This is a genomic window from Fluviibacterium sp. S390, assembly GCF_049800695.1.
Lineage (GTDB): Bacteria > Pseudomonadota > Alphaproteobacteria > Rhodobacterales > Rhodobacteraceae > Meridianimarinicoccus.
In genome coordinates this window covers 54,450-108,753 of record NZ_JBNAFN010000014.1, presented here as the reverse complement: position 1 = coordinate 108,753, position 54,304 = coordinate 54,450, and the positions used below count along the sequence as shown (strand labels likewise).

Annotated in this window: 56 protein-coding genes and 3 tRNA genes (2 of these 59 only partly in view); 28 read left to right on the top strand and 31 right to left on the bottom strand. The window is 64.1% G+C overall.

Annotation, left to right across the window (positions count from 1 at the left end):
• Positions 1-168 carry the 5' portion of a hypothetical protein gene (locus ACP15K_RS12560; protein WP_424990670.1) on the bottom strand. Its footprint begins 1,155 nt before the window's first position, so only the first 168 of its 1,323 coding nucleotides appear in the window; its start codon is at positions 166-168; its stop codon lies beyond the left edge, outside the window.
• Positions 169-286: 118 nt separating this feature from the next.
• Positions 287-1,489: a Fic family protein gene (locus ACP15K_RS12555; RefSeq protein WP_424990669.1), complete on the bottom strand. Its 1,203-nt coding sequence runs from the start codon at positions 1,487-1,489 to the stop codon at positions 287-289.
• Positions 1,490-2,320: 831 nt separating this feature from the next.
• Here ACP15K_RS12555 and ACP15K_RS12550 point away from each other — a divergent pair.
• The gene (locus tag ACP15K_RS12550; RefSeq protein WP_424990668.1) at positions 2,321-2,554 is read left to right on the top strand and encodes a hypothetical protein; all 234 of its coding nucleotides are present in this window, start codon (positions 2,321-2,323) and stop codon (positions 2,552-2,554) included.
• Positions 2,555-2,566: 12 nt separating this feature from the next.
• Here the strand turns inward: ACP15K_RS12550 and ACP15K_RS12545 are convergent, their stop codons facing one another.
• The gene (locus tag ACP15K_RS12545; protein ID WP_424990667.1) at positions 2,567-3,856 is read right to left on the bottom strand and encodes a relaxase/mobilization nuclease domain-containing protein; all 1,290 of its coding nucleotides are present in this window, start codon (positions 3,854-3,856) and stop codon (positions 2,567-2,569) included.
• Positions 3,853-4,287, bottom strand: coding sequence for a hypothetical protein (locus ACP15K_RS12540; protein WP_424990666.1), 435 nt, complete (start codon positions 4,285-4,287; stop codon positions 3,853-3,855). The genes ACP15K_RS12545 and ACP15K_RS12540 overlap by 4 nt, the downstream gene beginning before the upstream one ends.
• A 385-nt stretch (positions 4,288-4,672) precedes the next feature.
• Here ACP15K_RS12540 and ACP15K_RS12535 point away from each other — a divergent pair, with 385 nt between their 5' ends.
• Positions 4,673-4,894, top strand: coding sequence for a hypothetical protein (locus ACP15K_RS12535; RefSeq protein ID WP_193142626.1), 222 nt, complete (start codon positions 4,673-4,675; stop codon positions 4,892-4,894).
• Positions 4,895-5,289: 395 nt separating this feature from the next.
• Here ACP15K_RS12535 and ACP15K_RS12530 read toward each other — a convergent pair whose 3' ends face one another.
• From ACP15K_RS12530 to hemE, 3 genes are all read right to left on the bottom strand, one after another.
• Entirely contained in the window at positions 5,290-5,685 is a 396-nt protein-coding gene (locus ACP15K_RS12530; RefSeq protein WP_424990665.1) for a hypothetical protein, read from the bottom strand.
• A 258-nt stretch (positions 5,686-5,943) separates the two neighbouring features.
• On the bottom strand, positions 5,944-6,774 hold the full coding sequence (locus ACP15K_RS12525; protein ID WP_424990664.1) for a YdcF family protein: 831 nt from the start codon (positions 6,772-6,774) through the stop codon (positions 5,944-5,946).
• 42 nt (positions 6,775-6,816) lie between these two features.
• Entirely contained in the window at positions 6,817-7,854 is a 1,038-nt protein-coding gene (hemE, locus tag ACP15K_RS12520; protein WP_193142623.1) for a uroporphyrinogen decarboxylase, read from the bottom strand.
• 101 nt (positions 7,855-7,955) lie between these two features.
• Between hemE and hemC the strand changes: the two genes are divergently transcribed.
• The 5 genes from hemC (at position 7,956) to ACP15K_RS12495 (ending at position 14,062) form a co-directional block, all read left to right on the top strand.
• On the top strand, positions 7,956-8,915 hold the full coding sequence (gene hemC, locus ACP15K_RS12515; protein ID WP_424990663.1) for a hydroxymethylbilane synthase: 960 nt from the start codon (positions 7,956-7,958) through the stop codon (positions 8,913-8,915).
• A gap of 81 nt (positions 8,916-8,996) precedes the next feature.
• Complete coding sequence (gene ppk2, locus ACP15K_RS12510; RefSeq protein WP_193142621.1) at positions 8,997-9,920, top strand: polyphosphate kinase 2; 924 nt, start codon at positions 8,997-8,999, stop codon at positions 9,918-9,920.
• Between the two features lie 94 nt (positions 9,921-10,014).
• Positions 10,015-10,088 (top strand) — tRNA-Gly (locus ACP15K_RS12505).
• Positions 10,089-10,202: 114 nt separating this feature from the next.
• A complete protein-coding gene (locus ACP15K_RS12500) occupies positions 10,203-11,996 on the top strand; it encodes an ABC transporter transmembrane domain-containing protein (RefSeq protein WP_424990662.1) in 1,794 nt (597 codons plus the stop codon).
• A 155-nt stretch (positions 11,997-12,151) separates the two neighbouring features.
• On the top strand, positions 12,152-14,062 hold the full coding sequence (locus ACP15K_RS12495; protein WP_424990661.1) for an acyl-CoA synthetase: 1,911 nt from the start codon (positions 12,152-12,154) through the stop codon (positions 14,060-14,062).
• A gap of 16 nt (positions 14,063-14,078) precedes the next feature.
• Here ACP15K_RS12495 and ACP15K_RS12490 read toward each other — a convergent pair whose 3' ends face one another.
• From ACP15K_RS12490 to ACP15K_RS12455, 8 genes are all read right to left on the bottom strand, one after another.
• Positions 14,079-15,017: a 2-hydroxyacid dehydrogenase gene (locus ACP15K_RS12490; protein WP_424990660.1), complete on the bottom strand. Its 939-nt coding sequence runs from the start codon at positions 15,015-15,017 to the stop codon at positions 14,079-14,081.
• 9 nt (positions 15,018-15,026) lie between these two features.
• Positions 15,027-16,166 (bottom strand): rod shape-determining protein RodA, encoded by a 1,140-nt coding sequence (gene rodA, locus ACP15K_RS12485; RefSeq protein WP_193142618.1) that lies wholly within the window; start codon positions 16,164-16,166, stop codon positions 15,027-15,029.
• The gene (gene mrdA / locus ACP15K_RS12480) at positions 16,163-18,106 is read right to left on the bottom strand and encodes a penicillin-binding protein 2 (protein ID WP_424990659.1); all 1,944 of its coding nucleotides are present in this window, start codon (positions 18,104-18,106) and stop codon (positions 16,163-16,165) included. The genes rodA and mrdA overlap by 4 nt, the downstream gene beginning before the upstream one ends.
• A complete protein-coding gene (locus ACP15K_RS12475; protein WP_193142616.1) occupies positions 18,103-18,642 on the bottom strand; it encodes a rod shape-determining protein MreD in 540 nt (179 codons plus the stop codon). Before ACP15K_RS12475 ends, mrdA begins: the two co-directional genes overlap by 4 nt.
• On the bottom strand, positions 18,635-19,537 hold the full coding sequence (gene mreC / locus ACP15K_RS12470) for a rod shape-determining protein MreC (protein WP_193142615.1): 903 nt from the start codon (positions 19,535-19,537) through the stop codon (positions 18,635-18,637). The genes ACP15K_RS12475 and mreC overlap by 8 nt, the downstream gene beginning before the upstream one ends.
• Before the next feature lie 71 nt (positions 19,538-19,608).
• On the bottom strand, positions 19,609-20,646 hold the full coding sequence (locus ACP15K_RS12465) for a rod shape-determining protein (RefSeq protein WP_193142614.1): 1,038 nt from the start codon (positions 20,644-20,646) through the stop codon (positions 19,609-19,611).
• A 264-nt stretch (positions 20,647-20,910) separates the two neighbouring features.
• On the bottom strand, positions 20,911-22,479 hold the full coding sequence (locus ACP15K_RS12460) for a 2-isopropylmalate synthase (RefSeq protein ID WP_193142613.1): 1,569 nt from the start codon (positions 22,477-22,479) through the stop codon (positions 20,911-20,913).
• A gap of 338 nt (positions 22,480-22,817) precedes the next feature.
• Positions 22,818-23,630: a hypothetical protein gene (locus ACP15K_RS12455; protein WP_424990658.1), complete on the bottom strand. Its 813-nt coding sequence runs from the start codon at positions 23,628-23,630 to the stop codon at positions 22,818-22,820.
• 113 nt (positions 23,631-23,743) lie between these two features.
• Between ACP15K_RS12455 and ACP15K_RS12450 the strand changes: the two genes are divergently transcribed.
• Positions 23,744-24,415, top strand: a complete 672-nt coding sequence (locus tag ACP15K_RS12450; protein ID WP_424990657.1) for an SDR family NAD(P)-dependent oxidoreductase — start codon at positions 23,744-23,746, stop codon at positions 24,413-24,415.
• A 480-nt stretch (positions 24,416-24,895) separates the two neighbouring features.
• Here the strand turns inward: ACP15K_RS12450 and ACP15K_RS12445 are convergent.
• Positions 24,896-24,967: transfer RNA gene (locus ACP15K_RS12445), tRNA-Cys, on the bottom strand.
• Positions 24,968-25,031: 64 nt separating this feature from the next.
• On the opposite strand from ACP15K_RS12445, the gene ACP15K_RS12440 reads away from it, so the two are divergent.
• From ACP15K_RS12440 to ACP15K_RS12370, 15 genes are all read left to right on the top strand, one after another.
• Positions 25,032-25,169, top strand: a complete 138-nt coding sequence (locus ACP15K_RS12440; RefSeq protein ID WP_424990656.1) for a hypothetical protein — start codon at positions 25,032-25,034, stop codon at positions 25,167-25,169.
• Complete coding sequence (locus tag ACP15K_RS12435) at positions 25,166-25,561, top strand: hypothetical protein (protein WP_424990655.1); 396 nt, start codon at positions 25,166-25,168, stop codon at positions 25,559-25,561. Before ACP15K_RS12440 ends, ACP15K_RS12435 begins: the two co-directional genes overlap by 4 nt.
• Positions 25,558-26,145, top strand: a complete 588-nt coding sequence (locus ACP15K_RS12430) for a head-tail connector protein (protein ID WP_424990654.1) — start codon at positions 25,558-25,560, stop codon at positions 26,143-26,145. The genes ACP15K_RS12435 and ACP15K_RS12430 overlap by 4 nt, the downstream gene beginning before the upstream one ends.
• Entirely contained in the window at positions 26,142-26,372 is a 231-nt protein-coding gene (locus ACP15K_RS12425) for a hypothetical protein (RefSeq protein WP_424990653.1), read from the top strand. The genes ACP15K_RS12430 and ACP15K_RS12425 overlap by 4 nt, the downstream gene beginning before the upstream one ends.
• Positions 26,369-26,857, top strand: coding sequence for a helix-turn-helix domain-containing protein (locus ACP15K_RS12420; RefSeq protein WP_424990652.1), 489 nt, complete (start codon positions 26,369-26,371; stop codon positions 26,855-26,857). Before ACP15K_RS12425 ends, ACP15K_RS12420 begins: the two co-directional genes overlap by 4 nt.
• A 253-nt stretch (positions 26,858-27,110) precedes the next feature.
• Positions 27,111-28,505 carry a terminase TerL endonuclease subunit gene (locus ACP15K_RS12415; protein ID WP_424990651.1) on the top strand — a complete coding sequence of 465 codons (1,395 nt, stop codon included), beginning with the start codon at positions 27,111-27,113 and terminating at the stop codon, positions 28,503-28,505.
• Positions 28,506-28,567: 62 nt separating this feature from the next.
• Positions 28,568-28,834 carry an HNH endonuclease gene (locus ACP15K_RS12410; protein WP_424990650.1) on the top strand — a complete coding sequence of 89 codons (267 nt, stop codon included), beginning with the start codon at positions 28,568-28,570 and terminating at the stop codon, positions 28,832-28,834.
• A 3-nt stretch (positions 28,835-28,837) separates the two neighbouring features.
• Positions 28,838-30,100, top strand: a complete 1,263-nt coding sequence (locus tag ACP15K_RS12405) for a phage major capsid protein (RefSeq protein WP_424990649.1) — start codon at positions 28,838-28,840, stop codon at positions 30,098-30,100.
• Positions 30,100-30,678, top strand: coding sequence for an HK97 family phage prohead protease (locus ACP15K_RS12400; RefSeq protein WP_424990648.1), 579 nt, complete (start codon positions 30,100-30,102; stop codon positions 30,676-30,678). Before ACP15K_RS12405 ends, ACP15K_RS12400 begins: the two co-directional genes overlap by 1 nt.
• A gap of 2 nt (positions 30,679-30,680) precedes the next feature.
• Positions 30,681-31,745, top strand: coding sequence for a phage portal protein (locus tag ACP15K_RS12395; RefSeq protein WP_424990647.1), 1,065 nt, complete (start codon positions 30,681-30,683; stop codon positions 31,743-31,745).
• A 417-nt stretch (positions 31,746-32,162) separates the two neighbouring features.
• Positions 32,163-32,510, top strand: a complete 348-nt coding sequence (locus tag ACP15K_RS12390) for a hypothetical protein (protein ID WP_424990646.1) — start codon at positions 32,163-32,165, stop codon at positions 32,508-32,510.
• Positions 32,511-32,615: 105 nt separating this feature from the next.
• Positions 32,616-33,278, top strand: coding sequence for a hypothetical protein (locus tag ACP15K_RS12385; protein WP_424990645.1), 663 nt, complete (start codon positions 32,616-32,618; stop codon positions 33,276-33,278).
• 83 nt (positions 33,279-33,361) lie between these two features.
• On the top strand, positions 33,362-33,523 hold the full coding sequence (locus ACP15K_RS12380) for a hypothetical protein (RefSeq protein ID WP_424990644.1): 162 nt from the start codon (positions 33,362-33,364) through the stop codon (positions 33,521-33,523).
• 15 nt (positions 33,524-33,538) lie between these two features.
• Positions 33,539-33,733, top strand: a complete 195-nt coding sequence (locus ACP15K_RS12375) for a hypothetical protein (RefSeq protein ID WP_424990643.1) — start codon at positions 33,539-33,541, stop codon at positions 33,731-33,733.
• Positions 33,730-34,758: a site-specific integrase gene (locus ACP15K_RS12370; RefSeq protein WP_424990642.1), complete on the top strand. Its 1,029-nt coding sequence runs from the start codon at positions 33,730-33,732 to the stop codon at positions 34,756-34,758. Before ACP15K_RS12375 ends, ACP15K_RS12370 begins: the two co-directional genes overlap by 4 nt.
• A 68-nt stretch (positions 34,759-34,826) precedes the next feature.
• Here the strand turns inward: ACP15K_RS12370 and ACP15K_RS12365 are convergent.
• Positions 34,827-34,900: transfer RNA gene (locus ACP15K_RS12365), tRNA-Cys, on the bottom strand.
• Between the two features lie 124 nt (positions 34,901-35,024).
• Between ACP15K_RS12365 and ACP15K_RS12360 the strand changes: the two genes are divergently transcribed.
• Together ACP15K_RS12360 and ACP15K_RS12355 are read left to right on the top strand one after the other, a co-directional pair.
• Positions 35,025-35,678, top strand: coding sequence for a protein-L-isoaspartate O-methyltransferase family protein (locus ACP15K_RS12360; protein WP_193142610.1), 654 nt, complete (start codon positions 35,025-35,027; stop codon positions 35,676-35,678).
• A gap of 40 nt (positions 35,679-35,718) precedes the next feature.
• On the top strand, positions 35,719-37,128 hold the full coding sequence (locus ACP15K_RS12355) for a TolC family outer membrane protein (RefSeq protein ID WP_319022488.1): 1,410 nt from the start codon (positions 35,719-35,721) through the stop codon (positions 37,126-37,128).
• A gap of 59 nt (positions 37,129-37,187) precedes the next feature.
• Here the strand turns inward: ACP15K_RS12355 and ACP15K_RS12350 are convergent, their stop codons facing one another.
• Together ACP15K_RS12350 and ACP15K_RS12345 are read right to left on the bottom strand one after the other, a co-directional pair.
• A complete protein-coding gene (locus ACP15K_RS12350; protein ID WP_193142609.1) occupies positions 37,188-38,642 on the bottom strand; it encodes a cobyric acid synthase in 1,455 nt (484 codons plus the stop codon).
• Positions 38,643-38,715: 73 nt separating this feature from the next.
• A complete protein-coding gene (locus tag ACP15K_RS12345) occupies positions 38,716-39,027 on the bottom strand; it encodes a DUF6280 family protein (RefSeq protein WP_193142608.1) in 312 nt (103 codons plus the stop codon).
• A 220-nt stretch (positions 39,028-39,247) separates the two neighbouring features.
• Here ACP15K_RS12345 and efp point away from each other — a divergent pair, with 220 nt between their 5' ends.
• Positions 39,248-39,811 carry an elongation factor P gene (efp, locus tag ACP15K_RS12340; protein WP_193142607.1) on the top strand — a complete coding sequence of 188 codons (564 nt, stop codon included), beginning with the start codon at positions 39,248-39,250 and terminating at the stop codon, positions 39,809-39,811.
• Between the two features lie 208 nt (positions 39,812-40,019).
• Here efp and xylA read toward each other — a convergent pair whose 3' ends face one another.
• From xylA to xylF, 5 genes are all read right to left on the bottom strand, one after another.
• Positions 40,020-41,321, bottom strand: a complete 1,302-nt coding sequence (gene xylA / locus ACP15K_RS12335) for a xylose isomerase (protein ID WP_193142606.1) — start codon at positions 41,319-41,321, stop codon at positions 40,020-40,022.
• Positions 41,318-42,757, bottom strand: a complete 1,440-nt coding sequence (xylB, locus tag ACP15K_RS12330; RefSeq protein ID WP_424990641.1) for a xylulokinase — start codon at positions 42,755-42,757, stop codon at positions 41,318-41,320. The genes xylA and xylB overlap by 4 nt, the downstream gene beginning before the upstream one ends.
• The gene (locus tag ACP15K_RS12325) at positions 42,757-43,506 is read right to left on the bottom strand and encodes an ATP-binding cassette domain-containing protein (protein WP_193142604.1); all 750 of its coding nucleotides are present in this window, start codon (positions 43,504-43,506) and stop codon (positions 42,757-42,759) included. The genes xylB and ACP15K_RS12325 overlap by 1 nt, the downstream gene beginning before the upstream one ends.
• On the bottom strand, positions 43,506-44,798 hold the full coding sequence (locus tag ACP15K_RS12320) for a sugar ABC transporter permease (protein ID WP_193142603.1): 1,293 nt from the start codon (positions 44,796-44,798) through the stop codon (positions 43,506-43,508). Before ACP15K_RS12320 ends, ACP15K_RS12325 begins: the two co-directional genes overlap by 1 nt.
• Before the next feature lie 112 nt (positions 44,799-44,910).
• Positions 44,911-45,936, bottom strand: a complete 1,026-nt coding sequence (gene xylF, locus ACP15K_RS12315; RefSeq protein ID WP_193142602.1) for a D-xylose ABC transporter substrate-binding protein — start codon at positions 45,934-45,936, stop codon at positions 44,911-44,913.
• Positions 45,937-46,146: 210 nt separating this feature from the next.
• Here xylF and ACP15K_RS12310 point away from each other — a divergent pair, with 210 nt between their 5' ends.
• Positions 46,147-47,394: an ROK family protein gene (locus ACP15K_RS12310; protein ID WP_424990640.1), complete on the top strand. Its 1,248-nt coding sequence runs from the start codon at positions 46,147-46,149 to the stop codon at positions 47,392-47,394.
• Here ACP15K_RS12310 and ACP15K_RS12305 read toward each other — a convergent pair.
• Together ACP15K_RS12305 and ACP15K_RS12300 are read right to left on the bottom strand one after the other, a co-directional pair.
• Complete coding sequence (locus ACP15K_RS12305; protein WP_424990639.1) at positions 47,391-48,137, bottom strand: HAD-IIB family hydrolase; 747 nt, start codon at positions 48,135-48,137, stop codon at positions 47,391-47,393. The two genes, ACP15K_RS12310 and ACP15K_RS12305, sit on opposite strands and share 4 nt — an antisense overlap.
• Positions 48,134-49,276, bottom strand: a complete 1,143-nt coding sequence (locus ACP15K_RS12300; RefSeq protein ID WP_193142600.1) for an NAD(P)H-dependent glycerol-3-phosphate dehydrogenase — start codon at positions 49,274-49,276, stop codon at positions 48,134-48,136. The genes ACP15K_RS12305 and ACP15K_RS12300 overlap by 4 nt, the downstream gene beginning before the upstream one ends.
• Before the next feature lie 116 nt (positions 49,277-49,392).
• Here ACP15K_RS12300 and ACP15K_RS12295 point away from each other — a divergent pair, with 116 nt between their 5' ends.
• Positions 49,393-50,445 carry a Leu/Phe/Val dehydrogenase gene (locus ACP15K_RS12295; protein WP_193142599.1) on the top strand — a complete coding sequence of 351 codons (1,053 nt, stop codon included), beginning with the start codon at positions 49,393-49,395 and terminating at the stop codon, positions 50,443-50,445.
• A gap of 16 nt (positions 50,446-50,461) precedes the next feature.
• On the opposite strand, the gene ACP15K_RS12290 is transcribed toward ACP15K_RS12295, so the two are convergent.
• The 5 genes from ACP15K_RS12290 to ACP15K_RS12270 all read right to left on the bottom strand — a co-directional run.
• On the bottom strand, positions 50,462-51,370 hold the full coding sequence (locus ACP15K_RS12290) for a LysR family transcriptional regulator (protein ID WP_193142598.1): 909 nt from the start codon (positions 51,368-51,370) through the stop codon (positions 50,462-50,464).
• A gap of 79 nt (positions 51,371-51,449) precedes the next feature.
• Complete coding sequence (gene dtd, locus ACP15K_RS12285; protein WP_424990638.1) at positions 51,450-51,899, bottom strand: D-aminoacyl-tRNA deacylase; 450 nt, start codon at positions 51,897-51,899, stop codon at positions 51,450-51,452.
• Positions 51,899-52,822 (bottom strand): carbohydrate kinase family protein, encoded by a 924-nt coding sequence (locus tag ACP15K_RS12280; protein WP_424990637.1) that lies wholly within the window; start codon positions 52,820-52,822, stop codon positions 51,899-51,901. Before ACP15K_RS12280 ends, dtd begins: the two co-directional genes overlap by 1 nt.
• 103 nt (positions 52,823-52,925) lie before the next feature.
• On the bottom strand, positions 52,926-54,041 hold the full coding sequence (locus ACP15K_RS12275) for a TFIIB-type zinc finger domain-containing protein (RefSeq protein ID WP_193142595.1): 1,116 nt from the start codon (positions 54,039-54,041) through the stop codon (positions 52,926-52,928).
• 12 nt (positions 54,042-54,053) lie between these two features.
• Positions 54,054-54,304, bottom strand: the end of a protein-coding gene (locus ACP15K_RS12270; protein WP_424990636.1) for an SPFH domain-containing protein. Its footprint extends 877 nt past the window's final position; 251 of the gene's 1,128 nt are visible here — the last part of the coding sequence; the start codon falls outside the window, past its right edge — the gene reads right to left on this strand; the stop codon is at positions 54,054-54,056.

The following is a 54,304-nucleotide window of genomic DNA, read 5'->3' as shown; positions in this document are numbered from 1 at the left end:
ACCTTTGTCCGCGAGATAGTGAAGAATGACCTCAAGGTGAGCTCCCAATCCGCGACCATTTGGATGGTTCCAGCCAACAGCTTCTCCCACCTGTTGGTACGTCGTTCTTTGCCGCATTGCGGCTTTCAGGGCAAGAAAGCGAGCGATTTCAAATTGCAATGAATCCATGTACTTAGATTACCATGATCTGCTGCTGATCCAAACTTTCATTCTCTTTTTGGCATGGGGCGTACAGCCGGAGCTAAGAACGAACGGCTGGCTGTTTGATCAGCCATACAGTTCGCGTCTACTCGTCCGGAAATAATCCCGGCATCCAGCGCCCTGCAAGCTTTGCAGGGAAAGCCAGTTGTAGCGGCGCGCGCGTGCTTTCCGATTGAAGAGCGCCGATTTCCAGCAACGCTGACGTTACTCGGCGCGCGCTTCGTTCCGTGACACCAAGAAGCGAAACGACATCAGCGCGGGTGATCGACCCTTGCATGAGTACTGCGCGTAAAACCGCATCGGATTTTGCTGGCAGCGTTCCTGCGCGCATTTCTTCTTCCGCCCAGATCAGTATGCGATCGCGCAACCTGTCTGGCTTCATCAAGGCTTCCATGAAGGCAATCTGATCAATGCAGATTTTCAGGAAGAAGCCCGCGAAATCAGCAAGCGCCGCTTCGCTCAATGTACCGCGCCCGTCGCGATCGCCACGCCGAGGCTGATCACAAGCCGCAAGATGGCGTTTGTATTCTGCCTCGTTTCGCGCAAGGCCACGCGCGACTGACCACAGCCCCTTTGTATCGAGCGCATTCTTCAACATCGCGTAAGACATCAAACGGGCGACGCGGCCATTCCCATCCAGGAAAGGGTGAACCCAAAGCAGGCGATGATGCGCGCACCCTGCGGCAAGAATGGATTCAATCCGGCCTGCATGACGGTAGGCACCATGCAGACGATCGAGAAAACGCGGGACCGAACCCGGACTGATTGCAACGTGGCGTCCGACTTCAACGTCGCGCGTTCTCAGCTCCCCTGGCACCACCGGAATTTTCTCACCGGTCGATGGCATTTCCACAAAGAGCAAATCAGGTGGCAGCAATTCACAAAAGCGGCGGTGAATCTCCGTGATCATGTCCGGCGATGTGGGGCTTTCACCCAAGCCACCTTCATCAATCCATTTCTGCACAGCGATATGCGCCTTGGCTTCGAGTTGCAGATCACGCTTTTCCGGATCGGCACTGTAGTCATCTTTCAGTGCCCGTTCGATATCAATGGGGTGCGTGTTGTGCCCCTCGATCAGGTTGCTGTAGTAGCAATTCATTGAGCGGATCAGATCAGCAAGAGCGTCGGCGATAGATGCAGGCAAGCTGCTGGCAAAGCGGGCTGAAGCCGTTGCCAGATCGAGCGCCAGATCGTTGAGTTCCGCGCGCTTGGGTGAGCCTTCACTCACCATCAACGGCTCGAACAGACCTATGGTCTCGCCATCATCCCTTATGTTTTCATCGCTCATTTTGTCCGCTTTCTTTACCGCGAAGACAATCATTAATACGACACAATATCATATAGATAGGCGTTATGTCAGCAGAAATATGTCCCTCTACATGTCCGCTTCTATGTCCGGTTTGTAGCGGAAGTTGGCGCGACTGGCAAACGAGCCAGACGCGACCGATTTAGGGAGTTGGTGAACGTGACGCCAACTCGCGCTCAATGTTTCGCATTGAGGTAAGGGCATTGCGCTGTTCTTGGGAACCACGCGGGGCAGCTGAGAAAGCTATGAACGCCACTTTGCGCAAACAGAAAAGTTCTGCGGTGCTGCGCGTTGCCGCTTCAAAACGAGAGATGAGTTTCATCGTATCCTCCTGTGTTTCAAGGAGGCCCCGAACCATTCAGGGCCTTTCGGCCCCGTCCACCATCATCCGCCCATGAAGGCCTTTGATGGTTCGGGCGTCTTTGACAAAACAAGGGAAGAGATGCGCTTGAAGCATTCGACGGATTGATCGGGAATACGACCATCATAGCCAAAGCAGCTTTGCCGCTGCCCCCATGCGCCGCGAACGCCTTACTTCATGCGAACAATCACCAGAGCGCAAAACGGAACAGAAAATCGAGCGCAGAGCGTTTTGTGGCCTGTAGAGGTTCAAGAAAGCGTGCACCGTTCCCCTTTGACAGGATGGCTTGCAACAGGACACCCAGAAATCCCTGACCGAATGCGGCGTCGATCTTCAATGGTCTGCCCGCACCACCTGGCATCGCCAGCCGTGTTGACCATGAACTCCGAGCCTTTGCCTTCGATCAAACGGGAGGGCGTTAGCAAGCCAACCCGAACAAAGGAGAAAAGATCATGGCACGCGAAAACCACACCACAAACCAAGCCACCAACGCACCCGACTATCTGGCCTGGCACGTTACGCAAAGGGGCGAGAAGTCCTACTGGAACAAAGTCGGCGCGGCATGGGTTCACAAAGACGGCAAGGGCTATACGCTTCAGCTCGAAACCTGCCCGATCAATGGCCGCATCGTTCTACGCCTTCCGCTTGAAGATGCACCACTGGTCGACAACGAGGGGCGCGCATAAGCGCCCCTTCCTCTATCGGTCAAGCCGAGGCTTTTGAGGTGAACGCTGACGCCGTCGCTCTTCTTCGGCTTTTTCGCGTTCACGATCCAAGGCCTTGCCCTCTTCATAGTTTGCCACGTCCTTGCGGAGCTGCATCAGCTCCTCCCGAACGATGGCGCGTTGCTTTTTGACATCTCTTTGAAGAGCCTGACGTTCTTCGAGCTGCCGGAAGATCAGCGTATCTTTCTCTGCACGATCACGTTGCCATGCTTGCAGCGTCTCTTGTTCATTCTGTGCTTTGATCTTCGCATATTGCCCCGTCAAACGATGCCAGATGCCGGAGAACCCGCGCGGCAATCGCTGCGATCTTTCCTTGGCTTCTGCCATCCAGCGTTTTTGCTGACGCCGCCCGAGGTTCGTTCGTTCGTCTTTGTGACGGGCAACCATTTCAGTTCGACGGAAGTCGATCATGGCAAAGCGCTGTTTCGCATCGCGACGCGCCTCACCGATGAATGCTTCGATCTTGCGCGACATGCCTTTGGCAATCTCGGCTTTCACAACATCTACCGAAGTGAGTTGATCGCGATCGCCCAAGCGAGCTTCAAGCTCCTTTGCCTTCACCCCGGTGTAACGAGACAGGGAATAGACTTCGCCGAGATAATCGACGGCAACGAACCCACGACGATCACCCCGTGCCAACCAAAAACCCCGCTCCTTGAGCGCCTGTTCAAATGAAGCGCGATTGTCTGAGGCTTCCCAGCATTGCCGGAACACAGCCTTAATCTCTCTAGGATCAAGGCCAACCCGCTTGGCTTGCTGCCATTCTTCGCGCGAAAAATTCAGAGGGTCGCGCAAGCGCCGATCCTGCAAACCGCGTGGCATATCCCAACCATGTTCCAGGTATAGCTTTCGCGAGACATCTTTCAGCTTGGACTTGTAGTGCGGAAGGTTGATCGCCCGCATGCGCTCTGAATCAATCCGCGACCAGACGACATGGGCATGGCGTCTGCCATCTTTTTCATGAAACACGATGGCACGCGGCTGGCTATCCAAACCGAGCTTCTTGCCGATCTGATCTGCGGCTTGTTCGAATACCTTCGTCGGAACGTCCGCACCTTCAGGTGGGTTCAGACTCATGGAGAATAGGTAATTCTTGCACCTCGTGCCTTTGGCGATGGCATCGGCTTCACTGAACGCTTCGATCAAATCGTCGCTGACAAAGCCGGACACTTCATAAAGTTCGACATGCTCATTGTCGCGCATCGCCAAAAGATAACGAGCAAGCTGCCCAGCATCGCCCCTTTCTTTGGCCTTGAGGATCATGGTCCGCTCCTCGGCATTTTTCCGAGCGCACGAAGCAGGTCAGCACGCAACGCCTGAATTTCCCGGCAGGCTTCCACAAGATCGGCTTCGGTTTCAGGTGTGACCGGCAGAGAACCCGTATTCACAGCTTTCGCCAGTTGGTTCAGGTTCGATGACAAACGGGACGCGCCCAATGCGCCCAAGACACGTGCTAAAGCTTCAGCATCCTTCACAGGGCTGTTACCAGGCCTCTTGCGTGGCGATACATCGTCGCCGAACAATTCTTCCCTGATATGCGCCGCGAGTGCCTTGTGCCCGCGCGCTGCATCCAGACTGGCCCGTTCTTCAAAAGTAAAGCGAATGGAAAACGGCGGCGGATACTTCGGCGCATCGGCTTCTGACTTCGCCGATTCAGACGCTATATCATTGAAATTATGGTCTAAAGTGCTCATCGTCGCACCTCAGACTCTTTGAGTCTAACTGTGCGAGATAGCGTTCCCACTCTTCAAGGGTGTCGAACAGATTACTCCATTCTTCGTCGCTGAGGGAATTGAACTGGCAGTTCAATCCATTTCCCTCTTGGCGCACCATCCATACAGACCCCTTCAAGTCTTCCAGGCGACCACACCTGTGCCTCAGGCTGACCCGTGTACCGCGCCGCTTGCGAATTTCCGACGGCCACACCTTGACGCGCGGCCTGGCAAGGCGGCCTCATCGCCGGTGTGCCCGGTGTTGACACCGCAGGTATCCGCAACCGAGCATGCCGGTTCCGGCGCAGTGTTTGCACATCATCGGTTGGCGTCTGGCCCAGCCACAGCCTGAAGGAGGCGTTACGGGATGCGGGATCCGCTGGTCACCCACAATGAGCGTGTAAAGCTGTTTGCCGGGTTCATCAGCGCCATCGGCCTTGGCCTGATCGGTTTCGCGATTTTGCGTCCCGCCGTGGAAGATTGGCAGAATGTCAGGCTGACCACGCTATGGTGGGGCGCGGGCGGACTCGCATTGCACGGCGTTTCGCACTATATCTTAAGGTACATACGCAAGGAGATGCCGCAATGAGCTTCTTCGATTTCATCGTTCCCGTGATTGCTCTGGCCGTTGCCGCGGCCGGTGCCCTTCTGTTGCGCCGCGAGGCGCGCAAGCTGGATGCAAAAGGCCGGCACCCGGCCGAGTAACGCCGCGCATCCTCCGGTCTCAGGGGTCTGAGGCGTGCATTTAACGAACTGATTGGGCCGGTTTTCCGGTTTTCTGTGTGTAATCACACATACCGGCAAAAAAACGCGGTCATTTGGTAGATTTGGAAAATCACGGTTCAGTCGATCAGGCGGGCGCGCAGTCCCAGCTGTCAGGCGCAAGTCCCGCGGCTCCCAACGCATGCGCGGCCGGACCGGGAGCACGCACAACGATTGCCTCCGCATGACGGTGGTCGCCGACGAGGCCGAGAGGGGGCGGATTCAATCCTTGGGGGTGTACCTGCCGCGCAGGGTCTCGACGGCGTCGCGAATACACTCCAGCGCCGTCGGATAGGCGGTGTCGGTGGCGTCGGACAACACCGGGGCAATCTCTTCATTGATCCAGGCAAGCTGGGCCACCAGCCCGTCCCAGGTGGACGGCGATGTGCGGCACATCTGATGGGTCAGATGCTCGCGCTCAGACCATGCGGCGGACCATTTCGGCGATTGCTCAGAGGTATTGGCAAGACGGATGTCCAGCACACGGATCTGGTGCAGCCAGCCGGGATGCGGGTCGGCGCCAACGTCGGCAGACGGATTTGCCGGACGTGGTGTCGGGAAAGAAAAGATGCCCAATGACACGTCTGTTTGTGACCGCAGAACGGTTTCATCAATCATCTGGCAGTACTCCCCCAACACCGGACTCACATGCCCTGTCGCAGCAACAGGACGTTAACTACTTGTTTCATCCTAAATCTTAACAATCCGTGAAGATTTGGTTCAACTGATATGCTACTTGCCGCGTATATTTCTTCCCAGGGTGATTAATGATTAATCATCTTTCCTCAGAAGAAATGCTCGGGCAGGCATCGCTGCAAGAGAGAATTTCACCGCCGCCTGTCAGGTTGCGAGTGTTCCTCCTTGTGCGACCTTGGGTCAGGGCAACAAACAGCCGGGACGATCTTGCGGGGTGACGCCGCGTCCAGTGTGGCGATAAGCCAACAGCCCGATCCATTCCTTTGCCGCCAGATTCAATTCCGCAAGGTTTTCGGCAAAGCGCCAGCCCAGCCGGTGCCCCTGCGGCAGGATTCGAAAATCGGTGGGATAGGGCACCAGATTGCGCCAGCCGGCGGCGCAGAAGACCTCGACGCTGCGGCGCATGTGAAAGGCGGATGTGACCAGCACGATCCCGCCCTCGGGCAGGCCGTCCATCAGCGGCAGGGTGTTCACCGCGTTTTGCCAGGTGTTCAGCGAGCGGCCTTCCAGGATCAGGCGATCCTGTGCAATCCCGGCGCCGGTGAAGATCTGCCGCGCGACCTCGGAACCGGGCAGAAAGCCTGTGCGGAACCAGCCGGTGCCGCCGGTGAAGACGACCCGTGCTTCGGGGTATTGCCGGGCCAGCGCGATGGCTGTCAGAAACCGGTCGCCCTTGTCGCTGATGTGCGGCTGGCCGTAGGTGTCGGTGCGCACGGCCTCCTCGCCGCCGCCCAGCACCACGATGGCCGCCGGGGCGGCCAGGTCAGGGTTGGCGGGGTAGGCGCGCTCCAGCGGGCCCAGCAGCGTGTCGGCGGGGCGCAACAGGGCGATGACCAGAAAAGCGGCAATGGCCAGCGACAGCGCCGTGACCGCCAGCCGCCGCCGATGCAGCAGCAGACCGGCCAGCGCCAGCAGCATCAGCCCCAGCAGCCAGCTTTCGGGGCGGGCCGCCATCCAGAACAGCTTTGACAGCGGAAAGAACAGCCCGTCCATCACCGGCCCGGTTGCCATACGTCAGCCATACGCCGGCCAGACCTTTTCCAGCCCGCCGCTTCAGGTGGTCTCGCGCAGGGTTTCGATCATCAGCGCGACATTGTCGGGATCGGCGTCCGGGGTGATCCCGTGGCCCAGGTTGAAGATATGCGGCCCGCCCGAGAACGCCTGCCGGATGCGCCGGACCTCGTCCACCAGATCCTGCCCGCCGGTGACCATATGGCTGGACGCAAGGTTGCCCTGCACACAGCCGTCGACCTGCACATGTTCGGCCGCCCAGGCCGCATCGACCGAATTGTCCAGCGCCACGCAATCGGCCCCGCTGGCCTTGGCAAAGCCGATATAGCGTTCGCCCGCTTCGCGCGGGAAGGCAATGATCGGGATTTCGGGGTGCCGCTCTTTCAAGGCTGCGATGATCTGGCGCGCCGGTTCCAGCGCGTAATTGGTGAAATCGTCGCCCTTCAGCGATCCGGCCCAGCTGTCGAACAGCTTCACCACCTCGGCCCCGGCGTCGATCTGGGCCGAGAGATATTCGATGGTGGCATTGGTCAGCCGCCCGATAATGGCATGAAACAGCTCGCGATTCTCGGCGATCAGCGCATGCGCCGGGGCCTGATCCGGGGTGCCTTGCCCGGCAATCATGTAGGTGGCCACCGTCCAGGGCGCCCCGGCAAAGCCGATCAGCGCGGTCTCGGCAGGCAATTCGCGCCGCAGGATGCGCAGGGTTTCATAGACCGGGGACAGGTGATCGTGGATGTCGGCGGCATGACACAGCTTGCCGAAATCCTCTTCCGTGGTGGTTGTGGACAGGCGCGGGCCTTCGCCCGTGACAAACCACAGATCCGCCCCCAGCGCATCGGGGATCAGCAGGATATCGGCAAAAAGGATCGCCGCATCAAAGCCATAGCGGCGGATGGGTTGCAGCGTGACCTCGGCTGCGAGTTCCGGGTTGTAGCACAGGGACAGGAAATCCCCGGCCTGTTCCCGCGTCGCGCGGTATTCGGGCAGGTAACGCCCGGCCTGCCGCATCATCCAGATCGGCGGCACATCCTGGGTCTCGCCCGCAAGACTGCGCAGAAGTTTTTTTTGTTCGGCCATGACATACCCCGTCGCTTGTTGCCTTGGTGGTCCCGCACCTGCGCCAGAAAGTCAACGCATCGGCAGTTGTCACGCCGACGCGGCGGGTCTAGGGAATTGCCATGACGATCACGCTTCCGACCCCGACTTCGCCCCTTCGCATCGGCACCCGCGGCTCTCCGCTGGCCCTGGCACAGGCGCATGAAACCCGCGACAGGCTGGCGGCAGCCTTTGACCTGCCGCCCGCGGCCTTCGAGATCGTGGTCATCAAGACCACCGGCGACGACCGGGCGCTGATCGACGCGGACAAGCCGTTGAAGGAACTGGGCGGCAAGGGCCTGTTCACCCGCGAGATCGAGCAGGACATGCTGTCGGGCAAGATCGACATCGCGGTGCATTCCATGAAGGACATGCCGGTGCTGCAACCCGAGGGGCTGGTGCTGGACTGCTACCTGCCGCGCGAGGACGTGCGCGATGCCTTCATTTCGCCCGACCATGCGTCGCTGACCGATCTCCCCGAGGGCGCGGTGGTGGGCTCGTCCAGCCTGCGCCGCCGCGCGCAACTGGCGCACCGCCGCCCCGACCTGACGCTGGTGGAATTTCGCGGCAACGTGCAGACCCGCATGAAGAAGCTGGAGGAGGGGGTTGCCCAGGCCACCTTCCTGGCCATGGCCGGGCTGAACCGGTTGCAGATGACGCAGGTTGTCCGCACCGCCATCGCGCCCGAGGACATGCTGCCGGCGGTGGCGCAAGGGGCCATCGGTATCGAACGCCGCGCCGACGACAGCCGCGCCGCCGAGATGCTGGAGGCGATCCACGACACTCCGACGGGTCAGCGGTTGGCCGCCGAACGCGCCTTCCTGGCGGCGCTGGACGGATCCTGCGAAACACCGATTGCCGGACTGGCGGAGCTGTCCGGCGGAACCCTGCACCTGCGCGGCGAGATCCTGCGCACCGACGGCTCGGAATCACTGACCGATGCCGCGGACGCCCCGATCGAGGATGGCGCCGCCCTGGGTCGGGACATGGCGCAGCGGCTTCTGACGCGTGCGGGCAAGAATTTCTTCGATTGGCGCACCTAGACAGGGATCAGATTGTAAAACCGTCACGTCGCGCGCCGGGAACGTGGCGGTTGCCAGCTCTGGCAAGAAGGGGAAACTGTGATGGCAAACGAATTCACCGAAGACGACGCAGGTCGTGACTGGCTAGAGGCCGAATTGGCCGACACGCTGGACGAAGATTTCGAGCTTGAGATGTCCGAACCCGCCCTGTCGCTGGAAATCCGCAAGATCTATCGCAAGGCGCATCCGCCCAGCCTTGAACGGCGCGACTATTTCCGCAAGCTGCTGTCTCTGCAGGCCGAGCTGATCAAGCTGCAGGACTGGGTGCAGCATTCGGGCGAAAAGATCGTGGTGATCTTCGAAGGCCGTGACAGCGCGGGCAAGGGCGGGGTCATCAAACGCATCACCCAGCGGCTGAACCCGCGCGTCTGCCGCGTCGTCGCGCTGCCCGCCCCCAGCGAGCGGGAAAAGACCCAATGGTATTTTCAGCGCTATGTGCCGCACCTGCCGGCGGCGGGCGAGATCGTGCTGTTCGACCGCAGTTGGTACAACCGCGCGGGCGTGGAAAAGGTCATGGGCTTTGCCAACAAGGATCAGGTCGAGCAGTTCTTCCACGACGTGCCGGAGTTTGAGCGGATGCTGGTGCGCTCGGGCATCCGGGTGGTGAAATACTGGTTCTCGATCACCGACGAGGAACAGCAGATGCGCTTCCTGATGCGCATCCATGATCCGCTGAAACAGTGGAAACTGTCGCCGATGGACCTGCAAAGCCGCGTGCGGTGGGAGCAGTATACCAAGGCCAAGGAAGAAACTCTGGCCCGGACCAACATCCCCGAGGCCCCGTGGTTCATCGTTGAAGGCAACGACAAGAAACGGGCACGGCTGAACTGCATCGACCATCTGCTCAGCCTGATCCCCTATGAGCCGGTGCCGCACGAGGACATCTCGCTGCCCGAACGGGTCTACAACAAGGAATACGAACGCGCGGTGCTGCCGCCCGAATTGTATGTGCCCAGCAAGTATTGAGCGCCGAAGAGCAGGTGGGGCCACTTGGTGCCGCCTGCCTTGGGGTTCGGTATTGACCCCGGTTTGGCGATGAAATATCAGCAGCCTACACTGCGCGGGCGTTGTGTAGTGGTAAGACCTTAGCCTTCCAAGCTAATGACGCGGGTTCGATTCCCGCCGCCCGCTCCAGCCTTCCCGATCCAATTTCTGCCGCTGCCCGCCTGTGACTTTCCGGCCCGTGCGCGATGTCTTGTTGCCCGGTCCCGCAATAGGTACACCATCGCAAACTCGCGGAGACAGGACATGGCCAGAACACCCAAGACGACGGATCAGGAGCGGGAGAAATCCAAACGCATCGGCGCGCTTCGCGGGCTGGTGCCGTTCCTGATGCGCTACAAGCCACTGGTGGCCGGGGCAGGCGTGGCGCTGGTCTTTACCGCCTTCATCTCGCTGGTGCTGCCGTTGGCCGTGCGCCGGGTGGTGGACGGCTTCCAGTCCGGCGCGGCCGAGCTTCTGGACCAGTATTTCTTTGCCGCCCTCGTCATTGCCGCCGCCCTGGCCCTGGGCACCGGCGTCCGATACTACATGGTGACCCGGCTGGGCGAGCGCGTGGTGGCCGACATCCGCACCGCCGTGTTCGACCGCATGGTGGGGATGAGCCCGGCCTTCTATGAAAAGACCATGACCGGCGAGGTTCTCAGCCGGATCACCACCGACACCACGCTGATCCTGTCGGTGATCGGATCGTCGATCTCGTGGTTCCTGCGCAACGTGCTGTTGTTCTTCGGCGGGCTGCTGATGATGCTGCTGACCAGTGCCAAGCTGACCGGGCTGGTGCTGCTGCTGGTGCCGGTGGTGATCGTGCCAATCATCGCGCTGGGGCGCCGGGTGCGCAAGCTGAGCCGTGAAAACCAGGACTGGATCGCGCAAAGCTCGGGCAAGGCGTCGGAAACGCTGCTGTCGGTGCAGACCGTGCAGGCCTTCAGCCACGAGCCGCAGTCGCGCGCCATGTTCGCCGATGTGACCGAACGGTCATTCGAGGCTGCCAAGTCGCGCATCACCGTGCGCGCGGCGCTGACCGTGATCGTCATCTTCCTGGTATTTGCGGGCATTGTCGGTGTGCTCTGGGTCGGCGCGCGCGATGTGCGGGCGGATGTCATGAGCATCGGCGAGCTGGTGCAATTCGTGATCTATGCCGCAATCATGGCGGCTTCCACCGCGGCCCTGTCCGAGATCTGGGGTGAGCTGCAGCGCGCCGCGGGCGCGACCGAACGGCTGGCCGACCTGCTGCACGCCGAGGATACAGTCACCGATCCGGCCCATCCGGTGCCGGCCGTCAATCCGGGCCGGGGCGAGCTGGAACTGGATGAGGTCGTGTTCCACTATCCCACGCGCCCCGATGCCGCCGCGCTGAACGGCATCAGCCTGACCGTGGCACCGGGTGAAACCGTGGCGCTGGTCGGACCCTCGGGCGCGGGCAAGACCACGGTGCTGCAAATGCTGTTGCGGTTCTACGATCCGCAGTCCGGCGTGGTGCGCATGGACGGGCAGGATCTGCGCGACATGGCGCGCGATGATTTCCGCCGCCAGATCGCGCTGGTGCCGCAGGAACCGGTGATCTTCGCCGATACCGCGCTGGAGAACATCCGCTTCGGCCGCCCCGAGGCCAGCGACGACGAGGTGCGCGCCGCCGCCCGCGCTGCCGCCGCCGACGGGTTCATCTCGGCCCTGCCGGACGGCTATGGCAGCTATCTGGGCGAACGCGGCGTGATGCTGTCGGGTGGCCAGAAACAGCGCATCGCCATCGCCCGCGCCATCCTGCGCGACGCGCCGGTGCTGCTGCTGGACGAGGCCACCTCGGCGCTGGACGCGGAAAGCGAGATGCTGGTGCAAAGTGCCGTGGAATCACTGGCCCGCGACCGCACCACGGTGATCATCGCGCACCGTCTGGCCACCGTGAAGAAGGCCGACCGCATCGTGGTCTTCGACGAGGGCCGCATCGTCGCCGAAGGCACCCACGATCAGCTTGTGGCCGAAGGCGGCCTGTACGCCCGGCTGGCGCGCTTGCAGTTCACACAAGGCATGGCGGCGGAATAGGCCCGTCCCCAGTGCCCCTCTGGCGGTTCTGATCGCCGGTGGGGCACTGCGGCGCTGCGTAAATTCTGGCGAAACGCCGCGTCAGACTTGTTCCCAGATCACTTCGCGCACATCCTTGCCGGCAAAACTGTCGCATCTGTCGGGGAGGATCCGTTGTGACCAGAGCATTCACCAATGCCGCCGTGAGCAAGGTTATCGAGGCCGAAATGCCCTGGGCCGACCGCGACGTGCCCGGCACTGTCTATGACGCGCTGTTGCGCACCGCCGGGACGATGGGCGACCGCAAGGCGATCAGCTTCCAGATCCTGTCCGATCCGCGCGCCAAGGTCGAAACCCTGACCTGGTCCGATCTTCTGGCCAGCACCACGCAGGCCGCCAACCTGTTCCGCAGCCTTGGCGTCGGACCCGATGACGTGGTCGCCTACCTGCTGCCCAACTGCAATGAAGCCGCCGTGGTGATGTTGGGCGGGATGACGGCGGGGATCGTCAACCCGATCAACCCGCTGCTGGACGTGGAACAGATCGCAGGCATTCTGAAGGAAACCGATGCCAAGGTTCTGGTCACTCTGAAGGGCTTTCCCAAGACCGACGTGGCGCAGAAGGCCGCCGAGGCCGCGGCCTTCGCGCCGAATGTGAAGACCATTCTTGAAGTGGACCTGCTGCACTATCTGACGCCACCCAAAAGCTGGCTGGTGCCGCTGATTCGGCCCAAGGTCACCGCGCGCCATCACGCCAGGGTGCAGGACTATGCCAAGGCCGTGGCGGCCCAGCCCGCCGACCGTCTGACCTTCGATCATTCCGGCGCGAACCGGGTGGCGGCCTATTTCCACACCGGCGGCACCACCGGCGTGCCAAAAGTCACCCAGCACAAGCAGGAGGGCATGATCTACAATGGCTGGCTGGGGCATGAACTGATCTTCGACGAAACCGACGTACTGATCTGCCCGCTGCCGCTGTTTCATGTCTTCGCCTGCTATCCGATCATGATGTCGGCCATTCAGGCCGGGTCGCATGTGGTGTTCCCGACTCCGGCGGGCTATCGCGGGGACGGGGTGTTCGACAACTTCTGGAAGCTGATCGAACGCTACGGGGTGACCTTCCTGATCACCGTGCCCACCGCCCTGTCGGCGCTGATGCAGCGCAAGGTGGATGCCGATGTCTCGACCCTGAAGACCGCGATCTCGGGCTCGGCGCCGCTGCCGCTGGAATTGTACCGCAAGTTCGAAGAAAGCACCGGCGTGCAGGTGGCCGAGGGCTATGGGCTGACCGAGGCGACCTGCCTTGTGTCCTGCAACCCGTTCGAAGGGCAGAAGAAGGTCGGCTCGGTGGGCATTCCGCTGCCCTATACCGACGTTCGCATCCTGCAGTGTGCCGAGGACGGCAGCATCACCCATGAATGCGGCACCGACGAGGTGGGCGAGATCTGCGTCTCGAACCCCGGCGTCTACGAGGGCTCGACCTATACCGAGCCGGGCAAGAACCTGGGGCTCTTTGCCGATCGCGTCTACCTGCGCACCGGCGACCTGGGGCGGCTTGACGCCGATGGCTACCTGTGGATCACCGGGCGCAAGAAGGATCTGATCATCCGCGGCGGTCACAACATCGATCCCGCCGAGATCGAAGAGGCGCTCATGGGCCATCCGGCGGTGGCCGTGGTGGGGGCCATCGGCCAGCCCGACGCCGTCGCCGGGGAATTGCCCTGCGCCTATGTGGAACTGGTGGCCGGGGCGCAGGTCGATCCGGCAGAGTTGCTGGACTTCTGCAAGGATCGCATCCACGAACGCGCCGCCATCCCCAAGTATATCGAGGTTCTGCCAGAGCTTCCGAAAACCGCCGTCGGCAAGGTCTTCAAGCCCGACCTGCGCAAGCGGGCCATCACGCGCGTCTATGGCGCGGCCCTTGAGGGCGCGGGCCTGCCGGTCTCGGTCGCCAGCGTCGTGGATGACAAGAAGCTGGGCCTCGTGGCGATCCTGAAGCGGCACGGGGACGTGGAAGACGACGCCCTGGCCCAGGTCATGAACCGCTTCACCCGGCCGTGGCGCTGGCAGGACGCCCCCGAGGGCTGACAGCGCGGGCCGGGGGTCAGTACCCCCGGCTGCGATCCACCAGATGCGGGGCCGGCTGACCGGTTTCGATGGCGGTGATGGCGCGCACTACCGCCTGCGAGGCCGTCTCGGGACGGGTGGACGAGGCGATATGCGGGGTCACCGTCACGCGCGGATGGTGCCAGAAGGGATGATCGGCGGGCAGGGGTTCGACCCGGAACACGTCCAGCGTGGCATGGCCGACCCGGCCTTCGTCCAGCGCCCGCAGCAGGGCGTCGTCATCGATCAGCGGGCCGCGTCCGGGGTTCAGAAGCGCAGCGCCCTTGGCCAGCCAGCCCAGCCGGTCGTCGTTCATCAGGTTCTCGGTCTGCGGGGTCTTGGGCAGCAGCAACACGACGATCTCGGCCCCGGTCAGCGCCGGTTGCAGCCCGTCGTCGCCGGACAGGCAACGCACCCCGGCGATGTCCTTGGGGGTGCGGCTCCAGCCCGTCACCTGGAACCCCAGACTGGACAGCATTGCGGCGCAGGCCGCGCCCAATTCGCCCAGCCCCAGTACGGTGACCTTGCGATCCCGGGCCAACGGCGGCGGCACATGCACCCAGTCGTGGCCGGGATTGACGATATGGGCGTCGATCCCAAGGTGATAGCGCAGCACATGGCCGGTGACCCATTCCACCATCCCCGCCGTCAGCCCGGCGGGATCCACCATCCGGGCCAGCGGCTGCGTCAGTGTCGGGTTGGCCACGATACGCTCCACCCCGGCCCAGAGGTTCAGCACGGCGCGGGCGTTGGTGAAGGGGCTGAAGTCTTCCAGCGGACCGTCGGGAGAATAGACGATGTAATCCACCGCCTCGGGCGCGGGGCAGGTGTTGGACAGCGCGATATCGAACCCCGCCGCCGTCAGATCGTTCTGCAGAAGGGGCTGGTAGGCCTCCCAGTCCTTGGCGGCGGCTGAGAAATAAATGTTGAGCGTCATGGAAGCCCTCTACCTGGGTTTGTGAACATGGGCCGATTGCACCAGCCCGAAGGCCACCAGCAGCACCAGCATCGCCGAGCCGCCATAGGACACCAGCGGCAGCGGCACGCCCACCACCGGGGCCAGCCCCATCACCATCGACATGTTCACGGCGAAGAACAGGAAGAAGGTGCCGGCGATGCCCAGCGTCAGCAGCGACCCGAAACGGTCGCGATTGGTGATGGCGGTGACGATGCAGAACAGGATCACCAGCATATACAGCGCCAGCAGCGAGGTGGCGCCGACAAAGCCGAATTCCTCGGCCAGCGTGGTGAAGATGAAATCGGTGTGTTTTTCGGGCAGGAAGTTCAACCGGCTTTGGGTGCCCTGCATGAAGCCGCGCCCGGTGACGCCGCCGGACCCCAGCGCGATCTTCGACTGGGTGATGTGATAACCCGCCCCCAGCGGATCGGTCGACGGATCAAGGAAGGTGTCGATACGGCGGTACTGATAGTCCTTCAGCAATTGCCAGTCGGTGCCTTTCGAGGCCATGACCGCCCAGACAAGGCTGCCGCCCGCGCCAATGACGGCGGCGAAATAGGCCCAATGTACCCCGGCCAGGAACATCACGAAGCCGCCCCCCGCCACCAGCAGGATCGAGGTGCCCAGATCGGGCTGCTTCAGCACCAGCGCCACCGGGATCAGGATCAGGACCAGCGGCACGATGACCCAGACCGGGTGCGAGGTCTTCTTGAGGTCGAGCCAGTCGTAATAGGCCGCCAGCATCATCACGAGGGTGATTTTCATCAGTTCCGACGGCTGCAACCGCATGAAGCCAAGGTCGATCCAGCGTTGAGCGCCCATGCCGACGGTGCCGGCAACCTCGACCCAGACCAGCAGGGCCAGCGCCAGCAGATAGCCCATGACGGCCATGTTGCGCCAGAACCAGATCGGCACCATGGCGATGACCAGCATCATCGCCATGCCCAGGCCGAAGCGCTTCATCTGCGGTTCCATCCAGGGTGTCGGCGATCCGCCCGCCACCGAATAGAGCATCACGAACCCGATGCCCGAAATTGCCGCCAGCAGCAGGATCAGCGGCCAGTTCAGGTACAGGACCTTGCGCAGCCCGCGGGGGACGGATTTGACCTTGTATTCAAGATAGGTCATGCGCGGCTGCTGACGGTTTCGACCGGTTTGCGGTCGCGCAGGGGCAGGGCGCGCTGCTCTTGCTCTATGCGCTCGCGCTGGCCGGCGGGATAGGCCTCCAGCGGCGGCAAGTCGCCATGCAGGGTGCGCAGGATCACGTCGCGGGCAATGGGGGCCGCCGCGGTCGAGCCGCCGCCGCCGTGCTCCACCACCACCGACACCGCGACCTTGGGATCGTTGTAGGGGGCGAAGCCCACGAACAGCGCATGGTCGCGCCGCTCCCACGGCAGATCCTCGTTGCGGAAGACGCCGCGCCGCCGCTCGGCGGCGGTGATGTTGCGGACCTGGCTGGTGCCGGTCTTGCCTGCCATCTGCAAGGTCTCGTCATTGATGCGCGACCGATAGGCGGTGCCCCGGTTCGAGTTGGAGACCGCGAACATGGCCCGCTGTACCGCGCGCAGGTGATAGGGATTGATGTCCAGTGGCCCCTCAAGGCGCACCGGCTCTTCAACCCCGTCCACGGCCCGGATCAGCCGGGGCGCAATGGCGTTGCCGCTGGCCAGACGCGCGGTCATCACCGACAGTTGCAGCGGCGAGGCCAGCACGAACCCCTGTCCGATCGAGGCGTTCAGCGTGTCGCCGATCACCCAGTCCGCCCCGCGCCGCGTGGCTTTCCAGTCGCGCGTCGGCGTCAGCCCTTCGGCGACCGCCGACATGGGAATGTCAAAGCGGGTGCCCATGCCCAGCTTGCGCGCCATTTCGGAAATCTTGTCGATCCCGACCCGCTGGGCGGCCTCGTAGTAATAGACGTCGCAGGATTGCTGCAGGCTCTGGTGCAGGTTCATGTGCCCATGGCCGCCGCGCTTCCAGCAGTGGAAACGGCGTGAGCCGGCGCTCAGGTAGCCTGGACACCAGACCGTGTCCTCGGGCGAGACGACCCCGGCCTCCAACGCCGCCAGCGCCGTCACCATCTTGAAGGTGGAACCCGGCGGATAGACCCCCTGCACCGACTTGTTGGCCAGCGGGCGAAACTTGTTCTCGGTCAACAGGCGATAGTCGGCACCCGAGATCCCGCGCACGAACTTGTTGGGATCGAAAGTCGGCGACGAGGCCACCGCCAGAAGGTCGCCGTTGCGCACATCGGTGACCACCACCGCCGCACTTTCGCCGTCCAGCCGGGCCTGCACATAGTTCTGCAGGGTCTCGTCGATGGTCAGTTGCAGGTTCCGTCCGGCGGTGCCTTCGGTGCGCGACAGCTCGCGCATGACCCGGCCCACGGCGTTGACTTCGATCTGGCTGTTGCCGGCCCGGCCGCGCAGGACCATTTCTTCCTTGGCCTCGATCCCCGACTTGCCGATCTGGAACTTGGGGATCTGCAACAGCGGGTCCGGATCCTGAAGCTTTGACAGATCATAGTCGCTGACCGGCCCCACATAGCCCACCACATGGGCGAAATCCGATCCCAGCGGATAGGCGCGCGACAGCCCCACCTCGGGGCGCACGCCGGGCAGGGCGGGGGCGTTGACGGCCACGCGGGCCAGATCGTCCCACGACAGCCGGTCGGCGACGGTCACGGGCACAAAGCTGGACCGGCGGCGCGTCTCGCGCAGGGTGCGCTCGATGTCTTCCTCGGTCAGCGGGATCAGGCGGCCCAGTTCCTGCAGCACTTCCTCAACATTGCCCGCATCCTCGCGCACGATGACCACGCGATAATTCTGGTCGTTAATGGCAATGGGGGAGCCGTTGCGGTCGAAGATCAGCCCGCGCGCCGGGGGCAGCAGCCGCATGTTGATGCGGTTTTCCTCGGCCAGCATCCGGTATTCTTCGGATTGCTCCACCTGCATCTGCCGCATCCGCCAGCCCAGAAGACCCGCAAAGGCCAGCTGCGCGCCGCCCAGCACCAGCGCGCGGCGGCCGATGCGGCGGGTTGACAGGTCGGTGTCGCGGGGAGGACGTCTCATCGCCCGCTCCCCCGGCCAAAGCCCTCGGGCACGGGGCGCTTGCGCAGGCCCAGACCGGCGGCGCACAGCAGGACCACCAAGGGATAGGCGGCGACGGTGACCGGCATCCGCAGAAGTTGCGCCCCAAGGCTGGGTTGATCGGCGAAGGTCACGGTCAGGGCCAGCCAGTTGAGCCCGACCATGGCGGTATAAAGGGCAGCAAATACCCCGGTTTCAGCCAGCACCGACAGCGGTTGCAGGCGCTTGTGGCGACGGCGCAGGTATTCGGTCGCGCCGATGGCGATGGCGGTCCAAAGTCCCGGCGGCTGCATCAGTAGCAGATCCGACACGAAAACCATCACCGCGATCAGCCAGACCGGCAACCAGTCGGGCCGCCGGATCACCCAGGCCACCACAAGACAGATCACCAGATCAGGGGTCGGCAGGGGACCGGGTTGCAGATCAAGTGGCAGCAGCTTGACCATCAGCACGCCGCTGCACAGCAGCACGAACAGCCCGCCGAACATCAGCCGCTTGAGAAGCTGTCCTTCACTCATCTGCGGCCTCCGGTTGCGAGGGGCCTTGCATCGCCGCTAGCGGGCGCACGATCTGGCCGGTTTCGCGGATCGGCTCGGGGCCGGAATAGCGCAGCACCCGCAGGAATTCGAGCCGCTCGTAATCCGCCGCCAGCCGCACCCGGAAACGGTTGTCGGGGCCGCGGATCACCTGGCCCACAAGAATGCCCGCCGGGAACACCCCGGCGTCGCCCGAGGATACCACCCGGTCGCCGGGACGTACCAGTTCGACGCTTTCCAGAAACTCGATGCGCGGTTGGGTAGAATTGTCACCGCTCAGCAGCACGCGCTGGCCCGAAGGCTGAATTGTCACCGGGATCGACGAGGCCGGATCGGTCAGCAGGATCACCCGCGCCGTGGTCCGCCCGACGCCCGAGATCCGGCCCACCAGCCCGATCCCGTCCATCGCCGCCCAGCCTTCCTGGATGCCATCATGTTCCCCCACGTTCAGCAGCACCGACCGCCGGAAGGGCGAGCCACTGTCGGCCAGAACGGTGCCGGTGACGTAAGTCAGCCGCGCATCCAGCTTGACGTTGTTGAGATCCAGCAACCGGGCGTTCTTCTGTTCCAGCTGTAGTGCTGCCTCTTTCCAGGCGCGCATCTGCTGCAACTCGCGGCGCAATTCCTGGTTCTGCTGGTAGAGCGCCGAATAGGTCGAGAAATTGTCGCTCATCTTGACCAGCGCGGTAATCGGCGCCATCGCCCATTGCACGCGGGGCAGGGTCGCATCGACCACATCCGTGCGCAGGCGCTCCACGCGCGGGCTGTCGATGCGCCACAAAAGGAAGACGGCAAGGCAGACCAGGATCAGCCCGCCGGCGAAGATGCGCCGGATCGGGCGGAAATGGTCCTGTCCCTTGTCGCCGTCGTAAGCCAAATGCGTCTCCGAGACTGCGGCGGGTTCCGGGGCGGCTCAGACTGGCAGGCCACCGCCCGCGTGCGGATGGATCAACTGTCGTAGTCTATGACATGGCGAAGCTGGTTTTCAAATTCCAGTGCCTTGCCGGTGCCCATTGCCACGCAGTTCAGCGGTTGATCCGCCACCGTGATCGCCAGGCCGGTCTGCTCGCGCAGGGCCAGGTCCAGATCGCCCAGCAGCGCGCCGCCGCCGGTCAGCATCACGCCGCGATCCACGATGTCGGCGGCCAGATCCGGGGGCGTGGCTTCCAGTGCGGTCATCACGGCTTCGCAGATCTGCTGCACCGGTTCGGCCAGCGCCTCGGCCACCTGGGCCTGGGTGATCTCAGTTTCCTTGGGCACGCCGTTCAGCAGGTCGCGGCCCCTGATCTGCAACGACTGGCCGCGGCCATCGTCGGGCATCCGGGCGGTGCCGATGGTGGTCTTGATGCGCTCGGCGGTGGCTTCCCCGATCAGCAGGTTATGCTGGCGGCGCAGATAACTGATGATGCCTTCATCCATGCGATCGCCACCGACACGGACCGAACGCGCGTAAACGATATCGCCCAGCGACAGAACGGCCACCTCGGTGGTGCCGCCGCCGATATCGACGACCATATTGCCGGTCGGATCGGTGATCGGCATGCCGGCGCCGATGGCGGCCGAAATCGGCTCTGCGATCAGCCCGGCGCGGCGGGCGCCCGCCGACAGTACCGACTGACGAATGGCACGCTTTTCCACCGGGGTGGCGCCATGCGGGACGCAGACGATGATCTTGGGCTTGATAAAGCTGGTGCGGCGGTGAACCTTGCGGATGAAATGTTTGATCATTTCTTCGGCGACGTCGAAATCGGCGATCACGCCTTCGCGCATCGGCCGGATCGCCTGGATCGAGCCGGGGGTCCGACCCAGCATCAGCTTGGCATCCTCGCCCACAGCCAGCACCTTCTTGACGCCATCCTTGACGTGATAGGCCACCACCGAGGGCTCATTCAGGATCACACCCTTGCCCTTGACGTAAACCAGCGTGTTCGCCGTGCCCAAGTCAATTGCCACGTCCGAAGTAAACAAGCCCCTGAAAAGCGCCATGTCGAGGTTGTCCTGCTAATGCCCCAAATTGTCCCGCGAGTCGCTGCCGCAGGCTGGCCCCGCTTATAGGCTTCGGGGCAGGGGGGTGAAAGGGGAGAAGGGGGCCTGCGCGGGCCTCGGCAGGGTTCTGCCCGGTAAACCTTGGGGAAGTTTTTTTTGAACGGCGGCGATGGCCCCTACTCGGGCGGGTGTCAGGGGGGTGGGCAGACAAGAAACGGGCGCGCCGGTGGGGCGCGCCCGTGAAGCAGGAACGCGGCTGTCAGGTCAGCTGACGTCCTTGTAGTTGATTTCCTTTTTGTCGGAATGGGTCTTGGTGCGGCGCACGATCAGCCGGTTCAGCGCGGCCACATAGGCCTTGGCACTGGCCACCACGGTGTCGGTGTCGGCGGATTGGCCGGTGACGATCTTGCCATCTTCTTCCATCCGCACGCTGACGGTGGCCTGCGCATCGGTGCCTTCGGTCACCGCGTGCACCTGGTACAGTTGCAGCCGCGCATCATGCGGGAAGATCGCCTTCACCGCGTTGAAGGTCGCATCCACCGGACCGTCGCCGGTGGCGGTCACCTGTTCGTCCTTGCCATCCACGGTCAGCGTCAGGTCGGCCGATTGTGGTGCCTCGGTGCCGCAGATCACCCGCAGGAATTTCACCTTCAGATGCTCGTTGGCGGCCGCGGCGCTGCTGTCCTGCATCAGCGCGACCAGATCGTCGTCGTAGATTTCCTTCTTGCGGTCGGCCAGCGCCTTGAACCGCACGAAGACATCCTTCAGCTGGTTGTCGCCCAGTTCATAGCCCAGGTCGGCCAGCTTGGCGCGCAGGGCGGCACGGCCCGAATGCTTGCCCATCACCAGCGAGGTTTCCGACAGTCCGATGTCTGATGGCCGCATGATTTCGAAGGTTTCGGCGTTCTTCAGCATGCCGTCCTGGTGGATGCCGCTTTCATGGGCGAAGGCGTTCTTGCCGACGATCGCCTTGTTGGGCTGCACCGCGAAGCCCGAGACCGACGACACCCGGCGCGAGATGTTCATGATCTTGGTGGCATCGATGCGGGTGGCATAGGGCAGGATGTCGTTGCGCACCTTCATGGCCATGACGACCTCTTCCAGCGCGGTGTTGCCGGCGCGTTCGCCCAGCCCGTTGATGGTGCATTCGATCTGCCGGGCACCGGCCTCGACCGCGGCCAGCGCATTGGCCGTCGCCATGCCCAGATCGTTGTGACAATGGGTGGCGAAGGTCACCGTGTCGGCACCGGGCACCTTTTCGATCAGCATCCGGATCAGGTCGGCGCTTTCGCGCGGCGCGGTATAACCCACCGTGTCGGGGATGTTGATGGTGGTGGCGCCGCATTTGATGGCGATCTCGATCACCCGGCACAGGTAGTCATGCTCGGTCCGGGTCGCATCCATGGGCGACCATTGCACGTCCGGGCACAGGTTGCGGGCATGGGTCACGGTCTGTTCGATCCGCTCGGCCATCTGGTCCATGGACAGGTTCGGGATCGCCCGGTGCAGCGGCGAGGTGCCGATGAAGGTGTGGATGCGCGGCTGGGCGGCATGCTTCACCGCCTCCCAGCAGCGGTCGATATCGGTGATATTGGCGCGCGCCAGCCCGCAGATCGACGAGTTGACCGAGTTCTTCGCGATCTCGCTGACCGCCTGGAAGTCACCCTCCGAGGCGATGGGAAACCCGGCCTCGATGATGTCGACGCCCATTTCATCCAGCAGGCCTGCAATCTCCAGCTTCTCGGCATGGGTCATGGTGGCGCCGGGGCTTTGTTCGCCGTCGCGCAGGGTGGTGTCGAAAATCTTGACACGATCTTGGGTTGAAGAGGTCATGGGTCAGGTCCGTTTCGTGGCGATGGCGCGGGGGCCGCGCGTGGGACGGGGGCCGCAACAGGGGCGGCATGCGGCGGCGGAAGGCGCCAGCCTGCGGGCATTGAGGGTCTGTGTCATCTGAGGTCCGTTCTGCTTGAAGTCTGTCGTGGCGCGGGCAGCATCCTCTGAGCGGTCGCGCCGGTGAACGGCACGCTCAGAGGCGACTAAGAAGCAGAAGACGTGCGGCGGCCAGCTGCCCGAGGGGCAGGTCGCGGAATCCAGCGATGATAGCAGCCGTTGCGTTCATGGGGCGCAGTTTAGACCGGGCCGGATTGCCGATGCAACCGCGGTTTTCCGGCTCAGCCCCCCGGTGGCGTGCGCGGCGGCCCCGAGACGCTGCAGGGGTCGGCGGCCCGACCCTCGGGGCTGCGGGTGGCGGGCAGGGTGGGGCTGTAGTCATAGGTCACGATGGTGTTGCCCGCGTCGAAGGCCACGAACACCAACCCGGCTTCGGGGGCCAGGGTGACGCCTTCGGCGTCGGAATAGGCGGAGGTGGCCAGCGGGATCACGTCCAGCAAGCGGCCCGTGGCGTCGAATTCGAACAGGCTGTCCAGCGCATCGGCATCGTCGACCACCAGCAGGTAACCGGTGCCCGGATCGCGGGTCAGGCCCTGCGGCTCCAGCATCGGCGGGGTCAGCGTGGTGCCGTCGATGCGGGCCAGCAGACCGCCACCAGCCTCCAGCCGCAGCACCTGGGCGCGGGCGTCATCGGTGATCCAGATTTCGTCACGGGCGGCATCCACGTACACCCCGTCGATATCCGAGAAGTCGCGCGTCAGGCGGAAGGGCGCACCCCGCGCCGTGCCATCGCGATATATTTCCTGAAACCGGCCGCTGCCGTCGCTCAGCAGCAGATGTGTATCAGTGACCGCCAGGGCATCCACCCGGCTGAGGTCAGAGCGGAACCGGCGCAGCGGTGCGCCCCACAATGTGAGCTGCGCGATCTCCTCGGTTTCATTGGCCACCCAGAGCGCGCAAAACAGCGGATCGAAGGCCAGACCGGAAGGGCCGGGAAAGGGAAAGCTGCGCACGAAGGTCAGTTCGGCCGCGGAAGCGGCAAGCGGAAGGACGGCCAGAACGGCTGCCCGCAGCAGGGGGGACACGATCGGCATCTGCCAACGGTAGCGGCCCACCAGGCATTGAAACAAGTGCGCTGTTCAGCGGTCGGGATTGAACCGAAGGCCCTTTCGGCTAGCTGATGGCATGAATTGGAAGGAGGGACCGCATGCAAAGGGCATTGGTGATCGGGGCCAGCGGTGGCATCGGCGCGGCTGTGGCCGAGGCCCTGCGCGCCCGGTTGGGGGCGGGCAATGTCACGACGCTTTCGCGGCGCGACGATGGGCTGGACATCACGTCAGAACAGTCGGTCCGCACCTGCCTGTCGCGGCAGGACGGGCCGTTCGATCTGGTTTTCTTGGCCACCGGCGGGCTGGCGGTGGCGGGTCACGCCCCGGAAAAGGCCCTTCGCGAGGTTTCGCCCGAAGCGCTGCGCGCGGTGTTTGACCTCAATGCGCTGGGTACGGCGCTGATCCTGAAGCACGCCGTGCCCTTGTTGGCCAAGGATCGCCGGGCGGTCTTCGCGGCCCTGTCGGCGCGGGTCGGATCCATCGGGGACAATCGCCTGGGCGGCTGGCACAGCTACCGCGCCGCCAAGGCCGCGCTCAACCAGATCCTGCATGGTGCCGCGATCGAACTGAAGCGCAGCCATCGGCAGGCCATCTGCGTCGCGCTGCATCCCGGCACCGTGGCCACACCGCTGACCCGCGCCTACGCAGGCCGACACCCGACCGTTCCGCCCGAGGACGCCGCACAGAACCTGTTGAAGGTCATAAACGGTCTGGACCCCGGAGCCTCGGGGGGCTTTTTCGACTGGGCTGGCAAGACCATCCCCTGGTGAGCCGGCCGAAAGCTTGCCCCAGCTTTCCCGATGCGCCCGCACCCTGCGCGCGGCCGTTGCGTGGTCCCCTTTGCCAGGACGCAGATGGAAGCCCTGCAATGCGAGATTGCCGCCATGCACTCGGACCAGGTTCTCATCGAGATCCTCAAGATCCTGCCCGAGCTGGTGTGGACGCTGCTTGCCGTGGGCAACCGCCTGTTTCTGGCCCCGACCCTGAAAGCGCGCGTTGCGCGCCTTTCCACCTGCACAGGCAACGGTCTTGACACGCGCGTTGATGCGGCTGGTGAAAAAACAACAGGGGGAACTGTCCTCGGGCGGTGTCTGACGGCAGTCTGTCCGCTCAAAGCGCCCATTCCGAAATCGAAGCCGCCAATATCGCCCCGATGTGCCGACTGCGGTCTTCCAGACACGGGGCAACCCGACCACGCGCAAACGGTTGGCACCGCGTGCGCAAAAAGGGCTTCAAGTCATTGGGAACACTGGAGGCGAGTACCGGAATCGAACCGGTGTACACGGATTTGCAATCCAGCCTCTTTCCCAACGAAATCAAGCGGTATCTGTTTCAAAAGACGACCCGACAAACCGTGAACATTCCGAGAAAGTTTCAAACGCCGATTTGACCGGCGAAAAAGAAAACGCCGCGACCTCGGCAAAGGTCAGCGGCGCTAAAGACGTTGTGGAAGGCGTCTATCTCTGCGGCGACTATATCGCAGCCTTTCCCATTTTGGCAATGCATTGGGGGGCGCTTGTATGACCGCGTTCCTCAAAAAATATATGCGCCCGGCCTACAAGAGCATATCGCGGGCGTTGGGGTATAGCCTGACCCTCGGAACGTCCGAAGCCTGGTCGGATTTCTGCACGATCGCTGCACACCGCCTTTCACTGGAAGAGCGCGCCGGGCTGGCATTCGCTGCCCTGAGCAGCCTTGACCCGGCTCAAGCCGAAGAATTGGCCGCAGCGGTTCTGGGGGCTGCTGGAATGCCCGCCAGCTCTTTCCTTGGCGCAATGCCTGAGGCCCGTTTCTGGGCGCACAGCGCCACAGAGACCGAGAGGAAGGCCTATTGCCTGGCCTGCTTCGAAGCCATGGCCGAGGCCAATCAATCCGCCTTCCTGCAACGCGCTACGGCAATGGAGGCCGCCGCATGAAATTTGATCGCCGTTTGCCCCGAACCACGAATCCGCCCGTGTCGCAGCCACACCTCAGTGCGCATCTTCGGGAGTATCCGGGCGAAAGCGCCTATGAGCTCGAACAGATGGCGCAGTCCGCTGCCTACGAGATCGAAGACCTTGCGCAAGTTGCCCTGATCACGCAGTGGATCGATGTTGAAACGGACGGGCCCCATTTGCCCGGTTCGCCGATCTGTCTCCCGATCGGCCCGGTCCTGAGCACGGCAGCCGTCACGGTGCAATTCGAGGAACCGGGGCAATCCCCCGTTGCACTGGCACCGTCCCAATACCAGCTGCGTGGGGGCATGCGCCCTTCCCTGCGGTTGATCGATGATGGCCAACTGCCAATGGCCCTGCAGGCGGGCAGCACAATCCTTCTGATCGCCTATGAAGCTGGGTTCGGCCCGGACGCTGCGACCGTACCGGCAGACCTGCAGCACGCGATACTGGATCAGGCTGCATCTGCCTATGACCAGCGCGGCGTTGCCCAGCGCGGCGATGGCACGTGGTTGTCGCCCCATGCAGCCCGGATCATCGGAAAGTACCGGGGGGTGCGCGCATGACCAGTGCCGAGCTTGACGAGATCATGACGTTTCACTGGCCGATGGTGGTGCGCCGCACGATGGCTGATGGCAGTGACGACTGGATCAAGGGCTTCGTGAAGTCGATAGCCCGACACGGGAAGCGGGCAAACTGGAAGCCCAGCGACAAGCAGGCCAGCATCATGCGCCGACTGATCGCCGAGATGGGCGCGCCCACGGACGATGCGATCTGCGTGGTGGAACCATGAGCGTGCGGGCGATGAACTGGGCGATCGAGGTTGCCAAAGGATCGAGGCTGAACAGCTCCGAACGGCTGGTGCTGATGATCCTGGCACACCACCACCACGACCGCACCAACGCCTGCTTCCCGAGCGTCGCGACCCTTGCCGAGGTTGCAGGGCTGTCCACACGTGGTGTGCAGCTCGCCCTGCGGTCCCTGACCGACAAGGGGCTGATCAGCGTGGCTGTGCGCACCGAGCACGGCAGGCAGCGCAGCAATCAATATGACCTGTTTGGGAAGCCGAGGGATGAAGCTGACTTCACCCCTAAGCGCAAGTCGAGGGGTGAAGCTGGCTGCACCCCTAAACCCGGATCGAGGGGTGCAGGGGGGGTCACCCCTCAGAACAGTCGAGGGGTGAAGCCCACTTCACCCGATAGGGACTCTTTAAGGGATAGGGCGGAACGACTGCCGACAGAGATCATCGCATTTCCTCGAACCGTTGGAGGGAATTGAAGCGATGGATCTGCTTAGAAACGATCGATCAACTGGCGACCTGTTCGCAGATGGTCCCAATGCCGCAAATTCTGTGAACCGGCGGGACCGCGCTACTGAGTTTTCTCTTTTCGCGCAGGACGCGGCGGCGGGGTCCGAGACCCCAGCCGAGAGAGCTATGCGTTTCATGCATAGCTTGAGCATCCCGGAAGGGCCAAACGCCGGGAAGCCTGTTTCGCTCGCCCCCTTTCAGCGCCAGTTTATCGAGGGCGCGATGGCTGCCGACACCGCCAACGCCATTCTCAGCATTGGGCGCGGCAACGGCAAATCCGCGATCACGGCCGGGCTTGCGCTCGGCGGTCTCATCGGCGTCTGGGATCGCCAGCCACGACGCGAGATCGTTGCCGCTGCGCGGACCCGCGACCAGGGCCGCATTATCTGGGACTTTGTGGCAGGGTTCGCCGCAACCCTGCCGCTTGAGATCCAGCGCCGGCTGATCTACCGCCGCGCACCGCGTCTAGAAATCGAGTTTGAGGGCGATGGCGGCGGTCATGTGCTGCGGGTGATCGCTGCTGACGGCAAGTCTGCTCTGGGCGGCGCTCCGACGATGGCTATCCTGGACGAACGCGGGCACTGGGCGCTGGATCGCGGCGACGAGCTGGAACACGCCCTGCTGTCCGGTCTCGGCAAGCGCAAGGGCCGCGCCTTCCTGATCAGCACCAGCGCCAGCGACGACACGCACCCGTTTTCCCGGTGGATCGATGATCCGGCGCCGGGTTCCTACGTCCAGGAACACCGGCCCGCGCCTGGCCTGCCTGCCGACGACCAGGAGAGCCTTCTGATCGCAAATCCCGGTGCTCCTCATGGCATCGGCGGCGATCTGGAATGGCTTGAAGCGCAGGCGAAACGGGCGATCGCGCGCGGTGGATCCAGCTTGACCAGCTTCCGGCTCTACAACCGCAATGAGCGTGTTTCCGGAGAATCTCGGGATCTGCTGATCACCCTGGACGAATGGTTGGCCTGCGAGACCGAAGCCCTGCCGCCCCGCGAAGGCGGCGTTGTGATCGGGATTGACCTGGGCGGCTCTGCGTCAATGACGGCTGCTGCGTTCTACTGGCCTGACACCGGGCGGCTTGAGTGCCTGGGCACATTCCCGTCCATGCCCAGCCTTCTGGACCGAGGGCAATCGGACGGCGTCGCCCGCCGCTATGTCGAAATGCAGGATCGCGGCGAACTGAACGTTCTTGGCGACAAGACGGTGCCGGTTGCCCCATGGCTGACCGAGGTGATGCGCCATGTCGAGGGCCAGAACGTGATGGCAATCACGATGGACCGCTACAAGCAGGCCGAGCTGTCCGAGGCCCTGAACCGGGCCGGTGCCCGTGCGCCCTGCGTTTGGCGCGGGCAAGGCTTCAGGGATGGCGGCGAAGACTGCGAGCGGTTCCGACGCGCGGCCTTCGATGGGCAGGTGAAGGCCCGCCCGTCGCTGCTGTTGCGGTCTGCATTCGCGGATGCGGTCTGTCTGCGTGACCCGGCCAACAACCTCAAGCTGGCGAAAGCCAGATCGACAGGCCGCATCGACGCTGCGGCGGCATCCGTGCTGGCAGTGGCGCAAGGCGCGCGCGTGGCCGCCCAGCCCAAGGCGAAAGCGAGGCTGCTATGGGTGTGAGGCGCGATCATCACCGGTTTTCCAAGCGCGTGACCCGCACGAAACGCTGGCAGGTTCTGAGAATGGAGATCCTGGAACGCGACGGCTTTCGTTGCCGCCATTGCGGCTGCGGCGGCCGCTTGGAGGTCGACCACATCAAGCCGGTCCGGACCGATCCAGATTTGTCCTACGAGCCGACAAACCTGCAGGCGCTTTGTCCCGGCTGCCACACGAAGAAAACCCGAATCGAGTGCGGGCATCCCCCGCCCCGGCAAGATCTCAGCGATTGGCGGCTGGCCGTCGATTCCCTGGGCACCAAAGGCAAGAAACCCACTGAGCAGAAAGGATGACCCATGCTCACATCTAAGAAACTGGAACTGCGCCGGTCTGAAATCCGGCAATCCCTGGCCGAACTGGCCAACATTGAAAGCCCGTCTGCGGACGAGCTGCGCAAGATGGGCGATCTGGACACGGAGTACCGCGCCAAGGAAGCGCAGTACCGCGCCGCGCTCGTCTCCGAGGACGAGGAACGCCGCGAGGCGGGGGCCGATCTGGAAACGCGCACCGCTCAGGAATGGTCCGATCTGATGAGCGGCTTCGAGGTTCGCCAGGTCGCCATGGCCCTGGACCACGGCCACCAGATCGACGGCCGCACGGCGGAAGTCATCACCGAGCTTCGCGGCCATGGGGCCTATCAAGGCATCCCGATTCCGTGGGAAGCGCTTGAGGTGCGCGCCGGTGAAACCATCGCCAGCGGAACCCCGGACCCCATCCAGACCCGCCCGATCATCGATCGGCTGTTCCCCAATTCGGTTGCGTCGCAGATGGGCGCGCAGATGATCTCGATCGATCATGGCGAGATCGAATGGCCAGTGGTGACGCAAGGTGCATCCGTGGGCTGGCAGGCAAGCGAGACCGGCAGTGCCGGTGCTGCGCAAGCGTTCCAGACCACGGACAAGGCACTGGCCCCGAACCAGACGCTTGGGGTGCAGATGAAGATCACCCGCAAGACGCTGAAACAGTCCGGGGCCGCCCTGGAACAGGCCGTGCGCCGCGACATGAACAGCGCCATGGGTGTTGAGCTCGATCGCGTGGTGTTCCTCGGCTCCGGGGCGTCTGGCGAGCCTCTGGGCGTGATCACCGGCGCTGCGACCTACGGCATCACCAGCACGGCAATCGGCGCCACCGCGACCGAGGCGGCTTTCCGGGCTGCTGTCACCCGGTTCATCACCGGCAACGCAGCATCCGGGCCGGGGGCTGTCCGTGGTCTGGTACGTCCCGAGCTGTGGGACTTCATGGATGGCACGATCTGGGACGCAGGCAGCGGTATCACCGAATGGGACCGCCTTGCCGCGAAACTGAGTAGCCTGGTTCTGAGCCACAACGCGCTTGCAGATCCGACCGGCTCGCCGCTGGCATGCTCGGCATTGCTGACCACCAATGCGGGCGGGGTGGCTCCGATCTTCTGCGGGAGGTGGTCTGGCGTGGACATGATTCGCGATCAATACACAGATGCGGCTTCGGGTGGCCTGCGGCTGACGGCGCTTGCGACCATGGACGTGACTGTTGCGCGCCCGACGCAGTTGGAGCTGCTGACCGGACTGGAGCTGGCCTGATGCTTTGGGGCGCTCATGTCGGCAGCCTTGAGCTGCGCACCGAGGGCGGGGAAACCCGCCTTCGGGCTTCCTTTCCCTACGGCCGCGAAACCGTGCTGGCAGAACGCGTGGGCATGGGGCGTGAGCGTCGAGAGATGATCGCGGCCCGCGCCTTCGCCGATCGGCTGGATCGTGGGGAAGACGTGCATTTTCTGTCCGGTCACGACTTCAACAAACCGCTGGCATCCCGCGCGGCTGGCACCCTCATTCTTACCGAGACCGACGACGCGTTGACCGTTGAAGCGACGATCAGCGCGGACATGGGGCAAGTGTCCTATGTTCGGGACTTCCTCAGGGCGCATTCGGCAGGGCTGGTGCGTGGCCTGTCACCTGGCTTCCGGGTTCGACCTGGTGGCGAGACGGTGGAAGACCGCGGCAACGCAATCCTGCGCACGATCCGCGCGGCGGACCTGATCGAGATCAGCGCCGTGACCAAGCCCGCATACAGCCAGGCCCAGATCGAGGCCCGGAACTGGCAACCCGTTGGCGAAGTGGCGCAACGCGTTGTGCACCATCACGCCGCAACCCGTTGGAGGTAAGAATGCTTGGATGGCTCGCAAACAAGCTGCGCCCGATCGAGGCCCGTTCCAGTGGCTCGGGATACACCGCCCAGGTCATGGCCGCGCGGGACAGTCATATCAGCGGGCGGCGCGGCGTGGCCGAATTGACCGCTTCGGTGCAATCCTGTGTCAGCCTCTGGGAAGGTGGCTTCGCAATGGCAGACGTGGAAGGCACCGACCTTCTGACTCGGCAGGCGCTGGCCATGATCGCCAGATCCGTCGCCCTGAATGGTGAAGCGGTGCTTCTGGCAGGCAGCGCCGGGCTTGTGCCTGCGATCGACTGGGACGTGACCACGCGCGACGGCAAGCCCCGTGCTTATCGCCTGACCATCCCTGAGGCCGGGGGAGGCCGCACCGTTACCGCCCTTGCGGCCGAGGTGCTGCACCTGCGGATCGGCGCGGATCACACGACGCCATGGATCGGCACGGCCCCGTTGCGCCGCGCCAGCTTGACCGGGGCCATGCTGCACGCGGTTGAATCGGCCTTGGCCGAGACCTTCGAAAACGCCCCCATTGGCTCACTGATCGTGCCCTTGCCCGATAGTGGATCTGACGACATGGACCAGATGCGCACCGCGTTTCGCGGGCGGCGCGGATCGACGCTTGTGATCGAGGGCGTGGCCCAGGCGACGGCGGCGGGGATGAACCCCCAGATTGGCCAGAAGCCTGACCAGCTCAGCCCCGATCTGAGCAAGTCCATGACCCGAGAGACGCTTGACGCCGCACGAGAGGGCATCCTGGCAGCCTTTGGCGTCCTGCCTGCCCTGATGAACCGTGCGACCACCGGCCCCGTTGTACGCGAAGCACAGCGCCAGCTTGCCCTGTGGACGCTGCAACCCATTGCGGCGCTGTTGGCCGAAGAAGCGACGGACAAGCTGGGCAGCCCGGTCATGATCGACACGATCCGCCCCCTGCAAGCCTTCGATGCGGGCGGCCGTGCCCGCGCCTTGTCAGCAATCGTCAAGACCATGGCCGAAGCCAAGGATGCAGGCATCGCCCCGGCGGACCTGTCCGGCGCGATGCGCATGGTGGATTGGAGCGAATAGGGCAGGGTGCGCCCCGGAAACAATCGGGCCCGAAAGCACCTCGGATCAGTCGGTGAGTGCCGAATAACCCCGACAGCGCGCGGCCTTTACCTCCTAGGGGCGTGGCGCGCAAAAAAAATGGCCCCGAAGGGCGCACTTGATCGCGCATGAAATTTGCTGCAGGGTGCCCGTGGGCCTAGAAACCCGGACCGAGATAGCCGCGACACCTGACCAAGGTTTCCTACGTTGGCGCGTAGGGCGGCGAAATGCGTGAACGCTTGGCGGCGTTACGCTCCGACAGTTTATGTCGGGGTGGTGGCGTCATACAAGACCGCTTGCGGAAAATCGTCACGCCCGTCTCTCGGCGGGTTTCTAGCACCCCGGCGCCAGTCCGCCACTGGCACGGCCCTAGAAAGCCTCAACCGAGAGACTGAAACCATGTCCAACCAAATCTCCCGCCGCACCCTTCTGACCGCTGTGCCCGCATCCGGCGTAGCGCTGGCCCTACCGACCGATGCTCAAACCGCAACACCGATCCAGCGCCTTTATGAGCAATGGCTGGTTCTGTGGGATGAAGTCGAGAATCTCAGCGCCGACGATCAGATCGACAGAGCAACAGACCGGTTGATCGCCCTCGAAAACCAAATGATCGAACTACCCTCGCAATGCACGGCCGACCTTGCCGCGAAGATCGCCGCATACACGCGCTGGGGTGATTGCCCAGAGCTTCCACAGCCTGGCGGCCTGCTGTGGGAGGAGCTGCGAATGCAGATTGCAAGATCATAGCCCACCGCAACCGGCTTCGCGCCTTGGCTGTTCTGCCACGGATAGAATTGATATCCTGTTTCATTACATCTTGACCGCACCGTATCGAGATGGCATTTTAAAACCATGGCAAAACTGGCAGACCTCAAGAAATGGATGACGCAGACGCTGCGCGGCGATGACGCCCGCGCACGTTCGCTTGTGCAGGTCGGCCGAAAGGGGGGGGCATTTGCGACCGGGGGAAGGGGCAAAGGCTCGCCAGAAATGAAATCTTCCGACGCCACAAACGCCCTGATTCTGTCTCTCTACGACGGCCCCCCAACCAAGTGCGTTGCCGTGATCGAGGAAGTGGCCAGCCTGACGCCATTTTCCGTCGAGGTCGCCCCGAACGGCCCTCGCGAAGGCGGCATTTTGATCCTGTATGGCAGCGATATCGATGAGCAGGCTTTCCCGCGCCCTGCCTGCTTTGAGGTCTGGCCCGAAAACGCCTGGACTGCGATCGCGGCTGTTCTTTGCGCAGAAGATCGTCCGTATCATCTTGACTGCATCTCCTACTCGCTGAGCGACTGGGGACCGGAAATCTCCCTGACCATCCACGACCTTACGAAGGACGTGGAAACTGACCTTGAGTCGGAAACTGACTTCTTTCAATTCACCGTCTCTTATCGTCCGCCCGGCTTCACTCCGGGTGCCCAGACCGGCGGCAAGCACACGACGCATAGTCTGTCAGGGGACCAAATCGCCCGACTATATTGCCTCATCCGAGGCATCGACCCGGAGGCCGACTGATGGGCAATGCGAACCTGAATATCCGCGCCACCGAAAAACGGATGCCGCGACCACCGATCAAACCCGCACAGGAGGGCACGTAGATGCGCATTTGGACCGCAAAAGACCTTGCGCGTGACCTTGGATACAAGAATGCGACACCGGCCTTCTGGCGCTGGTGCGAGTCGAAAGGGCTTGAACCTCTGCACGACAAACCCTTCGCGTTCGACTACGACGCTGTGCGGCGTGTTCTGGGCTCGTTGTGATCCGGCCCGCCCAGTATGGCTAATGAACCGCGCCCCCAAACCCTAGCCCGCCAGAATGCGGTCGCCCTGATCCAAGCGGCTCGGGCGGCCGGATGGGTGCGCGCGCGTTTTGAACTCAAGCCCGATGGCACAACGGTTATTGACGCTTCGATGGCCGATCCTGACGGCCCCGACGACTTCCTGGCAAGCGATCTGAGGATGGGCAAATGACCAAACAGGGCCTGCCTAAGTACGTCTATCCGGATCGGGGTTATATCCGGTTCATCCGCCGGTCACGCGGTCAATCGGTAATGATGAAAGAGGAACCCGGAACGCCCGAGTTTTGGGATCACTACAAACGGTTGCTCAAGGGCCGCGAACCAGCTCCGACCAAACGCAACTTTGAGGCGCTGGTTCTAAGCTACTACGAAAGCGATGCGTTCAAGAAATTGAAGCCGCGCACGAAATCAGACTATCGGAAATACATCGGCCATATCCGCACGATCTGGGGCACGAAAGACCCTGCCAAGATCGAACCGCACCATGTCTACGAACTGCACCGCGCCAACGCCGAGCACTGGCGGCAAGCGAATTACCTGGTGCAAGTGATGGTGGTCCTGATGAACCACGCGCGGTTGATCGGATACCTCAAGAAAGAGCACGGCAATCCGGCCAAAGGCATTCCCCTCTTCAAGCAGAAAAGCGAGGGCTGGGAACCTTGGCCCGATGATATCCGGGCCGAGTTTGAAGCCGTGGCACCACCCCGTGCGCGGCTCGTCTATGAACTGTGCATCGGCACTGGCCAGCGGATCGGGGACGTTCTGAAAATCCGCTGGGGCCATATCAAGGACGGGGCATATGACTTCACTCAGGGCAAGACCGACAAGCCGCTTTGGATACCTTTGACGGATCGCCTCAAGGCACACCTGGGCACGGTCGAGAAAAAAGGCCTGACAGTCATCACGGACAAGGCTGGTCGCCCTGTGCGCTATCGGACGGTTGCCGAGGAGATGCGCAAGGTCAAGGCGACGATGAAGCACCCCGAAGCGACAAAGTACGTCACCCACGGGCTGCGCAAGAACGCGACAATCGAACTCTACCTAGCTGAATGTGACGACGAGATGGTGAAAGCCGTCACCGGACATTCCGGCGTCGAGATGCTCAAGAAATACGGAGGTCAGATCAGGCAACGGGAACTAGCAACGCGGGCGCAGGACGCGCGGAACCGCTTTGAACAGAACAGGAAGGAAACGTGAATGTTTCAACACCTGTTTCAAAAATCGAGCCAATGGAGACACGACATGACGCAAGTCATTGAAAATATTGGAGGCGAGTACCGGAATCGAACCGGTGTACACGGATTTGCAATCCGCTGCGTAACCACTCCGCCAACTCGCCGAACCGGTGTGCGGTGGCTATAGCCCACGTCGTATGGTCGCGCAAGGCGGTTTGCGAGGTTGCCCGCACCGGGCATCTGTGCGAAGCCGAACGGGACATGAAACTGAACGGCAGAGTCTGATCCATGCCCGATTTCACTTCCCGCCGGACGATGATGGTCGACACCCAGGTGCGCCCTTCGGACGTGACGAAATACCCGATCATCGACGCCATGCTGCGTGTCCCGCGCGAGGTTTTCGTGCCCGAAGCGCAGGTTGAAGCGGCCTATATGGGCAACAACATGGACCTGGGCGATGGTCGTGTGTTGCTGGAACCCCGGACCATGGCAAAGATGCTGGATGTCCTGAACATCCACCGCACCGATCTGGTTCTGGATCTTGGGTGTGCCTATGGCTACTCGGCGGCGCTGATCGCGCAACTGGCCGAGGCGGTGGTGGCCATCGAGGAAGACGAGGATCTGGCGCGTGAGGCTGAAAGTCGCCTGGCCGACCATGGGGTCGACAATGTGGCCGTGCTTCATGCCCCGCTGGCCGAAGGTGCGGCGAAACATGGCCCCTATGACGCCATTGTGGTAGAAGGGGGCGTGGAAACCGTGCCCGACGCGCTGCTGGACCAGTTGAAGGAAGGCGGCCGGATCGCGGCGGTTTTCATGGATGAGGCACTCGGCACCGTCAGGATCGGCTACAAGATCGATGGCACGGTGAACTGGCGCTATGATTTCAATGCCGGCGCTCCGGTCCTGCCGGGCTTTGCAAAGGCGGCGGAATTCGCGCTGTGATTTGACGTCGGGCCACGCCCGGGCGAGCAGGAGCAAACTGGTGAGACAGAAATTCTCGGGAAAGGCGCGTCTGGCAGCCGTGGTGCTGTCCGGCTTCATGGCGTTTCCGGCGCAGGCTGAAACCCTGACCGACGCGCTGGTGTCGGCCTATAACAACAGCGATCTTCTGGATCAGGCGCGGGCCGTGCTGCGGGCGGCGGATGAAGACGTTGCCTCGGCTGTGGCGGTCCTGCGTCCGACGCTGGACTACAGCATTCAGCGGGATTGGACCTTTCTGGACGATGACGCCATCCGTGGTGCGGACAGGGACGGGGCGGAAACGACCCTCGGGCTGACCTCCGAACTGGTGATCTACGAAGGGGGCCGCAACAAGCTGGCGATCGAGGCCGCGAAAGAGGCGGTTCTGGCCGCCCGCGAGGCCCTGCTGGTGCAGGAACAGGCGGTGCTGTTCGATGCGGTCGAAGCCTATCTGGAAGTGATCCGGGCCACGGAAACCGTGGACCTGCGCCGCAACAACGTGCGCGTCCTTCAGGAAGAAGTGCGGGCCGCCCGCGACCGGTTCGAGGTTGGCGAGGTCACCCGGACCGACGTGGCGCAAGCCCAGTCGCGTCTGGCCCAGTCGGACGCTGATCTGGTTTCGGCAGAAGGCGATCTGCAAACCGCGCGCGAAGACTACAACCTTCAGGTCGGGCGCTATCCCGGCCAGCTCGCGCCGCCACCGGCGTTGCCTTCCACGGCCTCTTCCATTGATGCGGCGCGCGAGATTGCCCTGCGCGCACATCCGGCGATCCTGCGCGCACAGCGGCTTGTGACCGTGGCCGAGATCAACGTGGCGCGCGCCGAGGCTGCCGTTCTGCCGTCGATCAGCGCCAATGCCAGCGTTGGCTACTCGGACTTCAGCCGGTTCTATCCGAACAACGGGCTGGAGCCTTCGGCCAGCATCGGCCTGTCTTTGCGCGGGCCGATCTATCGTGGCGGCGCCATCAACTCGGCTTTCCGCCGGGCGCAGGCGGACCGGGACAACCAGCGGTCCAGTCTGCTGCGCACCACCGCCGAGATTGACGAACAGGTGGGACGCGCCTGGGCCGTGCGCGATGTGGCGCGGGCCCGTCTGGTGGCCACCGACCGTCAGATCGAAGCGGCCCAGATCGCCTTTGACGGCACCCGCGAGGAAGCGACGCTTGGCGCGCGCACCACGCTGGACGTTCTGGACGCGGAACAGGAACTTCTGGACGCGCGCGGCGCCAAGATCGACGCGAACGCCTTGGAGCAACTTGCGGTCTATGGCCTGCTGGCCTCGATGGGGCGGCTGACCGTGGATGGGCTGGGGCTTCCGGTCACCGCCTATGACCCGTCGGTCTATTACAACGCGGTGCGCAACGCACCGTCCGTGGGCAGCGCACAGGGCATCCAGCTTGAGCGGGTTCTGAAAAGCATCGGCAAATACTGAACCCCTGCCGGCACTGATATGAAAGGCGCGTCGAGATCTCCGGCGCGCCTTTTTTCTGTTCAGGGCAGGGGGCTGGCCAGTGCGAGCAGCTTGTCGATGTCGAAATGGGTTTCCAGATGGGCGGCCAGATCGTCCAGCGCGGTCTCGACCCCGGCCTCGTAGTCATAGGAGCCGACCTGCAACCCCAGACCGTCGAAGAACGCCTGCCGGAAGGCATCGGCGCTGAACAGCCCGTGCAGGTAGCAGCCCCAGACCTGGCCATTGGCTGAGCACGCGCCCTCGGCGCGGCCCTCCAGATCCAGCCAGGCGTGGGCGCAGTCGGGGCCCTCTGTACGGCCAAGGTGGATCTCGTAGCCGTCCAGGGTGGTGCCAGAGGCGCTGTGCGTGGCCCTGACGCGGGCCAGCCGTTTTTCCGGGGCCATGACCGTCGAGACATCCAGCAGGCCCAGACCCTCTACGGCGCGGGCGCTGCCCTCGATCCCCTCGGGGTCATGGATGTGGCGGCCCAGCATCTGGTAGCCACCGCAGATGCCCAGCACCTTGCCGCCGCGCCGCAGATGCGCGGTCAGATCAATGTCCCAGCCCTGCGCGCGGAAGGCCTCCAGATCCGAGATCGTGGATTTGCTGCCGGGGATCAGCACCAGGTCGGCGTCGCCGGGCAGGGGCTGGCCGGGCTGGATCAGCCGCACGTCGATGCGCGGGTCGGCATTCAGCGGGTCGAGATCGTCGAAATTGGCGATGCGGGGCAGGCGCGGGACGGCGACCAAAATGCCGTCACCGGCATGGCTGCGAATGTCGAGGATATCCTCGGCCGGCAGGCGCCACGCGCCGTCGAACCACGGGATCACCCCCAGCGAGGGCCAGCCGGTGCGCGCCACGATCTCGGCCAGCCCGTCGTCGAACAACCTGGGATCGCCGCGGAACTTGTTGACGGCGCAGGCCTTGATGCGGGCGCGGTCGGGTTCGGGCAGGATCACATGGCTGCCGACCAACTGGGCGATGACGCCGCCGCGGTCGATGTCGCCCACCAGCACCACCGGCACCCCGGCGGCCTCGGCAAAGCCCATGTTGGCAATGTCGCCCGCGCGCAGGTTGATCTCGGCGGGGCTGCCCGCGCCCTCGATCAGCACGAGGTCGGCCTCGGCGGCGAGGCGGCGGAAACTGTCCAGTGTGGCCTGAAGCAATCGGGGTTTGAACTGTGCGTAGTCGCGGGCGCGCACGGTGCCGATGGCCTTGCCCTGCAACACCACCTGCGCGCCCCGGTCATGTTCGGGCTTCAGCAGTACCGGGTTCATGTCTACGCGCGGGGCCACGCCCGCAGCGCGCGCTTGCAGCGCCTGTGCCCGCCCGATCTCGCCCCCGTCCTCGGTGACAGCGGCGTTGTTGGACATGTTCTGTGGCTTGAACGGGCGCACCGTCAGGCCGCGTCGCAAGCAGGCCCGGGCCAGGCCGGCCACAAGCATGCTCTTGCCCACGTTCGAGCCGGTGCCCTGGATCATGATGGCGCGGGTCATGTCATGCGATCCTGTGCCCGAACAGAAAAACGCGCCCCTTGGGGCGCGCTGCAAACCGGCGGTGGGGCCGCGATCAGGCGGCTTCGGCCTGCTGGCGACGTTCGCTTTCCTCGCGCGACAGGGCGACCGATGTGCGGACGCCTTTGCCGACGAATTCCATCAGGCCCGAGACCACACGCTCGTTGGGGTCGATGCCGGCACAGCTGAGCACTTCGCGGCCGTCACGGGACCGCGCCCAGCGGGCAATCTGCTCGGGGCCATTGCCATACTTCTTGTCATCTGCAATCGCATCGTCCAGTGCGGCAAGCACCACGGCTGCGAACAATTTACGTGCACGGTTGCCTTGCTCGTGGCTGAACGCTGTGCTGTCTACGAATTCGCCCATGCGGGATCCTTATTCTTGCTCTTGCGTTTCCGGTCGTTTCTGGGGTGAGCCGCAATATGACCCTTTTGTCGTGATTCTGTAATGCTATCTGGCGATACCACCTATGCGCTCAGTGCATGGCTGTCGCCGCGTTTCCATGCTTCTCCGCGTCTTGATGGGGATCAGAGCCACAGATATAGGAGGGGGACATTTTTTTACAACCTCACCGACGAGGGCAGGCATGCCGAAAATCAACGGAAACGAAATCCGGCCCGGAAACGTGCTGGAGCATAACGGTGGCCTTTGGGCTGCGGTCAAGGTCGACCATGTGAAGCCGGGCAAGGGCGGCGCCTTCGCCCAGGTCGAGATGCGCAACCTGCGCAACGGCTCGAAACTGAACGAGCGCTTCCGCTCGGCGGACAAGGTCGAACGCGTCCGGCTGGAGCAGAAGGATCAGCAATTCCTGTATGAATCCGATGGGATGCTGGTTTTCATGGACACCGAAACCTACGAGCAGATCGAGCTTCCGGCCGATCTTCTGGGCGACCGGCGGCCGTTCCTGCAGGACGGCATGACCATCGTGGTGGAGTTCCATGAGAGCGAGGCGCTGAACGCCTCTCTGCCGCAAAAGGTCACCTGCAAGATCGTCGAGACCGAGCCGGTGGTGAAGGGTCAGACCGCCGCCAACAGCTTCAAGCCGGCGATTCTGGACAACGGCGTGAAGGTCATGGTGCCGCCTTTCGTGGGTCAGGATGAAGACATCGTGGTGAACACCGAAACCATGGAATACGCCGAACGCGCCTGAGCCACCCGTGCCAGACGACGTGACGTCACTTTCAGGGCCGTCCTTGCCGGGGCGGCCCTTTTGCTGCGCGCGCGACAACCGCGGCGGGCATTTCGCCGAAATTCCGGCGGAATTGCGACGATGATTCGGGGGGGACCCACATGCAAACAGGCGCGCTGCGGGGGCGGCGCGCCTGTTATTGTCGGGCCCAACACCCGGCAATCGAGCCTCAGACGTAGCGGTTGACGAGGTTTTCCAGAACTTCCTGCCGCCCCGACACGGGCCGCGGGTTGATGCCTTCGGCCAGAACGCGCGCGGTGATGCTGTCCAGATCGCTGTTCAGCATCGCGGCATTGTCGGGTTCGGACCACCCGGCGTAGCGGGCGGCGCGCGCTTCTTCCAGCTTGCCGTCCGCCAGCATGGCATGGGCGGCCTTCAGGCCGCGCGCACAGACGTCCATGGCGCCCGCGTGGGCGGCCACCAGGTCGGCGGGATCCAGCGACTGGCGGCGCAGCTTGGAGTCGAAGTTGGTGCCGCCGGTGGTGAAGCCGCCGGCCTTGAGGATCTCGTAATAGGCCAGCGCCACTTCCGGCACGTTGTTGGGGAACTGATCGGTGTCCCAGCCCGACTGATAGTCGTTCCGGTTCATGTCGATCGAGCCGAAGATGCCCAGCGAGGCCGCCATGGCCAGTTCATGTTCGAAGGAATGGCCCGCCAGGATCGCGTGCCCCTGTTCCAGGTTCATCTTCACTTCGTTTTCCAGCCCGTATTCCTTCAGCAGGCTGTAGACGGTGGCGGTGTCATAGTCGTACTGGTGCTTGCTGGGTTCCTGCGGCTTGGGTTCGACCAGGATCGCGCCCTTGAAGCCGATCTTGTGCTTGTAGTCGACGACCATCGACAGGAAGCGTCCGGCCTGTTCGCGCTCGCGCACCAGATCGGTGTTCAACAGGGTTTCATAGCCCTCGCGCCCGCCCCACAGCACATAGTTCTCGCCGCCCAGCTTCTGGGTGGCGTCCATGCAGGTCTTCACCGTCGCTGCCGAAAAGGCAAAAACATCCGGGTCCGGGTTGGTGGCCGCCCCGGACATGAAGCGGCGGTGCGAGAACAGGTTGGCGGTGCCCCACAACAGCTTCGGGCCGCCATCGGCCATCTTCTGGCCGATGTAGTCCACGATCTCTTCAAGGTTGCGGGTGTTCTCGGCGAAATCGGCGCCATCAGGGCGGATGTCGGCATCGTGGAAGCAGAAATAGGGCTGGCCGAGGATGGCGAACAACTCGAAAGCCGCATCGGCCTTCAGGCGCGCCAGATCCATGGTGTCGCCGAACCAGGGCCGCTCGAAGGTCTGGCCGCCGAAAGGGTCGACGCCGGGCCAGGCGAAACTGTGCCACCACGCGACGGCAAAGCGCAAATGCTCGGCCAGTGTCTTGTCGCCCAGCATTTCTTCGGGATTGTAGTGGTGATAGGCCAGCGGGTTGTCACTGTCCGGCCCTTCATAGGCGAGGGCCGAAATGCCGGCGAAAAAGTCGGTCATGAGAGATCCTTCAGAGCGGTATAGGTAGATTTGTAGCGAGCATGGGCCTGGGCAAAAGCCTCGCTCAATGCGGGAACCGGGTCGATGGTCGCGGCCAGCCGGGGTGGGGTGGCCACCTCGGCCCCGGCTCCGGTGGCGGCCATCAGGCCCAGGCGGGCGGCGCCAAATGCGGCGCCATAGTCGCCGGCCTCGGGGATCGAAACCGGTTGGCCCAGCACAGTGGCGATCATCTCCAGCCAGTGGCGCGAGCGGCTGCCCCCGCCCACGGCCACCAGGCTGTCGATGCGCGTTCCCGTTGCCGAAAGCGCGTCATGGCAATCTTTCAGCGCGAAGCTGACGCCCTCCAGCACCGCGCGGGTTCCGGCGGTGCGGTCGGTGTCATGGGCCAGCCCCACCAGCGCGCCGCGCACGCGGGCATCGTTATGCGGGGTGCGTTCACCGCCCAGATAAGGCAGGAACAGCGCCCGTCCGGGGGCCTGCAGCGCGCCCAGATTGCCGGTCAGTTCGGCCGGATCAGCCCCGACCAGACCGGCATACCAGTTCAGGCTGTCGGTGGCCGACAGGATCACGCCCATTTGGTGCCACAGCTTCGGCAAAGCGTGACAGAAGGTGTGCACGGAGCTTCCCGCATCCGGGGAATAGCTGTCGGAGGCCGCGAACAGCACGCCCGAGGTGCCAAGGGACACAAACGCCTGTCCGGCCTTCACCACGCCCACGCCCACGGCCGAGGCTGCATTGTCGCCACCGCCGCCGCCCACGATCACATCGCGGGCCAGACCCCAACGCGCGGCAATCTCGGGCCGCAACACGCCAGTGGGGGCAGAGCCTTCGGCCAGATCCGGCATGTGGTCGCGCGTCAGCCCGCAGGCGGCCAGCAGGGCATCCGACCAGTCGCGCTTGCCGGGATCCAGCCACGCCGTGCCGGCAGCATCGGACAGGTCTGACACATGATTGCCGGTCAGCCACAGCCGCAGGTAGTCCTTGGGCAGCAGAACCCGCGCCAGCTTGGCGCGGATCTCGGACTCGTTGGCCTCCACCCAGAGGATCTTGGGGGCGGTGAAACCGGGGAACACGATATTGCCCGACTGTGCCCGGAAGACCGGGTTGGCATCCAGTTGGGCGGCTTCCGCATGGGCGCGGGTGTCGTTCCACAGGATGCAGTTGCGCAGCACGTTGTCGGACTTGTCCAGCAGGGTCGCCCCGTGCATCTGGCCCGACAGCCCAATGCCGCGCAGCCCCTTCAGGCTGCCGCGCGCCGCCAGCATGTCCATCACCGTCGAGGCGGCGCTGATCCAGTCGGCCGGGCGCTGTTCGGACCAGCCGGGATGCGGGCGCAGCACCTCCAGCGGGGCCGTGGCTTCGTCCACCAGTTGCTGCTTGTCATCCACTACCAGCGCCTTGATGCCCGAGGTGCCCAGATCCAATCCAAGATACATCACGCGGCCCTTTTCGGGTTCTTGCCGAGGATGATCATGCTCAGGATATCGTCTTCGGTGACATCCTCGACCCTTTCGGTGCCCACCAGCTTGCCGTTCTTCATGACCGAGACGCGGTCGCACAACTCCATCATCTCGTGGGTGTCGTGCGAGATCAAGAAGATGCCCAGACCCTGGTTCTTCAACTCCTGGATAAGTTCCGCGACCATGGCGGTTTCATGGACGCCAAGGGCGGCGGTGGGTTCGTCCATGATCAGGATGCGGGCGTTGAAATAGACCGCCCGCGCAATGGCCACCGATTGCCGCTGACCGCCCGACAGGGCCGAGACCGGTTCCTTCAGCTTCTGGAAGTTGGGGTTGAGCCGCGCCATGATCTTGCGCGTCTCGGATTCCATCTTGGCGTCGTTCAGCAGGCCCGTCGCGGTGACGATCTCGCGCCCCAGGAACAGGTTGGCCGAAGCGTCCAGGTTGTCGGCCAGCGCCAGCGTCTGATAGATCGTTTCGATATTGAAGCGTCGCGCGTCGCGGGGGCTTTCGATCCGGGCCCTTTCGCCGGCGATGCGGATCTCTCCGCTGTCGGCCTTGTAGGCCCCCGAGAGCATCTTGATCAGCGTCGACTTGCCAGCGCCGTTGTGACCCAGCAGGCCCACCACTTCACCGGGATACAGATCGATGGAGACGTGATCCACCGCCTGCACCCCGCCGAACGAGATGCACATGTCGGTCATTTCTACGAGAGGAGTCGCCATCATTTGCCTCCGGTGCGCTTGCGATAGATGATGTCCACGAGGACGGCGAGCACCAGGACAGAGCCCACGACGATGTTCTGGAATGGCGCGTCGACGCCGACCATGGCCATGCCCGATTGCAACGACTGCATGATGAGTGCGCCGAGGATGGCGCCATGAATGGTGCCGATGCCGCCGGACAAGGCGGTGCCGCCGATGACCGCCGCCGCGATGACGCGCAGTTCGTCCAGCGTGCCGATGTCGTTGGAGTGGTTGGCCAGACGGGCCGAGGCCACCACCGCCGAGATCGCACACAGCACCCCGACCATGGTGAAGATCTTCACGGTCAGCAGGCGGGTATTGATGCCCGACAGTTCCGCTGCATCCGGGTTGCCGCCGGTGGCGAAGATATAGCGGCCCAGCCGGGTGCGCTTGGCGATGATGGTCATGATCACGGCAATGCCGATCAGCAGCAGCACCGAGATCGGCAGGCCATAGGCTTCGGTATAGCCCTCGGGCATGACCTCGCCGCGGGCTTCGAACATGCGGGCAAGGCGGCGCTCGGGCACCTCATACGAATTCAGGATCGCGATGAACCCGAGGATGCCGGTGGCGATCAGGGCCGACAGCACGGTTTCGGCCCAGACCGGTTTCACCGGCTGCTCATGCGCCACCTTGGCGCGGCGTGCGTTCCACAGGCCGGCGATGGCGGCTGCGGTGGCGGCAAACCCGATGATCCACGAGGTCGTGGTGCCCAGCGTGCCGTTGATGCCGCCGAACGCCATGAAGGTCGGGTCCAGCGGGCCGATGGTCTGGCCGCTGGTGATGTACCAGGCGACGTTGCGCCAGACCAGCAGGCCGCCCAGGGTCACGATGAAGGCGGGAATGGCCAGATAGCCGATCATCCAGCCGTGGAAGGCCCCGATCAGCGCGCCGGTCAGGATACCGACGGCGATGGCGATCCAGGGGATCAGCGGATGGCCCAGTTCCAGGCCCAGGGCATTGGGCAGCAGCGCGGTCTGGGTCATGGCCATCACCGCGGAACAGGTGGCCAGCACCGAGCCGACGCTCAGGTCGATGTGGCGGGTGACGATCACGAAAACCATGCCGGTGGCCATGATGGCCACGGAAACGGTCTGGATGGTCAGATTGAAGATGTTGCGCGGGGTCAGGAAGCGTCCATCGGTCAGGACGTTGAAAACCAGACAGACAACGACGAAGGCGCCGATCATGCCAAGCAGACGCGTATCAAGCTCCAGCGTCTTGGCAATGTTCCGTTTGGCCGCCGGGGGTGCGGTCGTGGTATCGGACATGGGATTGGACTCCGGTTACGGAAGGTCGGGACGAGGCGCGATTGGGCCTGATCGGAGGGGGCCGTGCCCGTGCATTGGCACGGACACGGGTATCATGTGGCAGATCGTCGGATCAGTTGCAGGGTGCCGGCCCGGCGGTGACGCCCTGGCACAGTTTTTCCTGCTCGATCCAGCCCGCGTCGACGACAGCGGTCAGGTTGTCGGCAGTCACCGGCACCGGCGCCAGGAAGACGGCGGTCAGGTCCTTGCCACTGGGCGAGGTCCAGGTCTGTGCGCCGGGGATATCGGCAGGGGCCGTTCCGCTTGCCAGTCCCAGGGCGATTGCCGCACCGGCCCGGCCAAGGTCACGCGCATCCTTCCACACCGAAACCGTCTGGGTGCCAAGCGCCACGCGATTCAGCGCGGCATGGTCGCCATCCTGACCCGAGACCGGAATGCCATCCATGCCCTGCGCCGTCAGCGCCGCGACCACGCCGCCGGCGGTGCCGTCGTTCGACGCCACGACCGCGTCGACCGCGTTGTCATTGGCGGTCAGGATCTGTTCCATGTTCCGCTGCGCGTTGGCCGGCAGCCAGCCGTCGGTGTAAGCCTCGCCAACGATGGTGATGTCGCCGGCGTCAATGGCTGCCTGCAGCACTTCCTGCTGACCGCCGCGTAGGAAGTCCGCGTTCGGGTCGGTGGGCGAGCCCTTGATCATGACGTAGTTGCCCTTGGGTGCGGCCGCCAGAACCGCGCGGGCCTGCATCCGTCCGACCTCGACGTTGTCGAAGGTCAGATAGAAGGCGCGGGGATCATCGATCAGGCGGTCATAGCCAACCACCGGAATACCCTCGTCTGCGGCGGCCTGCACGGCGGGGCCAATGGCCTGGCTGTCCTGGGCCAGGATGATCAGCGCGTCCACGCCCTGAGCGATCAGGGCTTCGATATCCGACAACTGCTTGGATGGCGACGACTGGGCGTCGGCGCTGACATAGGTGGCGCCAGCCTCGTCCAGAATCGACTTCATGGCCGCTTCGTCGGTCTTCCAGCGTTCTTCCTGGAAATTCGACCAGCTGACCCCGACGGTCAGATCCTGTGCCATGGCCGTCGACGACAGCCCGACTGCTACGGCGGTGGCCGCGATAAATGCTTTGCGCATGTAGTCCTCCCTTTTGTGCCCGAATCTGGGCCTCCGGAACGTCCGGATGCACGCAGGATGCCATATTTATTTTAGTTGTCAAAAATAAAAATTCACCGTTAGGGTGGAAAATGATCGAATGCGGGGGACTTTGAGAAACATTGCTCAAGTATTGCGGTTGATTTTGCTGCATTGCAGAAGGAATTGTTCGTTGCGTAAAGTAATCATGTGATGGAGCAGGTCGCCCCCAAGACCGACGTGGCGGAAGGCAGCGGGCCGTTGCTGGTGGATGCGGCGCGCGGCCGAAAACCGCTCAGTCAGCAGGTGCTGGAGCGAATCCGCGCCGCCGGCCGTATCTCGCGCAGCGATGTGGCCAAGGATCTGAGCGTCTCGCCGGGCTCGGTCACCTCGATCGTCAGCGGGCTGATGGACGCCGGGCTGGTGCGGGAGAATCCCAAGCCACAGCGCGATTTTTCGCGCGGGCGGCCGCCGGTGGAGCTGTCGCTGGTGCCCGACGCGCGCCACGTCATCGGCGTGACCCTGCGCGACGGCTTGCACAACGCGGTGCTGACCGATTTCACCGGGCGGGTGGTTGCCGATGCCACGCTGGAATGCGCGTCGGGCCGCAAGGAACCCGAGGAGCTGCTGGCCGATCTGAACGCCCTGTTGGTCGATCTTTTGTCGCGCAGCGGTCTTTCCCGGTCCGACATCTGTGGCGTCGGCATCGGGCTGCCCGGTTTCATCGATCACCAGTCCGGGCTGGTGCATTGGTGTCCGTTCCTGCGCGACAAGCGCGTGCCGTTGGGCGAATTCCTGTCCGACAACCTGCCATTTCCGGTTTACCTGGACAACGACGTGAACCTTCTGGCCATGGCGGAGCTTTGGTTCGGCATGGGGCGCGAATTGTCCAATTTCGCCGTCTTTACCATCGAGCATGGCGTTGGCATGGGGCTGATTCTGGACAATCGCATCTATCGCGGCGCGCGCGGAATCGGGCTGGAGATCGGGCACACCACCATCCAGTTGGACGGGGCCTTGTGCCGCTGCGGGCAGCGCGGCTGCCTGGAGGCCTATATTGCCGATTACGCACTGGTGCGTGAGGCCTCGACGGCGCTGGAATGGGACAGCTCGGTGGTGCGGTCGCCGCAGCAGACGCTGGAGATCCTGTTCGATCAGGCCAAGGCGGGGAACGAGGCCGCGCGGACGATCTTTGCGCGCGCCGGGCGCTATCTGTCGACCGGTCTGGCCAATGTGATCCGGGTGTTCGATCCGGAATTGCTGATCCTGTCGGGCGCGCGGCTGCGGTATGACTACCTCTACGCCGAGGAGGTTCTGAGCGGCACGCATCGGTTCTCCGACTGGATCGGGCGCGAGCGGACCCGCATCGCGGTCAACACCTGGGGCGATCTGGTCTGGGCGCGGGGCGGGGCGGCATTGGCCCTGTCGGCAGAAACCGACCGGATCGGCGAAGGGCTTTAGGCGTCGGGGCCAAGGTTGCGTTGCGCCATCGCCTCAAGGATCCCGGCCGCACCTTTGCGTGTGGCGCAATAGATCTGCGGATGGGCCGTCAGCGCCGCCAGCAACGCGGGTTCGGCATTGCCGACGGCGACACCGGGCAGCCCGCTGGCCAGCATCGACAGGTCGTTCAGCGTATCGCCGGCGGTCAAAACCCGCGCAGACGCGACTTGCAGGCGGTCCAACACCCGCAGCAGTGTCGGACCCTTGCTGACACCTTTCGGCAGCACGTCGAAGTCGCGGTTCTGGGAAATCAGCAGATCAAGGCCCAGGGCCTGAACAGCCTCGGCGCTGTGCGGGCGTACTTCTGCGGGATCCATGTCGAAACTCAGCCGATGGCGGAACGGCAACGCCTGTTCGCGCAGCCCCGGATGCCCGTCCAACGCGCGGCGCACCCGGTCGGCTGCCCCGTTCCAGCGCGCGGCGATGGGGGCCTCTAGGTCGGCATCCGCCATCGCCGCGCCGTCTCTGGAAATCCGGTAAACGCTTGTTCCCACGTCGCAAATGGCAACGTCGGGGCAGGGGTGACCGGTGCGTACCAGATCGCTGACGAACTCGATGGGGCGCCCCGTGACGTAAATCAGTCCGGTCCGAGCGCGGTTTTCTTCAATCCACGAATAAAGCCTGCGCCGCGCCCGGCGCGGTCCGCCCAGAAACGTGCCGTCCAGATCCGTGGCCAGCACGAAACCGCAGTGTGACAGGCTCATGGGGCGGGTTTGGCCTGCGGGCGGCGCGCGGATTGAGAGACCGGGTTCGACAGGCTGACCCCCAGGGCACCGCTTTCGCCCTGCAAGGGGCGCGACCACAGGCGGGCGAAGGTCTCTTCCATCGGCGCGCCCTGGTGCAGCACCGCGTTGACGGCGGCGCAGATCGGCATTTCGACGCCGACACGAGTGGCCAGATCCATGACCGAGGGGGCGTTGACCTCGCCCTCGACCACTACCGGGCGCCCTTCGAAGCACGCGGGACGGGCCAGCCCCTGCCCAAGCTGCGTGCCCAGCGACATGTTGCGCGAGGTGGTCGAGGAACAGGTGAGCATCAGGTCACCCGCGCCCGACAGCCCCGAAATGGTCTCGGCCCGTCCACCCAGCGACAGCGCCAGCCGGGTCATCTCGGCCATGCCGCGGGTGATCAGCAGGGCGCGGGTGTTCTCTGCAAAGCCGGCCCCGGTCAGCATGCCGCAGGCGATGGCGATGACGTTCTTGACCGCGCCGCCGACCTCGACCCCGATCACATCGTCGGAAATATAGGGCCGGAAGCTGGGCGCGCTCAGCGCCAGCGCCAGCCGCGCTGCCGGGCTTTGCCCCGGATGCAGCCGGTCGCGGAAGTTGAACGGAAAGGCGATGGTGGCGGCGGTGGGATGGCCCAGTGCCGCCTCCCGCGCGAAGGTCGGACCTGACAGCGCGCCGATGGGATGGCCGGGCAGGGCGTCCTCGGCCACCTGGCTCAGCGGCAGGCCGCTGCCGCGTTCGATGCCCTTGCAGCACAGCGCCAGCGGGATGCCCCTGGGCAGATGCGGGCGGATCAGGTCGCACACCTCGTGCAGCGTGGCCGAGGGGGTGACGATCAGCGCCGCCTCTGCGCCGTCCAGCGCGCGGCCCATGTCGGTGGTGGCCGCGATGCCCTCAGGCAGCGGCACGTCGGGCAGATAGCGGCTGGCGCGGCTGTCTTCGCGGATCTCGCGGGTGACCTCGGCGTCGCGTCCCCACAGGCTGACCTCGCGCCCCGCCTGTCGCGCCACGCTGGCCAGGGCCGTGCCCCAGGCCCCGGCACCAAGAACCGCGATGCGGGAGGGCGCGGCACCGGCGCCTTGCGGAATGTCGTCGGGGGTGAAGTCCAGGGCCATCGGGGATCCGTCCAGAATTGCTGGTTCGAGAGAGCATGAAAACACCGGGTTTGTCATGCCCTGATTGCTTGGATAGGAACAGAAGGGACCGGTTCGCACGGAAGGAGCCCAGGCGCATGTATACCCACCCCGATTTCAACGCCCATGAATTGGTGACCTGGATCCAGGATCCGCAAACCGGCCTGCGGGCGGTGATCGCCGTGCATTCCACGGCACTTGGCCCCGGCATGGGCGGTTGTCGGCTGTGGACCTATCCCGATGCAGCGGCAGGGCTGACCGATGTGCTGCGTCTGTCGCGGGGCATGTCGCTGAAGAACGCCATGGCCGATCTGGCGCTTGGCGGCGGCAAGGCGGTGATCTTTGGGCCTTTGCCCGAGGGGGCCGAGGCCCGCAGGGAGGCGTTCCGCGCTTTTGGTCGCGCGGTGGAAGGGCTCGGCGGAAAATACGTCACCGCCGAAGACGTGGGCGTGTCGGTTGCGGATATGGAGGCCGTGGCCGTGGAAACCCGCCATGTCTCGGGCTTGCCGCCTGCGGGCGGGGCGGTGGGTGGCGATCCGTCCCCCTATACCGCGCGCGGCGTGCTGCGCGGGATTGAGGCGGCGGTGGCCAAAAGGCTGGGGCGCACGGATCTGGACGGGCTGCGGGTGGCGGTGCAGGGCACCGGCAACGTCGGCGGGGCGCTGTGCCGGATGCTGGCCGAACGGGGCGCCGATCTGGTGATTGCCGAGGCCAATATCGCCCGTCGCGACGCGCTGGCGGTGGAGCTGAACGCCGAAGTGGTGGAGGGGGATGCGATCCTGACGGCCGAGGCGGATGTCTTTGCCCCCTGTGCCCTTGGCGGTGTGCTGACCGCGCAAACGGTGGCGGGGCTGAAGGCGAAGGTGATCGCCGGGGCGGCCAACAACCAATTGGCCGATGAAGCTGCGGGCCATGCACTGGCCGCGCGCGGCATCACCTATGTGCCCGATTATGTCCTCAATGCGGGCGGCATCATCGCCGTTGGGGCCGAATACCTGGGCGACAAGACCCGCGACCAGGTGATGACGGCTGTCGATGCCATTGGCCCCCGCGTGGCCGAGCTTCTGGCACGGGCCGAGGCCGAGGGCCAGCGTACCGATCTTCTGGCCGATCGCATGGCCATGGAACGGATCGCCGCCGCGCGCGGCTGAAATTGGCGCGGCGGGATCACATCCCGCTGCGCAGCACCCCGCCGTGCAGCGTGCCATCGGGAAAGGCGTTTTCCAGCAGTTCCAGAAAGGCGCGCATCCGGGCGGTCAGCGCCTGCGGTCCGGGATAGACGAAGACAATCTCGCCGGGCGGGATCTGCCAGCCGTCCAGAACCTCGACCAGCTGTCCTTGGGCCAGTTCCTGCTCGACAAGGTACAACGGCAATTGCGCCACGCCTGCCCCGCCAAGGGCCGCGTGCTTCAGGGCCGGGTAGGAGGTCATCGCCACGCCCCCGGCCAGCCGCACGGTGCGGTCCTGTCGCTCTTTCACGAAATGCCAGCTGTGCACCAGACCGACGCCGTGAAACAGTACCGGCAACCCGGCCAGATCTGCCGGGTCCTCCAGTTTCCGCGCAACGATCTGCGGCGCGGCCACCGCCACCCGATGCGATTGCGCGATGGTTCTGGACACGAAGGGTGTGTCATGGGGATGGCCCACGCGCAGCGCCGCGTCGAAGCCTTCCTCGACAAGATCGGGCTGGCTGTCGGTCAGCACCACCTCGATGGTCAGGTCGGGATAGACCCGGCGGCTGACCGCCACGATCTGCCCCATGAAGCTTTGCCCGAATAGCACCGGCGCGGCGATGCGCAGATGGCCTGCCACCCCGTCATCGGCGGGGCTGAGCGCGCGGGTGATCTCGCCCGCGTCCGCCAGAATGCGCTTGGCCCGCGACAGCACCAGCGCGCCTTCGGGGGTCAGGCTCAGCTTGCGGGTGGTGCGTTCGATCAGGCGCACGCCAAGGGCGGCCTCAAGATCCTGAATGCGTTTGGAAACCGTCGATTTCGGCGTGCCCAGCTTGCGCGCTGCCGCAGCGAAGGACCCCTCCGAAGCGATGGCGGTAAATTCGCGAAGTGCGTTAAGATCCATGCCCTGCCGTCCAGCCTTTTGGACTATCAAACATGCCCGCCCGGTGCTGCCAAGATGCAATTGGCGCAAGCTGCGGGGTTCAGGCCGGATCCTGCGTGTCGATCCAGATGGTGACCGGCCCGTCGTTCAGCAGCGATACCTTCATGTCCGCGCCAAAAATGCCGGTTTCCACCGGGATGCCCAGGTCAGCAAGGTCGGCGGCGAAGGATTCGTACAAGGCCTTGCCCTCGACGGGCGGGGCGGCGCGGGAGAACCCCGGACGATTGCCGCGCGAGGTGTCCGCGGCCAGCGTGAACTGGCTGACCACCAGCGCGCTGCTGCCGATGTCCATGACCGAGCAGTTCATCTTGCCGGCGTCGTCCTGAAAGATACGCAGCTTGGCGATCTTGGCGGCCAGTTTCGCCCCCGTCGCTGCATCGTCGCCCTGCATGGCGCAAACCAGGATCAGCAGGCCCGGCCCGATCTTGCCGGTGCTGGCACCCAGGACGACCACCTCGGCATGGGCCACGCGCTGGATCAGGGCACGCATCAGGCCAGTTCGGCGCGGGTCGGCGGATTGGCCCCGGCGCGCGAGACGGTGACCGCGGCGCAGCGGGCGGCAAGGCCAAGGGCGGCGGAAAGTGCATCGTCATCCAGCCCGGACAGCGCGTCTTTCGACAGAGCGTCGGCATCGGCCAGTGCGGCAAGGAAGCCTGCGTTGAACGTGTCGCCTGCACCCACGGTGTCCACGACCGTAACCTTCTGCGAGGGCACGAAGACAGCGCGGTCAGCGGTGATGCCGTGGGCGCCCTTGGCGCCTTCGGTGACCAGCACCAGCTTGGGCCCCTTGGCGATCAGTTTGCGCGCCAGTTCGACCGTTGCGCCCGGACCCATCAGCCATTCCAGATCCTCATCCGACACTTTCACCACGTCACAAGCGGCGAACATGCGGTCCAGACGGGCGCGATAGGCGGCCTCGTCGCGGATGAATCCCGGACGGATGTTTGGATCGATCATGATCAGGCGGTCGCCTGCGACCTGCGCCAGAAGCTGGGCATAGGTGTCGGCGCAGGGGGTAACCGCAAGGCTGATGCCCCCGAAGAACACCGCCTTCACATCGTCGGGCACCTGCGGAAGGTCGGCCGGGGCCAGCATACGCCCAGCAGTGTTTTCATCGTAGAAGGCGTATTTGGCGTGGCCATCAGTCAGGGTGACGAAGGCCAGCGTTGTGGGCCGATCGGACACCGCGACCAGGTCGGTTCCGACGCCAGACGCTGCAAGACTTGCGGTTAACTGCTGGCCGAACAGATCATCTGACAGGCCGGTGAACATGCGCACCGGGATGCCCAGCCGTCCAAGCGCGATCGAGGTGTTGAACACCGCCCCGCCGGAATAGGGCTGGAAACAGGCACCGCCGTCGGCGCCTTTGCGCGGCAGCATGTCGATCAGGGCTTCGCCACAACACAGGATCATTTTGAGTCTCGCTTCCTTCGTTCGGGCCGTATGCGCCGGGAATGTTAGCGCTCACGTAAGGGAAAGGCCATGTTGACGGCAAGTCTTTTTGCCAAGGCGCGTGTCAATAACCCCCGCCTGCGCCATTCTGCGCCGCGAAAACAAAGGCGGCGGCCGCCGCCAGCACCATCCCCGCGACCACGGCCAGTGCGATCTTGCCCTTGGAGTAAGGCCGCTCGCCCTGAACGCGCCCGGTCTGGCCGTTGATGACGAATCGATAGCTGCGGCCCTGGTACTTGTAGGCCGCGACCCAGATCGGCAGCAGCACATGCTTGAAGGTTACATCCGAAACCCGGGTCTGGATGTTGTGCACCCGCTGCCGGTCGCCGCCGATGTCGAATCGCACGTCCCGCTCGATCACCCGGTCCATATGGGCGCGGGCCTCGTGAAACCCCTCGTCCAACTCGACCGTATAGGCCTCGGCCCGCATCCCGGCCAGGTACTCCGGGCTGTAGGGCACCAGTTGTGACAGGTCCCACGGGGGCAGGGCGTCGGTGAAGGTCTTGGGCAGCGAGCGCGCCGCCAGCACCAGCACATCGTCGAACATCCGCGCCACCCGGCCCGAGGCGCGGCGCCAGCGGATGCGGGCCACCCGCTCGGTCTGGCGCTGACCGTTCCGCGTCACCGTGCGCGTGGTGTAATAAACCGTGCCGCGCTCGCCGCGATAGTCCGAGGCGGTGCGCGCATCGAAGGTCCAGTAGGGAATATAGACCCCGTCCATCTTGCGGCCATGGCGGGCGTATTTCTGCAGGCCCGAGGGCGCGAACCACAGCCGACCCAGCCAGTTGGTCATGGCCTTGCGCGCGTCCCGCTCGCTCAGCAGGAAGGGCAGCAGCGCCTTGGGCTTGATGTGGCGGTTGGTGCCGGTGTCGGCGACGATGGGGCTGGCACAGAAAGGGCATTCCTTGCCGTGGGTGGCACCGTCAAACGCCACCTCGGCGCCGCAACTGCTGCAGGTGGCGGTGCGGGTTTCCTCCATTTCCGCCAGCGGCAGTTGTTCCTTCAGCGCGGTGGCAAAGTCCAACTCGCGGATGGCACTGCCGCCCCATGGCCCGTCGGACAGGTCGCGGGCTTCGTCCTCATAGCCGCAATGGTCGCAGACCAGCTTGCCCGACGCCGGATCGAAGCGCAGATCGGCCCCGCATTGGGCGCAGGGAAAGCTGTGGGTTTCGACGGTCATCGGCAGGCCGGGTCAGTCGTCCGCCGGCGGCGGCGGGGGCAGCACGGTGAACAGTTGTGCCAGTTCGGTGACCTCGTCTGCACGCAGCCAGCCATCCTGTCCGGCGGTCCAGACATGGGTACGGCGGGTCAGTTTGCCTTCGGTGGCCATCCGGCCCATGTCGGCCTTGGAAAACGGCCCCGTGGTCTGGCCCTTCTCGGCGATGTGCCAGACGTGTTCGACAGGGGGCGGCGGCGGCACGGCAGCAGCGGTGGGCTGGGCCT

What these genes read in the sequence shown, in the direction of transcription:
- ACP15K_RS12555 (WP_424990669.1), bottom strand. Translation starts at nt 1,489, where the DNA reads ATGAGCGATGAAAACATAAGGGATGATGGCGAGACCATAGGTCTGTTC.
- ACP15K_RS12550 (WP_424990668.1), top strand. Translation starts at nt 2,321, where the DNA reads ATGGCACGCGAAAACCACACCACAAACCAAGCCACCAACGCACCCGAC.
- ACP15K_RS12545 (WP_424990667.1), bottom strand. Translation starts at nt 3,856, where the DNA reads ATGATCCTCAAGGCCAAAGAAAGGGGCGATGCTGGGCAGCTTGCTCGT.
- ACP15K_RS12540 (WP_424990666.1), bottom strand. Translation starts at nt 4,287, where the DNA reads ATGAGCACTTTAGACCATAATTTCAATGATATAGCGTCTGAATCGGCG.
- ACP15K_RS12535 (WP_193142626.1), top strand. Translation starts at nt 4,673, where the DNA reads ATGCGGGATCCGCTGGTCACCCACAATGAGCGTGTAAAGCTGTTTGCC.
- ACP15K_RS12530 (WP_424990665.1), bottom strand. Translation starts at nt 5,685, where the DNA reads ATGATTGATGAAACCGTTCTGCGGTCACAAACAGACGTGTCATTGGGC.
- ACP15K_RS12525 (WP_424990664.1), bottom strand. Translation starts at nt 6,774, where the DNA reads ATGGCAACCGGGCCGGTGATGGACGGGCTGTTCTTTCCGCTGTCAAAG.
- hemE (WP_193142623.1), bottom strand. Translation starts at nt 7,854, where the DNA reads ATGGCCGAACAAAAAAAACTTCTGCGCAGTCTTGCGGGCGAGACCCAG.
- hemC (WP_424990663.1), top strand. Translation starts at nt 7,956, where the DNA reads ATGACGATCACGCTTCCGACCCCGACTTCGCCCCTTCGCATCGGCACC.
- ppk2 (WP_193142621.1), top strand. Translation starts at nt 8,997, where the DNA reads ATGGCAAACGAATTCACCGAAGACGACGCAGGTCGTGACTGGCTAGAG.
- ACP15K_RS12500 (WP_424990662.1), top strand. Translation starts at nt 10,203, where the DNA reads ATGGCCAGAACACCCAAGACGACGGATCAGGAGCGGGAGAAATCCAAA.
- ACP15K_RS12490 (WP_424990660.1), bottom strand. Translation starts at nt 15,017, where the DNA reads ATGACGCTCAACATTTATTTCTCAGCCGCCGCCAAGGACTGGGAGGCC.
- rodA (WP_193142618.1), bottom strand. Translation starts at nt 16,166, where the DNA reads ATGACCTATCTTGAATACAAGGTCAAATCCGTCCCCCGCGGGCTGCGC.
- mrdA (WP_424990659.1), bottom strand. Translation starts at nt 18,106, where the DNA reads ATGAGACGTCCTCCCCGCGACACCGACCTGTCAACCCGCCGCATCGGC.
- ACP15K_RS12475 (WP_193142616.1), bottom strand. Translation starts at nt 18,642, where the DNA reads ATGAGTGAAGGACAGCTTCTCAAGCGGCTGATGTTCGGCGGGCTGTTC.
- ACP15K_RS12465 (WP_193142614.1), bottom strand. Translation starts at nt 20,646, where the DNA reads ATGGCGCTTTTCAGGGGCTTGTTTACTTCGGACGTGGCAATTGACTTG.
- ACP15K_RS12460 (WP_193142613.1), bottom strand. Translation starts at nt 22,479, where the DNA reads ATGACCTCTTCAACCCAAGATCGTGTCAAGATTTTCGACACCACCCTG.
- ACP15K_RS12455 (WP_424990658.1), bottom strand. Translation starts at nt 23,630, where the DNA reads ATGCCGATCGTGTCCCCCCTGCTGCGGGCAGCCGTTCTGGCCGTCCTT.
- ACP15K_RS12450 (WP_424990657.1), top strand. Translation starts at nt 23,744, where the DNA reads ATGCAAAGGGCATTGGTGATCGGGGCCAGCGGTGGCATCGGCGCGGCT.
- ACP15K_RS12435 (WP_424990655.1), top strand. Translation starts at nt 25,166, where the DNA reads ATGACCGCGTTCCTCAAAAAATATATGCGCCCGGCCTACAAGAGCATA.
- ACP15K_RS12430 (WP_424990654.1), top strand. Translation starts at nt 25,558, where the DNA reads ATGAAATTTGATCGCCGTTTGCCCCGAACCACGAATCCGCCCGTGTCG.
- ACP15K_RS12425 (WP_424990653.1), top strand. Translation starts at nt 26,142, where the DNA reads ATGACCAGTGCCGAGCTTGACGAGATCATGACGTTTCACTGGCCGATG.
- ACP15K_RS12420 (WP_424990652.1), top strand. Translation starts at nt 26,369, where the DNA reads ATGAGCGTGCGGGCGATGAACTGGGCGATCGAGGTTGCCAAAGGATCG.
- ACP15K_RS12415 (WP_424990651.1), top strand. Translation starts at nt 27,111, where the DNA reads ATGGCTGCCGACACCGCCAACGCCATTCTCAGCATTGGGCGCGGCAAC.
- ACP15K_RS12410 (WP_424990650.1), top strand. Translation starts at nt 28,568, where the DNA reads ATGGAGATCCTGGAACGCGACGGCTTTCGTTGCCGCCATTGCGGCTGC.
- ACP15K_RS12405 (WP_424990649.1), top strand. Translation starts at nt 28,838, where the DNA reads ATGCTCACATCTAAGAAACTGGAACTGCGCCGGTCTGAAATCCGGCAA.
- ACP15K_RS12400 (WP_424990648.1), top strand. Translation starts at nt 30,100, where the DNA reads ATGCTTTGGGGCGCTCATGTCGGCAGCCTTGAGCTGCGCACCGAGGGC.
- ACP15K_RS12395 (WP_424990647.1), top strand. Translation starts at nt 30,681, where the DNA reads ATGCTTGGATGGCTCGCAAACAAGCTGCGCCCGATCGAGGCCCGTTCC.
- ACP15K_RS12390 (WP_424990646.1), top strand. Translation starts at nt 32,163, where the DNA reads ATGTCCAACCAAATCTCCCGCCGCACCCTTCTGACCGCTGTGCCCGCA.
- ACP15K_RS12385 (WP_424990645.1), top strand. Translation starts at nt 32,616, where the DNA reads ATGGCAAAACTGGCAGACCTCAAGAAATGGATGACGCAGACGCTGCGC.
- ACP15K_RS12380 (WP_424990644.1), top strand. Translation starts at nt 33,362, where the DNA reads ATGCGCATTTGGACCGCAAAAGACCTTGCGCGTGACCTTGGATACAAG.
- ACP15K_RS12375 (WP_424990643.1), top strand. Translation starts at nt 33,539, where the DNA reads ATGGCTAATGAACCGCGCCCCCAAACCCTAGCCCGCCAGAATGCGGTC.
- ACP15K_RS12370 (WP_424990642.1), top strand. Translation starts at nt 33,730, where the DNA reads ATGACCAAACAGGGCCTGCCTAAGTACGTCTATCCGGATCGGGGTTAT.
- ACP15K_RS12360 (WP_193142610.1), top strand. Translation starts at nt 35,025, where the DNA reads ATGCCCGATTTCACTTCCCGCCGGACGATGATGGTCGACACCCAGGTG.
- ACP15K_RS12350 (WP_193142609.1), bottom strand. Translation starts at nt 38,642, where the DNA reads ATGACCCGCGCCATCATGATCCAGGGCACCGGCTCGAACGTGGGCAAG.
- ACP15K_RS12345 (WP_193142608.1), bottom strand. Translation starts at nt 39,027, where the DNA reads ATGGGCGAATTCGTAGACAGCACAGCGTTCAGCCACGAGCAAGGCAAC.
- efp (WP_193142607.1), top strand. Translation starts at nt 39,248, where the DNA reads ATGCCGAAAATCAACGGAAACGAAATCCGGCCCGGAAACGTGCTGGAG.
- xylA (WP_193142606.1), bottom strand. Translation starts at nt 41,321, where the DNA reads ATGACCGACTTTTTCGCCGGCATTTCGGCCCTCGCCTATGAAGGGCCG.
- xylB (WP_424990641.1), bottom strand. Translation starts at nt 42,757, where the DNA reads ATGTATCTTGGATTGGATCTGGGCACCTCGGGCATCAAGGCGCTGGTA.
- ACP15K_RS12325 (WP_193142604.1), bottom strand. Translation starts at nt 43,506, where the DNA reads ATGGCGACTCCTCTCGTAGAAATGACCGACATGTGCATCTCGTTCGGC.
- ACP15K_RS12320 (WP_193142603.1), bottom strand. Translation starts at nt 44,798, where the DNA reads ATGTCCGATACCACGACCGCACCCCCGGCGGCCAAACGGAACATTGCC.
- xylF (WP_193142602.1), bottom strand. Translation starts at nt 45,936, where the DNA reads ATGCGCAAAGCATTTATCGCGGCCACCGCCGTAGCAGTCGGGCTGTCG.
- ACP15K_RS12310 (WP_424990640.1), top strand. Translation starts at nt 46,147, where the DNA reads ATGGAGCAGGTCGCCCCCAAGACCGACGTGGCGGAAGGCAGCGGGCCG.
- ACP15K_RS12305 (WP_424990639.1), bottom strand. Translation starts at nt 48,137, where the DNA reads ATGAGCCTGTCACACTGCGGTTTCGTGCTGGCCACGGATCTGGACGGC.
- ACP15K_RS12300 (WP_193142600.1), bottom strand. Translation starts at nt 49,276, where the DNA reads ATGGCCCTGGACTTCACCCCCGACGACATTCCGCAAGGCGCCGGTGCC.
- ACP15K_RS12295 (WP_193142599.1), top strand. Translation starts at nt 49,393, where the DNA reads ATGTATACCCACCCCGATTTCAACGCCCATGAATTGGTGACCTGGATC.
- ACP15K_RS12290 (WP_193142598.1), bottom strand. Translation starts at nt 51,370, where the DNA reads ATGGATCTTAACGCACTTCGCGAATTTACCGCCATCGCTTCGGAGGGG.
- dtd (WP_424990638.1), bottom strand. Translation starts at nt 51,899, where the DNA reads ATGCGTGCCCTGATCCAGCGCGTGGCCCATGCCGAGGTGGTCGTCCTG.
- ACP15K_RS12280 (WP_424990637.1), bottom strand. Translation starts at nt 52,822, where the DNA reads ATGATCCTGTGTTGTGGCGAAGCCCTGATCGACATGCTGCCGCGCAAA.
- ACP15K_RS12275 (WP_193142595.1), bottom strand. Translation starts at nt 54,041, where the DNA reads ATGACCGTCGAAACCCACAGCTTTCCCTGCGCCCAATGCGGGGCCGAT.